Annotated in this window: 49 protein-coding genes and 4 pseudogenes (1 of these 53 running past the window's edge); 32 read left to right on the forward strand and 21 right to left on the reverse strand. The window is 61.3% G+C overall.

The features are described from left to right. A protein-coding gene (locus AWB77_RS08820) for an ABC transporter permease (RefSeq protein WP_061134104.1) crosses the window boundary here: on the forward strand, positions 1–166 show its final stretch. It extends 626 nt beyond the left edge of the window; only the last 166 of its 792 coding nucleotides appear in the window; its start codon lies off the left edge, out of view; the stop codon is at positions 164–166. Between the two features lie 19 nt (positions 167–185). Further along, positions 186–1,256, forward strand: coding sequence for an ABC transporter ATP-binding protein (locus AWB77_RS08825; RefSeq protein ID WP_061134016.1), 1,071 nt, complete (start codon positions 186–188; stop codon positions 1,254–1,256). A 170-nt stretch (positions 1,257–1,426) separates the two neighbouring features. On the opposite strand, the gene AWB77_RS08830 is transcribed toward AWB77_RS08825, so the two are convergent. The 6 genes from AWB77_RS08830 to AWB77_RS08855 form a co-directional block, all read right to left on the reverse strand. Next, positions 1,427–2,404 (reverse strand): aldo/keto reductase, encoded by a 978-nt coding sequence (locus tag AWB77_RS08830; protein WP_074168863.1) that lies wholly within the window; start codon positions 2,402–2,404, stop codon positions 1,427–1,429. A 94-nt stretch (positions 2,405–2,498) separates the two neighbouring features. Next, the gene (locus AWB77_RS08835; RefSeq protein ID WP_061134018.1) at positions 2,499–3,290 is read right to left on the reverse strand and encodes an IclR family transcriptional regulator; all 792 of its coding nucleotides are present in this window, start codon (positions 3,288–3,290) and stop codon (positions 2,499–2,501) included. Between the two features lie 36 nt (positions 3,291–3,326). Continuing rightward, positions 3,327–4,136 (reverse strand): sugar phosphate isomerase/epimerase family protein, encoded by an 810-nt coding sequence (locus tag AWB77_RS08840; RefSeq protein WP_061134019.1) that lies wholly within the window; start codon positions 4,134–4,136, stop codon positions 3,327–3,329. A gap of 45 nt (positions 4,137–4,181) precedes the next feature. After that, on the reverse strand, positions 4,182–5,048 hold the full coding sequence (locus AWB77_RS08845) for an intradiol ring-cleavage dioxygenase (RefSeq protein WP_061134020.1): 867 nt from the start codon (positions 5,046–5,048) through the stop codon (positions 4,182–4,184). A 10-nt stretch (positions 5,049–5,058) separates the two neighbouring features. Beyond that, positions 5,059–6,144: a maleylacetate reductase gene (locus AWB77_RS08850; protein ID WP_061134021.1), complete on the reverse strand. Its 1,086-nt coding sequence runs from the start codon at positions 6,142–6,144 to the stop codon at positions 5,059–5,061. Beyond that, the gene (locus tag AWB77_RS08855; protein WP_244158497.1) at positions 6,144–6,731 is read right to left on the reverse strand and encodes a nuclear transport factor 2 family protein; all 588 of its coding nucleotides are present in this window, start codon (positions 6,729–6,731) and stop codon (positions 6,144–6,146) included. Before AWB77_RS08855 ends, AWB77_RS08850 begins: the two co-directional genes overlap by 1 nt. A gap of 210 nt (positions 6,732–6,941) precedes the next feature. On the opposite strand from AWB77_RS08855, the gene AWB77_RS08860 reads away from it, so the two are divergent. Both AWB77_RS08860 and AWB77_RS08865 read left to right on the forward strand, forming a co-directional pair. After that, a complete protein-coding gene (locus AWB77_RS08860) occupies positions 6,942–7,697 on the forward strand; it encodes an SDR family NAD(P)-dependent oxidoreductase (protein WP_244158498.1) in 756 nt (251 codons plus the stop codon). A 65-nt stretch (positions 7,698–7,762) separates the two neighbouring features. Then, on the forward strand, positions 7,763–9,163 hold the full coding sequence (locus AWB77_RS08865; RefSeq protein ID WP_061134024.1) for an MFS transporter: 1,401 nt from the start codon (positions 7,763–7,765) through the stop codon (positions 9,161–9,163). Between the two features lie 137 nt (positions 9,164–9,300). Here AWB77_RS08865 and AWB77_RS08870 read toward each other — a convergent pair whose 3' ends face one another. Both AWB77_RS08870 and AWB77_RS34290 read right to left on the reverse strand, forming a co-directional pair. Then, positions 9,301–10,050, reverse strand: a complete 750-nt coding sequence (locus AWB77_RS08870; RefSeq protein WP_061134105.1) for a glucose 1-dehydrogenase — start codon at positions 10,048–10,050, stop codon at positions 9,301–9,303. A gap of 236 nt (positions 10,051–10,286) precedes the next feature. Then, positions 10,287–10,469, reverse strand: a pseudogene (locus AWB77_RS34290) (IS3 family transposase); the annotation flags it as partial. A 273-nt stretch (positions 10,470–10,742) separates the two neighbouring features. Between AWB77_RS34290 and AWB77_RS08875 the strand changes: the two are divergent. The 5 genes and pseudogenes from AWB77_RS08875 to AWB77_RS37415 all read left to right on the forward strand — a co-directional run. Then, positions 10,743–11,312, forward strand: coding sequence for a hypothetical protein (locus AWB77_RS08875; protein ID WP_061134025.1), 570 nt, complete (start codon positions 10,743–10,745; stop codon positions 11,310–11,312). Positions 11,313–11,336: 24 nt separating this feature from the next. Continuing rightward, a complete protein-coding gene (locus AWB77_RS08880; protein ID WP_061134026.1) occupies positions 11,337–11,879 on the forward strand; it encodes a hypothetical protein in 543 nt (180 codons plus the stop codon). A gap of 28 nt (positions 11,880–11,907) precedes the next feature. Further along, the gene (locus tag AWB77_RS08885; RefSeq protein WP_061134106.1) at positions 11,908–12,444 is read left to right on the forward strand and encodes a hypothetical protein; all 537 of its coding nucleotides are present in this window, start codon (positions 11,908–11,910) and stop codon (positions 12,442–12,444) included. A gap of 481 nt (positions 12,445–12,925) precedes the next feature. Continuing rightward, a pseudogene (locus AWB77_RS08890) lies at positions 12,926–13,234 on the forward strand (ATP citrate lyase citrate-binding domain-containing protein); the annotation flags it as partial. 2 nt (positions 13,235–13,236) lie between these two features. Next, positions 13,237–13,317, forward strand: a pseudogene (locus AWB77_RS37415) (substrate-binding domain-containing protein); the annotation flags it as partial. Positions 13,318–13,331: 14 nt separating this feature from the next. Here the strand turns inward: AWB77_RS37415 and dctA are convergent. The 5 genes from dctA to AWB77_RS08915 form a co-directional block, all read right to left on the reverse strand. Further along, a complete protein-coding gene (gene dctA, locus AWB77_RS08895) occupies positions 13,332–14,636 on the reverse strand; it encodes a C4-dicarboxylate transporter DctA (RefSeq protein ID WP_374728680.1) in 1,305 nt (434 codons plus the stop codon). 2 nt (positions 14,637–14,638) lie between these two features. Continuing rightward, positions 14,639–15,592 (reverse strand): LysR family transcriptional regulator, encoded by a 954-nt coding sequence (locus AWB77_RS08900; RefSeq protein WP_061134029.1) that lies wholly within the window; start codon positions 15,590–15,592, stop codon positions 14,639–14,641. Positions 15,593–15,813: 221 nt separating this feature from the next. Then, entirely contained in the window at positions 15,814–17,385 is a 1,572-nt protein-coding gene (locus tag AWB77_RS08905) for a M48 family metalloprotease (protein ID WP_157694781.1), read from the reverse strand. A gap of 128 nt (positions 17,386–17,513) precedes the next feature. After that, positions 17,514–17,873 (reverse strand): hypothetical protein, encoded by a 360-nt coding sequence (locus tag AWB77_RS08910; protein WP_061134031.1) that lies wholly within the window; start codon positions 17,871–17,873, stop codon positions 17,514–17,516. Then, positions 17,870–19,501 carry a CHASE2 domain-containing protein gene (locus AWB77_RS08915; protein ID WP_061134032.1) on the reverse strand — a complete coding sequence of 544 codons (1,632 nt, stop codon included), beginning with the start codon at positions 19,499–19,501 and terminating at the stop codon, positions 17,870–17,872. Before AWB77_RS08915 ends, AWB77_RS08910 begins: the two co-directional genes overlap by 4 nt. A gap of 373 nt (positions 19,502–19,874) precedes the next feature. Between AWB77_RS08915 and AWB77_RS35690 the strand changes: the two genes are divergently transcribed. Further along, positions 19,875–20,015: a hypothetical protein gene (locus AWB77_RS35690; RefSeq protein WP_157694782.1), complete on the forward strand. Its 141-nt coding sequence runs from the start codon at positions 19,875–19,877 to the stop codon at positions 20,013–20,015. Positions 20,016–20,100: 85 nt separating this feature from the next. Further along, positions 20,101–20,691 (forward strand): tetratricopeptide repeat protein, encoded by a 591-nt coding sequence (locus tag AWB77_RS08920; protein ID WP_061134033.1) that lies wholly within the window; start codon positions 20,101–20,103, stop codon positions 20,689–20,691. Positions 20,692–20,832: 141 nt separating this feature from the next. On the opposite strand, the gene AWB77_RS08925 is transcribed toward AWB77_RS08920, so the two are convergent. Continuing rightward, positions 20,833–21,015 carry a hypothetical protein gene (locus AWB77_RS08925; RefSeq protein ID WP_061134034.1) on the reverse strand — a complete coding sequence of 61 codons (183 nt, stop codon included), beginning with the start codon at positions 21,013–21,015 and terminating at the stop codon, positions 20,833–20,835. 1,066 nt (positions 21,016–22,081) lie between these two features. On the opposite strand from AWB77_RS08925, the gene AWB77_RS08930 reads away from it, so the two are divergent. The 14 genes from AWB77_RS08930 (at position 22,082) to AWB77_RS08995 (ending at position 37,449) form a co-directional block, all read left to right on the forward strand. Beyond that, positions 22,082–23,371: a quaternary amine ABC transporter ATP-binding protein gene (locus tag AWB77_RS08930; protein ID WP_061134035.1), complete on the forward strand. Its 1,290-nt coding sequence runs from the start codon at positions 22,082–22,084 to the stop codon at positions 23,369–23,371. Beyond that, on the forward strand, positions 23,368–24,258 hold the full coding sequence (locus tag AWB77_RS08935; protein WP_061134036.1) for an ABC transporter permease: 891 nt from the start codon (positions 23,368–23,370) through the stop codon (positions 24,256–24,258). The genes AWB77_RS08930 and AWB77_RS08935 overlap by 4 nt, the downstream gene beginning before the upstream one ends. Positions 24,259–24,326: 68 nt before the next feature. Then, complete coding sequence (locus tag AWB77_RS08940) at positions 24,327–25,202, forward strand: glycine betaine ABC transporter substrate-binding protein (protein ID WP_061134037.1); 876 nt, start codon at positions 24,327–24,329, stop codon at positions 25,200–25,202. A gap of 98 nt (positions 25,203–25,300) precedes the next feature. Continuing rightward, positions 25,301–26,596 carry a serine hydroxymethyltransferase gene (glyA, locus tag AWB77_RS08945; RefSeq protein ID WP_061134038.1) on the forward strand — a complete coding sequence of 432 codons (1,296 nt, stop codon included), beginning with the start codon at positions 25,301–25,303 and terminating at the stop codon, positions 26,594–26,596. Positions 26,597–26,654: 58 nt separating this feature from the next. Continuing rightward, positions 26,655–27,542, forward strand: coding sequence for a dihydrodipicolinate synthase family protein (locus AWB77_RS08950; protein WP_061134039.1), 888 nt, complete (start codon positions 26,655–26,657; stop codon positions 27,540–27,542). A 12-nt stretch (positions 27,543–27,554) separates the two neighbouring features. Further along, positions 27,555–28,886 (forward strand): NAD(P)/FAD-dependent oxidoreductase, encoded by a 1,332-nt coding sequence (locus tag AWB77_RS08955; RefSeq protein WP_061134040.1) that lies wholly within the window; start codon positions 27,555–27,557, stop codon positions 28,884–28,886. A gap of 16 nt (positions 28,887–28,902) precedes the next feature. Continuing rightward, complete coding sequence (locus AWB77_RS08960; RefSeq protein ID WP_061134041.1) at positions 28,903–30,399, forward strand: aldehyde dehydrogenase; 1,497 nt, start codon at positions 28,903–28,905, stop codon at positions 30,397–30,399. 42 nt (positions 30,400–30,441) lie between these two features. After that, positions 30,442–31,209, forward strand: coding sequence for a pyrroline-5-carboxylate reductase (locus AWB77_RS08965; RefSeq protein WP_061134042.1), 768 nt, complete (start codon positions 30,442–30,444; stop codon positions 31,207–31,209). Between the two features lie 162 nt (positions 31,210–31,371). Further along, positions 31,372–32,376, forward strand: a complete 1,005-nt coding sequence (locus tag AWB77_RS08970) for a LysR substrate-binding domain-containing protein (protein ID WP_061134043.1) — start codon at positions 31,372–31,374, stop codon at positions 32,374–32,376. 33 nt (positions 32,377–32,409) lie between these two features. Next, positions 32,410–32,784: a cupin domain-containing protein gene (locus AWB77_RS08975; RefSeq protein ID WP_061134044.1), complete on the forward strand. Its 375-nt coding sequence runs from the start codon at positions 32,410–32,412 to the stop codon at positions 32,782–32,784. Positions 32,785–32,795: 11 nt separating this feature from the next. Beyond that, entirely contained in the window at positions 32,796–33,725 is a 930-nt protein-coding gene (locus AWB77_RS08980; protein ID WP_061134045.1) for a LysR substrate-binding domain-containing protein, read from the forward strand. A gap of 148 nt (positions 33,726–33,873) precedes the next feature. Beyond that, positions 33,874–35,130 (forward strand): aromatic ring-hydroxylating oxygenase subunit alpha, encoded by a 1,257-nt coding sequence (locus AWB77_RS08985; RefSeq protein WP_061134046.1) that lies wholly within the window; start codon positions 33,874–33,876, stop codon positions 35,128–35,130. A 12-nt stretch (positions 35,131–35,142) separates the two neighbouring features. Continuing rightward, positions 35,143–36,252 carry an FAD-binding oxidoreductase gene (locus AWB77_RS08990; protein WP_061134047.1) on the forward strand — a complete coding sequence of 370 codons (1,110 nt, stop codon included), beginning with the start codon at positions 35,143–35,145 and terminating at the stop codon, positions 36,250–36,252. 6 nt (positions 36,253–36,258) lie between these two features. Next, on the forward strand, positions 36,259–37,449 hold the full coding sequence (locus tag AWB77_RS08995) for a M24 family metallopeptidase (protein WP_061134048.1): 1,191 nt from the start codon (positions 36,259–36,261) through the stop codon (positions 37,447–37,449). 748 nt (positions 37,450–38,197) lie between these two features. Here AWB77_RS08995 and AWB77_RS09000 read toward each other — a convergent pair. The 7 genes from AWB77_RS09000 to AWB77_RS09030 form a co-directional block, all read right to left on the reverse strand. Then, on the reverse strand, positions 38,198–39,118 hold the full coding sequence (locus tag AWB77_RS09000; RefSeq protein ID WP_061134049.1) for a LysR family transcriptional regulator: 921 nt from the start codon (positions 39,116–39,118) through the stop codon (positions 38,198–38,200). Positions 39,119–39,147: 29 nt separating this feature from the next. After that, the gene (locus tag AWB77_RS09005) at positions 39,148–40,575 is read right to left on the reverse strand and encodes an efflux transporter outer membrane subunit (RefSeq protein ID WP_061134050.1); all 1,428 of its coding nucleotides are present in this window, start codon (positions 40,573–40,575) and stop codon (positions 39,148–39,150) included. A gap of 11 nt (positions 40,576–40,586) precedes the next feature. Next, complete coding sequence (locus AWB77_RS09010; RefSeq protein ID WP_061134051.1) at positions 40,587–41,765, reverse strand: efflux RND transporter periplasmic adaptor subunit; 1,179 nt, start codon at positions 41,763–41,765, stop codon at positions 40,587–40,589. Between the two features lie 32 nt (positions 41,766–41,797). Then, positions 41,798–44,968: an efflux RND transporter permease subunit gene (locus AWB77_RS09015; protein WP_061134052.1), complete on the reverse strand. Its 3,171-nt coding sequence runs from the start codon at positions 44,966–44,968 to the stop codon at positions 41,798–41,800. Between the two features lie 96 nt (positions 44,969–45,064). Beyond that, a complete protein-coding gene (locus AWB77_RS09020; protein WP_061134053.1) occupies positions 45,065–45,979 on the reverse strand; it encodes a YncE family protein in 915 nt (304 codons plus the stop codon). A 243-nt stretch (positions 45,980–46,222) separates the two neighbouring features. Further along, a complete protein-coding gene (locus AWB77_RS35695) occupies positions 46,223–46,678 on the reverse strand; it encodes a hypothetical protein (protein WP_157694783.1) in 456 nt (151 codons plus the stop codon). 109 nt (positions 46,679–46,787) lie between these two features. Next, positions 46,788–47,936: a porin gene (locus AWB77_RS09030; RefSeq protein WP_061134055.1), complete on the reverse strand. Its 1,149-nt coding sequence runs from the start codon at positions 47,934–47,936 to the stop codon at positions 46,788–46,790. Positions 47,937–48,241: 305 nt separating this feature from the next. On the opposite strand from AWB77_RS09030, the gene AWB77_RS37180 reads away from it, so the two are divergent. The 7 genes and pseudogenes from AWB77_RS37180 to AWB77_RS34295 form a co-directional block, all read left to right on the forward strand. Then, positions 48,242–48,376, forward strand: coding sequence for a hypothetical protein (locus AWB77_RS37180; RefSeq protein ID WP_279616174.1), 135 nt, complete (start codon positions 48,242–48,244; stop codon positions 48,374–48,376). A 154-nt stretch (positions 48,377–48,530) separates the two neighbouring features. Next, entirely contained in the window at positions 48,531–49,208 is a 678-nt protein-coding gene (locus AWB77_RS09035) for a heavy metal response regulator transcription factor (protein WP_061134056.1), read from the forward strand. Continuing rightward, on the forward strand, positions 49,208–50,626 hold the full coding sequence (locus tag AWB77_RS09040; protein WP_061134057.1) for a heavy metal sensor histidine kinase: 1,419 nt from the start codon (positions 49,208–49,210) through the stop codon (positions 50,624–50,626). Before AWB77_RS09035 ends, AWB77_RS09040 begins: the two co-directional genes overlap by 1 nt. Before the next feature lie 148 nt (positions 50,627–50,774). Next, positions 50,775–51,050 (forward strand): DUF4148 domain-containing protein, encoded by a 276-nt coding sequence (locus tag AWB77_RS09045; protein ID WP_061134058.1) that lies wholly within the window; start codon positions 50,775–50,777, stop codon positions 51,048–51,050. A 152-nt stretch (positions 51,051–51,202) separates the two neighbouring features. Beyond that, positions 51,203–51,469, forward strand: coding sequence for a DUF4148 domain-containing protein (locus AWB77_RS09050; protein ID WP_061134059.1), 267 nt, complete (start codon positions 51,203–51,205; stop codon positions 51,467–51,469). Positions 51,470–51,474: 5 nt separating this feature from the next. After that, positions 51,475–51,867, forward strand: coding sequence for a helix-turn-helix domain-containing transcriptional regulator (locus AWB77_RS09055; protein ID WP_244158500.1), 393 nt, complete (start codon positions 51,475–51,477; stop codon positions 51,865–51,867). A 117-nt stretch (positions 51,868–51,984) separates the two neighbouring features. After that, positions 51,985–52,149: pseudogene (locus AWB77_RS34295) on the forward strand (transposase); the annotation flags it as partial. Between the last annotated feature and the right edge of the window lie 131 nt (positions 52,150–52,280).

Consider the following 52,280-nt stretch of genomic DNA (forward strand, 5'->3'; position numbering starts at 1 on the left):
CCTGCTGGACCGTCCGGCGTTCGGACCTTATCTGCAACTGATCGGCGCGAATCGCGCATACGAACCTTCGGCGCTGGCGATCATCGCGTTCGTCGTCACATGGGCATCGATGGGCCTGATCCAGGTGTTCGGATCGGCGCGCGCACTGGCCGGCCACAAAACCTGAACCGACGAGGCCGCGACCTATGCCATTTCTCGAAATCGACGACCTTCACAAAACGTTCGGGCCGAACGTCGCGCTGCATCGGTTCGATATGACGATCGAGCAGGGCGAAATCATCACGTTTCTCGGTCCGTCGGGTTGCGGCAAGACGACGGTGCTGCGCATGATTGCCGGATTCGAGACGCCCACGCGCGGCACGATCCGTCTGAATGGACGCAACGTCACGCACATGCGTACGCGCGATCGCGCCGTCGGCATGGTCTTTCAGGCGTATGCGCTCTTCCCGAACATGACGGTGGCGCAGAACATCGGCTTTGGGTTGAAGGTGGCGAAGCGTTCGCAGAAGGAGATCGACGCGCGCGTGTCCGAGATGCTCGAACTCATCAAGCTGCCGCAACTCGCCGCGCGCTATCCGTGGCAATTGTCGGGCGGTCAGCAACAGCGCGTGGCGCTGGCGCGCGCGCTCGCGAGCAAGCCGCAAGTGCTGTTGCTGGACGAACCGTTGTCCGCGCTCGACGCGAAAATCCGCGTGTCGTTGCGCGAGGACATTCGTGCGCTGCAGCGTGAGCTAGGCATTACATCGATTTTCGTCACGCACGATCAGGAAGAAGCGTTGTCGATTTCCGACCGTATCGTGGTGATGAACGACGGGCGCGTCGAACAGATCGGCTCGCCGCTCGACATCTACAATTTTCCGCGCACGCGCTTCGTCGCATCGTTCGTCGGGACGCTTAACATTCTGGCCGGGCGCGTGATCGATCCCGGAAGCGGGCGCATCGCGGTCGATGGCCAGGAACTCGTGACGTCGCGCCCGCTGCCGCCGGATGATGCCGGCAAGGAACGATTGCTGGCGCTGCGCCCCGAAGCGATCATGCTGGAGCCGCCGTCGAACGGGCGGAATTCGCTCGCCGCCACCGTCGAGCAGATCAGCTTTCTGGGCGCCGTGGTTCGCATTCGCGCGCGGGTCAGCAACGCGGTCGTCTCGCTCGATGTCTTCAACGACCCCAACAGGATTCTGCCGGAATGCGGACAGCCGGTTGCGCTCGGGTTTTCTCACGACAACCTTCTCGTGCTCGATGAGAATGCACGCTAGCCAACGCGCCGTCATTCAGGAGCACGAGTTCGAGCAGCAGCATCGTTCGGTGAAACGAACCGAAAGGCCGGCAGTCCAGTCGTCAACTCAACATTCTTCTGGCGAAGTCCTGCGTGAACTAGGCCGCACGTATGCTCGATGCGTTGGTGATTGCTTGGGCCAATACCCACTCAATCATGCTTTTCCCAATCCTTCGTCTCGACCAGAAATGCATCGATTTCCTGCCAGAACTGATCGGATGGGGTTTCAGCGAGACGCGCGAAAGACTCGTTGAATTCGTCTGCGGTTTTCGCGCCGAAAACGATGGTGTTTACCGCCGGATGCCGCAGCGGAAAATGCAGGGCAGCAGTAGCCAGCGACACGTCATGGCGCCGGCAAATGCGTTCTAGTCCCGCCGTTTGCAACAGGACTTCCTGTGTCGCGGGCCGCATGTTGTAGAAGGCGTCGGGACGCGAGCCGGTCGCGAGAATGCCCGAGTTGAATGGCGACGCTGCGATCCAGTCTATGCCTTTCTCGGCGCAATGCTCCAGCAAGGCGGTGCTGCGCGTCCGAAGCAACGAGTACTCTCCCGCGGGCATGACGAGATCGACGTCGGCCAGCTCGGCGAAGTCCAGACAGGCCTGCCAGTTCATACTGGCGACACCTATCGCGCCGACTACTTTCTCATCCTTGAGTCGCTGCAACGCCGGAAACGCACCTTCGACGGCCGTCTTGAGTTCCTTGCGATACGCCGTCCGCGCAAAGCCAGGATCGAGATCGTGGATAAAAACCGCATCGAGACGATCGACCTTGAGTCGCGAGAGACTGCGCTCTACCGATCGGAGCGTCGTGTCGTACGTGTAGTCCAGATAGAAGTCGCTGCCGCCGGGCAAAGAGCTCGCACCGGGCCGGCTCAAGTACCTGCCGAGCTTGGTCGATACATGCAACTCGTCTCGCGGATACGCTGCCAGCGCCGAGCCAAGCCGCTGCTCGCTCTCACCGCCAAGATAAGCCGCCGAGGTATCGAAATATCGAACGCCGTTCGCCCACGCGGCGTGAATCATGTCGAAGAACGCCTGCTCGCCCGCGGCGTTCGCGAGGCTCCCGGCTCCGACTCCTACCTGAGGAAACTTGACGGTTCCCTTCGGCTCTGCAGTTCGCGCGTGCATTACGTTCGGTATCCTATTACGAGAAGTTCAGAGAATCGCGATCAAGCTCGTGGCGGACGCAAAAAGGCCGGCCGCTGAACATGTATCAGTGGGCTTACCGGGTATGTTCGTTGGCGGCGATGTAATCTCGGCGCACGCGTTCCGCGGCGGCCTGGAGAACGGTGACGGCCCGTGCGCCGACACGTTCCGAATATCGCACCGACGGAATCGCGACGTTCAGCGATCCGAGCGGAAAGCCCGACGACGACAACACCGGCACGCCCACGCCGACGATGCCTGGCGTGTATTCGTCCATCGAATACGCGACTCCGGTCTGCCGGATCGTTTCGATCTGTGCGAGCAGCGCCTTCTTTACCGTGATTGTCTTGGGTGTGATGGCCTGCATTTTCACGGTCTTGATGTACTCGCTGCGCATCTGATCCGGAAGGAACGCGAGGATAACTTTCCCACCCGACACCGCATAAAGCGGCGCAAGGTCGCCGAGCCGCAGATGCGACACCAACCGCTGCGGGCTGGTCACCGTCGCGACGACCTCAACCTGATCGCCCTTGAGTTGATTGAGCGCGCACGACTCCAGCGTCTTCTGTGTAACTTCCGCCAGCGCCGGCTGCGCGCAACTGACGAGCGAGCGGCTATGCGTGGACTGTTGTGAAAGCCGGATCAGCGCTTCGCCGAGCCGATAACCCTTGGTGACGGGGACGAATTCGACAAAGCCACGAGCCGTGAGGTTCTTGAGCAGCTTGGTCAGCGAACTTTTCGGTATGTCCAGCGCTTCCGCAATTTCCGTGTGGGACATTTCGCGTCCCCATCTCGCGAGCAACTCGATCACGTCGAGCACGCGATCCGCCGACTTCACCACTCCATTTGATTCGTCTTCCAACAACATGTCCGGCTCCTGTTTACGTATGGAAACATACTAGCATCAGGATGCTGGGCCATCGAGGAACGTCCGCATGCGCGCATGGATGCGTCTCGCCTGTTCGTCGAACGGCAGGCCGCGTAGCGCGAGCGTCGGTGCTTCGACAGCGAGTGGAAGATCTGGCCGCAGTTTAGACAGCAGTTCGCGCAGCGGTAATTCACCGTCGCCGGGCAGCAGCCGGGCTGTTCTCGCTTCCTGTCGCCGTGCTTCGAGAGACTGCGGTGCGAGGCTCGGTGCATCGCAGATCTGAATGTATTCGATCAGCGCCGGGTCGATCACATCGATCTCCTCGCACGTCGCACCCGAACGAAAAAACTGCAGTGCGTCGATGAGTATGCGCGCGTTCGGCCGTCCGCTGGCTCGCACGAGGTCGAGCGCGTCGGTGGGCGTACCGACCGCGCAGTACGTGATCGCTTCGAGTCCGACAGAAAGGTCAAAGCCGTCCGCCGCTTCGCATAGACGGCTGAAGTTGTCCCGGAGGCGATCGCGTTCGGTGTCGTTGCCGACACAGAGCACGTGCCGCGCACCGAGCATGCGACCCGCTTCGAGAGCAGGCAGCAGTGACGCGACATCCGTCTGCGGACTCAGCCAGATGGCCTCGATATCCAGCAGCCTGACGCCCGTTGCGTCGAGTCGCGTGCGTAACGCGCGGATGAGCGCGGGATCGTTCGCGACGTCCACGATCGAATCGGCGGCGGTAGGCGCGACCAATCGCAAACCGCAATATTCAAATCCCGCAGCGGCGGCCGCATCGACGAGTTGCAGCGGATGCGCATCGAGGATAGTTAGATGATGCAACGACAGTTCATACATGGGAACGCGTCCATAACGCAAAGAAAGTCTCGCGGCGCAGAGCGATCAGTTCTGCAGCGGCAGCACGAAATCATAGGCAAGCAGGGCACTCGAAACGTCGACGCGATGTCCGGCCGGACTCAGGCCCGGTTCCAGCGGCACCAAGGGCTCGATCAGTGCGTCCTTCACGCCGAACACGACGTCCGAATCCAGGTAGATGTCGCCGCTCAGGAACACATGCGTAACGAGCGTCTGAAAGCCGGGCGCACTGACGCGGAAGTGCACGTGGGCCGGGCGGTAAGGGTGTCGTCCTTGCGCGGCGAGCATTCGGCCAACGGGGCCGTCACTCGGGATCGGATAGGCTGCGGGCACGATCGAGCGATACCAGAATGCGCCATCCGGATCGGTCAGGAAGCGCGCGCGCATGTGCCGGTCCGCCTTGCCCGCCGCCTTCTGCACGTCATAGAATCCTTGACTGTCCGCATGCCACGTCTCCACCAGCGCGCCTGCGATCGCTTTCCCATTCAGATCGCGTACGGTGCCTTCCACCAGCAGAGGTTCGCCCGGCGCGCCTTCTGCGATCGAGGCGCCGAGCGGCAGCGTAACCGCTTCTTCGATATAGAACGGGCCGAGCACCGTGGTTTGCGTCGCGTCGCCGGGATAGCGATGATTGATCGCGTCCACCAGCATCGATACACCGAGCGTGTCGGATAACAGAATGAATTCCTGCCGGGTGTCGGTGCACATCTGTCCCGTCTGCGTAAGAAAGCGAATCGCAGCGGCCCATTCGTCTTCGGTCGGCTCGATCTCTTTGACGAACGCATGCAGATGACGAACCAGCGCGTCGCTGATCTGGTGCACGCGCTTGCTCTTGCTTCCCGCAAGACGCTCGATGACCGCTGCGGTGATGTTGTCTTCGTTGAAGTTGCGCATTGCGTGTTCCTTACAGCGGATCGGGTTGTGGTGCTGTGCCGCGCCATGCTCTTTCGAGCATTGCCCTGATCGACTGATAGTCCGGCGTGCGCGGATTCGCATAGGTCTCCTGCAGCACCAGTTCGGCCGCGCGCCCGATGCCCTCGTGCGGCATGCGGATCTCGGCAAGAGACTGCGGAACATGCAGCCTGGCTGCGAGCGCTTGCAATCCGGTCCATGCGTCATCGGCGCCAAGCGCGCGTGCGATGCGGCGCATCGCATGAGGCGCCGCGCCAGCCTGATAAGCGACGACGTGCGCAAGCATGATCGCATGCGTGTCCGCGTGCGGCAGATCGAAGGTGCCGCCGAGCACATGACAGACTTTGTGATGCAGCGCCATGCCGACGGAGCCGAGGCATGTTCCGCACAACCACGCGCCGTATTGTGCGTGGCTGCGCGCATCATGACTCGCGGGATTGGCGAGAATCTCGGGCAACGCGGCGGCGAGGGCCGCGATACCCTGTTCCGCCATGATCGATGTGACTGGATTGGCGTCGACGGAGTAGAGCGCTTCCACCGCGTGAGCTATCGCGTTCAGACCGCTCGTTGCCGACAAGCGCGCCGGCAGCGTCAGGGTGAGTTCGACATCGTAGATCACGGCCTCCGGCAACACGTCGAGCGTACGACGCGTGCGTTTCTCCCCGTCCTGTGTTTCGCCGATGATCGGTGTCACCTCAGAGCCGGCGTACGTAGTGGGCAGCGCGATTTGCGGCAGGCCGGTGCGGAGTGCAAGCGCTTTCGCGAGGCCGATTGCCGAGCCGCCGCCCACGGCTATCAGGCAGTCGGCACGAACTTCCCGCGCGACCATGAGTGCACGCGATGTCACATCCCATGGCGTGTGCATCGCGGCCTCGGAAAAGATATGAGTCGACGATCCCGCGAACAACGACGCGATGGCGTCAGCCAAAACCTGCTGCTCCGGCGTACAGACGATCAACGGAAGCGTGCAACCCAGTTGCCGCGCGACTTCAGGCGTTTCTCGACGCCTGCCCGCGCCGAACAGCACGCGCGAAGGCAGCGCATGGTAATCGAAGCGTATCGGCGAGACGTCCTCCATCACAGCGCCCCGCTTTGCAGATACTGGCGGCCGCGCGCATAGAGCGCTTCGACTTCCGGGCCCGTCAGCGTCGGCATGTCGCGTTTGACCTTGTAGCCGATACGGGTCTGCATGTACGCGAGATGCCGATAACCAGCTGGAAACTCGGCCAGCAGCGCCGCATCGAGAACGGGACGGGCGTCCGGACTGACAGTATCCAGCCGGTCCTTTTCGTAGATGGGCTGGCGAAGCAGCAGCAGCCATCGGTCGTCGACCTTCTCCAGGAAGTCGTAGAAGCGGCCGGTGCACACGACGTCGCATAACGTGCCTTCGACTTCTCCACGCTGCGAAATGGTCATCTTCGTCTGTGCGACGGCACGCGAGCCGTTCACTTCGATCGACGCGCCGCCCAGAAAATGCAGGATGCTCACGCCGTTCGCCCAACCGGCCTTCGTCACTTCGATGAACTCACGACCGCTTCCCTGGAACCACGTCGCCATCATGCGGCCGTCCGGATGCCAGAGCGTCGCGAAACGCTCCCAGTCTCCGGCATCTCGCCATACCGCCCAGTTTTCGATCGTCTCGCGGATCATCAATCGATCAATCATCGCCTGTTCCATCTATCGGTTCTCCTTGTTCACACTCGGAAATTCGTTTCCATGTTGGTACGTACAGACGCACCTGGTCAAGCGGTTTTTGCAGTGAACCGGGACATTCCCTAATTCGTTCCCGTATGGGAATGACCGGCGAAGTGGCTGTTGACGAGCCAAAGTCTGGTTTCTATCGTGGAACCAGGTGACATGGAGGAACAAAAGGATATGGAAACGCAACCGCTAGAGAAACGAAGATTCGAAACACGCACGGCCATCGTGACGGGCGCCGCGCGCGGCATCGGCCGTGGTATCGCTGAGCGTCTCGCGGACGAAGGCTGCCGGATCGCCTGCTGGGACATCGATTGTTCATCGCTCGAAACAGGCGGCGAGTCGTTCGCGGACCTGGTGCTGGCCGTCGATCTTGCGGATGCCCGTTCCGTCGAGGCCGCGTTCGCTGCCACGCTCAGGTCGTTCGGACATGTCGACATCCTCGTGAACAACGCCGGGATCAATGGACCGGTCGTGCCGATCCAGGACTATCCGGTCGACGTATGGAACCGCGTTCTCGCCGTCGATCTGAACAGCGTTTTCCACACCTGCCGCCTCGCCGTGCCACACATGCGCGGGCGCGGCGCGGGACGGATCGTCAACGTGGCGTCGATCGTCGGCAAGGAAGGGCATCCGAACATTTGCGCTTATGCCGCAGCGAAGGCGGGCGTCATCGGCCTGACGAAATCGATCGCGCGCGAGCTGGCCGGAACGGGCGTCACGGTCAATGCCATCGCGCCTGCAATTACCGAAACGGATCTTTTCCGGGAGATGACGCAGGAGCACATCGAGAGCAGCAAAGCGCGCATTCCGATGGGGCGATTTCTGACCGTGCCTGAAATTGCCGCGATGGTGGCCTGGATCGCGAGCGACGAATGCAGCTTCACGACCGGCTTCACCTTCGACCTGTCAGGGGGCCGCGCGACGTACTGAGCGCGCGGCGCTACGCTACGCGAGCCATGTTCGCGACCATCGACTAGACACACGCAGGAGACGAAATGGCAGCAACGCATCAGCAGAGCGATAATCAGGCACGAACCGCCACCGCGAGCGCGTGGATCGGCTCCGCGCTGGAGTACTACGACTACTTCATTTACGCGCAGGCCGCTGCACTGGTCTTTCCGCAACTCTTCTTTCCGTCCGGAGACAGTCGCGTTGCGATCGCCGCGTCGCTCGCGACTTATGGCGTCGGTTATCTCGCACGCCCGGTCGGCGCATTTGTGCTCGGCCGTCGTGGCGATACGCATGGCCGCAAAAACCTGCTTCTGACCTGCATGTTCATGATGGGATTGTCGACGCTCGCTGTGGGTTTTCTGCCAACATTTGCGCAAGTGGGATTCGCAGCGCCGATCCTGCTCGTGATCTTGCGGCTCATCCAGGGCTTTGCGGTCGCCGGGGAAATCTCCGGTTCCAGTTCCCTCGTGCTGGAGCATTCGCCGCTCGGCCGCCGCGGCTACTTTGCGAGTTACGCGATGCAGGGCGTGACCGCCGGCCAGGTGTTCGCGGCGGCCATTTTCATGCCGCTCGCTTACTATCTGCCCGAAGAGCAGTTCCTGGCGTGGGGCTGGCGCGTACCGTTCCTGCTGAGTGTGCTCGTGCTCGTAGCCGGTTATGTGATTAGGCGCAAAGTGTCGGAGACGCCGGCTTTCGTCGATGAAGCGCAGCATCGGCAGATTCCGGCGTCGCCCGTCAAGGAAGCATTGCGCGATGGCTGGCGGGATATTGTCCGCATCGCTGCCATCGCATTGATTGCGATCATCCTTGCGGTGACTTCGATCTTCGGCGCGGCCTATGCGGTGCAGCCCGCTTACGGTATCGGTCTTTCGAAAAGCTTCTTTCTCTGGATCCCGCTGCTCGCCAATCTCACGGCGATGTTCTTCATTCCCCTTGCCGGCAGTCTGTCCGATCGATGGGGACGCCGGCCGCTCATCATATTCGGCGCGCTTGCTTCGGGTTTGCTGTCTTATGCGTATCTCTATGCGATCAGTCTGCACAATGCCATGCTGGCGATCGTCATCGCGATCGTGATGTGGGGCGTGGTGTATCAGTGCTTCAACGCGGTCTATCCGAGCTTCATGCCTGAACTGTTCCCGACGCGTATCCGGGTTACCGCAATGGCGATAGGCCAGAACATCGGCACGGCCGTCACCGCGATCCTGCCGGCGTTCATCGCGGCCGCCGTGCCGCCTGGTACACAGCACATTCCGTTGATCGTAGGGACGATCACGCTGACCGTCTGCGGCATCGGGGCCTTAGGCGCATGGACGGCGCGCGAGACCTATCGGCTGCCCGTCAACGCGCTCGGACAGCGAGATGCCGCGCCGATCAGTCAGGAGGAGTACGACAGCCTGCGTGCGGATAGTGGCAGGAAGAGAACCGCGTCCGATGTTCCCGTTTGAGAGCGGTCTTTGTGTCGGCTGCCCGCGTCATTCGACGGGCGGCACCGCACCTTCCAGCAAAGTCTTGATGAGCCGCGCGCGGCGCTTTTCAACGGCCTAGCCGACTAAAGCCGATGCCGCCCACCTCCCGCGTTCTCCTAGACTTGTGCCATACCGCCATCGACGGTTAGCTCAATACCCGAGATATAGCTGCTATCGTCGGATGCAAGGAACAACGCCGGCTTGGCGATTTCTTCCGAGAGACCGATGCGGCCTAGCGGCACCTGCGAAGCAATGCCCGCCTTGAAGCCTTCGATCTGTTCGTCGGTCAGCCCGGTCTTGCCGAAGATCGGTGTATCTATAGGTCCCGGGCTGATCGCATTGACACGAATTTTGCGTGCCTTGAGATCGGCCGTCAACGTCCGCGCCAACGAACGCACCGCAGCTTTAGTGGCGGAATAAACGCTGAACGCTTCCATACCTGTGGACGATGCAATCGATGCGTTCAAAATGATCGATCCACCGTCTGGCACTAGCGGAAGTAGCTTCTGCACCGTGAAGTAAGTACCCTTCACGTTGACGTTGAAGGTTTCATCGAATTGCGCTTCCGTGACCTGATCGACCGGTGTGAGTGACCCCAAGCCTGCGTTCGCGAAGATGACATCCACTCGGCCGTATTTCGCTTTCACGTGGTCGTGAAGGCTGTCCAGATCCGACAGCTTGGAGACATCGCCCAGCACGCCTTCCGCGTCGGCACCGATGCTTTCCACTGCTTCGTCGAGCTCCTTCTGGCGGCGCCCCGTGATGATGACCTTCGCTCCTTCCTTAGCAAAGAGTTGGGCCGTTGCCAGGCCCATGCCGCTGTTTCCGCCCGTGATTACGGCTATCTTTCCGCGTAGTTTCGTCATGTCAGTCCTTAACTGTATGTTTGACCGCAGCACGCCTGTTCTTAAGCGCTGTTCAGTCGAAGGGTTACCGGCTCCCGTAACCATTGACATCGGTTGCGTCGGGTTGGACTGACTATAGGCGCGGAGCATCGCGGGAAATAGTAGGTTGCGACGAACACACTCATCGGCGCAAACGAATAATCACGATGCCATTGATCCGAACCGCCCCGCGAGTCGTGAAGGCTGGTAGATTCAATTCAATGCGGTTCAGCGGCAGCCATTTCGAGTTGCCGATAGTAACTTGCCTCAGCTTCATCGGGCGGAATATAGCCTATGGGTTCCATTAACCGATTATGATTGAACGAGGCTACCCACTCCAGCGTTGCCAACTCGACGGATTCGCGCGCTTTGCAGGCGCGACGATGAAGCAGTTCAGCCTTCTGTCGTTGCTTGGGCGCCGTACGTAAAGCGCCTGTTCAGGTGCATTTAGCGGATCGCGCGAACAGAGCGTCGCGCCGGAGCACGAAGCTGCGCGGCATGACGTCGATAGCCTGACGGCGCAAGCCGCAAGACCTTGCAGATCGGCTCGACCCCGAAGGTGTCGCAATGAACGACTTTCGGTCTTGATATACGGACGTCGCGAGCCTATCCTCATTGAGCAGACAGGTTCGATCCGGGGGCCTTGACGGCGCGGTCGGTCGAAGGAGGCGCACATGCGTTGCTGGTTACTGCTCATGCTCGCCTTGGTCATGAGCCCAACGTCGCTTCTTGCTCATGCAGACGACGCACAAGATTGGCGCCGGCACCAGGATCATCGTGCCCTGGAAGTGTTCGATGCGCAAGGCAAGCTCGTTGGCCGGCTCGCTTCCTATCATGGCTATGACGGCGTATATCTCTCCATCAACGGCGCGACCGTCTTCGCTGCAGTGACCTGGCTGCGTATCGATCCGAACCACATTGACTCCTCCAAGTTTCAATGGTGGACGTTCGGGCCGTTCAACTACTCGACTACCGACTGCAGCGATTCGCCAATCATTTCGCCGGGCAGCGGCCCACGGCCATCCATCGCGACGAGAACGGGCACCGAGGTCACACTGCTGATCGCAGGCGATACCGTTTCGGCTCCGGCTAAGATCGTCGCCGTTTCCGACGGGACACACTGCACGCCGCCGCCTGTTATCGGTCATGTGCCGCCGTCGACCGCGCCCGTGCCCGCGTTTCGGTCCGAAACGACGTATCCGCTGTCGGCGCACTATCCCGAGCCGCTGACCATCCACTACTGATCCATTCAATCGACGGAGACGTTCATGTGCCGAGTCCTCCTTGCGCTGCTCGTCATCGGAGCGAGCGTGACGTTTGCGGGGGAGCGCGATTCACACGACGAAGCGCGTCTGCCGATGGTGTATGACGCACAGGGAAGGGCGGTCGGGCCGCTCGAGTATTTCAGCGGCGTGAACGGTGTGTATATCGCGATCGATGGTGAACCGGTCTTTATGATGGTCGATCACAAACTCGTCGGTCCGTTGCAATACTCTGCGTCCGAATACACGTGGGTCGCTGATTCATCCGTGGGCTATGCATCGACCGATTGCAGCGGCGGCGTACTCGTGCCGTACTCGGGGAGTCCGACTCCGGCGATTGCGGTCAGAACGGGCGTCGACGTGACGGTTTATACCGCAGTGAACGGTTATTCCGGAAACGTGCACGTGTATTCGCTGCGCCAGACCGACAGCACCGGCGCGACGTCGTGCAGCGCGACGTCATTCGACGAGGGCGCACTGTACTGGGCAGTGAGAAGCAGCTATCCGTTGTCGGAGCGGCATCCCGAACCGCTGCACATCGTCTATTGACGTCATGCTCGTGCCGACGGAGGTAAATATGAAGCGCTGTCTGTTCGCCATACTGCTGGTGTGCTTCGCCGGCGCGTCCGGCGCTGAGGATCATGAGCGTCATGCGGAGCGTCGCGCCGTGAAGGTGTTCGATGCTAACGGTCGCGTTATCGGCGATCTCACGAGTTTCAGTGCGCAAAACGGCGTGGCGTTCACGGTCGATCACGCGACCACGGTCGTGCCGCTCACGCGAGTCCAGGATACGAGCTATCACTTCTCAGCGACCGATTTCCAATGGCTTGCCGTATCGGCGGGGGTATTCGGATCGACGGATTGCAGCGGCGATCCGATCATCGAATCCGCATGGGGACCACGCATCTCGATTCCGTTTCGGCGCGGCAGCGAGGTGACCGTGTACTTTGCACCCGCTGGGCCCGAGCAGTCCTTGGTGGCGCGCTCGGGACTGGATCCCGACGGTTCCACCTGCCGTCAATTCGACAGCCCGATCATGGAAAGTGGATACGCGCCCGCCGCGAAACTCGTTATTACGCGAGACCATCCGGAGCCGCTTCGAATCGGGTTCTGAAGCACAACGCTCGTCTTAGAACGCAACGTCACGAGGTTCAATGCCGAACGCTTCCCTTTCGGAGCTAAAGGCAGACCGTTATTTTTAGGCTCCGTTGTGTCGAAGGATGCCTGATGAGTACGAGGCACGCAGTCATGCCGCGCACATGCGGAGCGTGAGCGACCGACTCGCAGATTCGAAGACGGGTTTTCCGCACTGGTAACGTTTGAACATCAATGCTTCAGAAAATTGCACTTCTTGTTTCGACATTCTTGCGCAAGTATCTGGTCTGAAGACGTTCGTCAAAGAGAACGCGTCGGAGACAGGCACGAAGCGCAGAGCAGCGTTTCGCTGCATCCCCAGTGCACGTCCGTTCAGGGCTGCTATCAAGAGTCATCGACGCCTATCTCGCGTAACCCGCCTCGCTACTTCAATTCTGCCGCCGCTTTCAAGCGCGTCTACGGCCGCGGTGCATCTCGCAACTGCCGCAGCGAGTCGATGGGGCGCGAACTCGCTCGTCACGGAAATGCTCGGCGATGCGGCGATCATCTCGTCGGATGTCGGCGGCGATCCTCCCTACGAAAAGATGAAGGAAGTGGCGCGCATCTGTTTCCGGCACTGGCTGAAGCAGTCGAACGTGCTGTTCATCATCGGTGGCAAGTCCAATAACACCGACATTATCGAAACCCTGCGCGCGATGGCCGATGCGCTGCGCGAGCACTTCCGCGAGCACGGACCCACGCCGCTCTATGTCATCCTCGGACGCGGCGGCCCGAACCTCGTGCGCGGTATGTCCGCGCTGCGCGACACGTGGCGCTCCTCGAGTATCTTGCGTCACCGGGCGTGCAGGCAGAAGTGAAATCGACGGGACTCGATAGCGTCGCCACGCACTGACGCAACGTTCGTCGTCAACTTCTCGATGCATTGCTCGCGTGGTCCGCTGCATCGTCGATATCACTCGGCGCTGACGCGCGCAGCATGTGCGCGAGACGCGCGCGATCGCACGCGCCTTCCCACATCGACACGAAGATCACCGCGCAGGCGTTGCTGATGACGCTCGTGAGGGCGCGCGCCTCGGACATGAAGCGGTCGATGCCCACGAGCAGCGCCACGCCCGCGACGGGCAGATCGGGGATCACGGTCAGCGTCGCGACGAGCGCCACGAGGCCGCTGCCCGATACGCCCGCCGCGCCCTTCGACGTGAGCAGCATGACCGCGAGCATCATCGCGATCTGCGACGCGGACAGTTGAACGTCGCATGCCTGCGCGATGAACATCGACGCGAGCGTCAGATATATTGCGGTGCCGTCGAGATTGAACGAATAGCCCGCAGGCAGCACGAGACCGACGACACCCTTGTCGCAGCCGAGCGCTTCCAGCTTCGTGATGAGGCGCGGCAACACCGGTTCCGTCGATGAGGTCGCCAGGACGATCAGCAACTCCTCGCGCAGATAGCGCAAGAGCCGCCACAGCGCGAAGCCGTGCCAGCGCGCGAGCGGCGCGAGGACGAGCGCAACGAACAGCAGGCATGCGACATAGAACGACACCATCAGCATGCCGAGCGAGCCGACCGAGTGAATCCCGAAACGGCCGACGGTGAAAGCCATCGCGCCGAATGCGCCGAGCGGCGCGAGCCGCATGATCATCGCGAGAATGCGGAACAGCGTCTGCGCGATGCCGTCGATGAACACGAGCACGGGCCTGCCCGCAGCGGGATACAGATTCAGCGCGAAGCCGAAGAGCAGCGAGAGCAGCAGAACCGGCAGCACTTCGCCCTTTTCGAAGGCGCCGAGCATCGTTTCGGGGATGACGTTCAGCGCGAACGCGACGAGGCCATCCGGATGCGCCTGCTTCACGTACTGCGCGAGGATCGTCGTATCGAGACTTCGGGCGTCGATATGCATCCCCGCGCCGGGCCGCATCAGAAAGGCGGTGACCAGCCCCAGCGCGAGCGCCACGGCAGTCAGGAAGTAGAAGAGACCCAATGCCCGAAAGATCGCGCGCCCGATCGCCTTTCCGCTTGCAACCGACGTGATGCCGGAGACGATCGTGCAGAATACGATCGGCGTGATCATCATCCTCACGAGGCCGACGAAGCCGTCGCTGACTGGCTTGAGGAGCGCGCCCGCCTGCGGCCAGAAGTGCCCGAGCGCGATGCCGAGCAACATGCCCAGCACGACCTGCACGTAGAGCAGACGGAGCGTTCTCGCCATCTTCACGACGCGGTCTTCCTGCTCGGCCGTACATTATCGGCCGATGCGGTGCTGCCCTTCACGTCGCGTTTCATGTCGAGAATCGTTCGATGAAACTCCTGCGCGGCGGGCGTCAGCGTGCGTCCGCGGCGTCTCACGATGCCTATTCGCCGCTTCACGACAGGATCGACCAGCAGCACGCTCGTGAGGACATGATGGTTGCGTCCCGGCATTGCCATCGACGGCACCGCGGCCACGCCGAGGCCCGCTTCGACGAGACCGAGCATGGTCGTGACGTGACGCGTTTCGCAGACGCTCGGCGCGCGCGGCGACACGGCCGAAAGCGCCTGATCGAGCAATAGACGGTTGCCCGATGTCTTGTCCACCGAAACGTATTCGTGTTCGTAGAGCTCGTCCCACGTCACGCGCTTCTTGCGCGCGAGCGGATGGTCACGGCGGCAAGCCGCGACGAACTGCTCCTGCAGCACCACCTTGAAGTCGACCTCGGACTCCTGGCTTCCCATGAAGCTGACGCCGAAGTCGGCCTCGCCGCTGATGACGGCGGACAGCACTTCGTTCGCGCTCGCATCGAGCAATTTCACCCTGATGCGCGGAAAACGGCGATGGAAGCTCGCCACCGCGCTCGGCAAGAAGTAGTAGGCCACTGAGGGCACACACGCGATGGTCACATGCCCCAGGCGGCTCGATGAAATATCGCGGATGCCGAGCAGGGCGGCATCGAGATCGTCCAGTAGCTGCTCGGCGCTCGGTGCGAATGCGCGTCCGACTGTCGTGAGCGTCACGCTGCGCGTGGTGCGCTCGAAGAGACGTACGCCGAGCGCTTCCTCGAGCTTGTCGATCCGGCGGCTCAACGCCGGCTGCGAGATGTTCACGACCTCGGCTGCCTTGCGAAAGCTTCCGCATTCCACCACGGCCCTGAATGCCTGCAAGTCGTTGAGGTCGAAGTTGACGCCCACGAGCCATTCTCCGCGTTCCTAGATGGCGATATTGTGCATGACGCGTGGGTTCGATGTGATCTTTACGTGGAGAGGGCTGCGGCCTTGGACCGGACGGCTTCAATTGTCCTTGACCGGTTCCCGGCGGGCGCTTCTGCGCAGGACATCGGCAGGCGCCGAACTGTCTCCGCAATAGTTTGGGGGCGGACGTACCGGCACATGCGTGCCGCCCGAACCCGGCATCACTTGCTCGTGCTCGTACCGATCCACTTGTCGAGTATCTCGTGGATGTGGCCCATGCCGCTGCTCTTGTCGGCGGTCTTGCTTTCGGCGGGCGTCTGCGCCGCCGTTTGACAGGGCACACGGTAGTCGGGGTGCGCGACCGCGCAGTTCGTCGCCATGTCTTTTGCGGTCTTGGTGTCGCCGTTTTGCCGATAGAACGAGATCATGGACACCCACGGGAGCGGGGCGCGGCTGAAGGCGTCGAACTGCTGCTGCATCAGCGTTTGTGCGCCAGGCTTGTCGTGCGCCGCCACCATGCGCGTTGCGAGATTTACCTGCACTTGCCATGAGCGTTCGCGCGCGCTCTGGTTGCGCCGCAGAATCGCGATGGTCGCATCCGGACGCCCGGGCGCGGACAGGTTAGACAAGTTGGCGAGCATGTAGAGCGGCAAGCCGTCGTTGGCGGTCGGACCCGATGCGATGGTCTGCACGATCGATGCCGCTTCCGCATAGCGGCGCTGCGCCTGCAGATCCTGCGCCTTGGGCACGAGCGCGTAATGCGCGAGAATCGTCGGCGTCGAGCCCTGCTTTCGAGCGTTCGTCCACGGCTGCACACGGGCGTCGGGCATATCGGTGCCGAGCAGCGGTTCTACCGCCTTGCGCAAATCGGCTTCGCGTTCGGCGGCGTCGCCGTGCGTTTCCTGCAGCGCTTCGACGGCCGTGCCCACCTGATCCTCGATCAGATGCTGCGTATCGAACGCGGCGCCGCCCATCGTTCCTTTCACGTCGATTTCCTTGTTCGTGCCGGCAGAGAGCGCATCGGCCAGCGCGTTGATCGTGCCTGCCTGCGAACCCATCGAAGGCAGCGCGCCGCCGAACGACGGCAGCTTGATCGACTGAGCGCTGGCGTCCTTCACGCTTTTATCGCGGTCGGCTGCGGTCTGCATCGCCCGGAGTTGCTTTTGCCGTTCCTTCGCCTGCTTGTCGTAGGCTCCGATGCGTTCGAGGAATGTCTTGAAGCCCTCGGGATACGAATAGCCGTTTTTCAAACTGATGGTCGCGCCGAAGAGATCGGCCTGTTCCTCCTGTGTCCGCTCCCATGCGGGAAAAAGCGCTCGCGTGCCGAGCGCCTGCACGACGAAGATATTGTCCACGCCCGACCATTGCGTGGCGCTTGCGCGCTTGTTGGCATACGTCCAGGCGAGTGTCGTCAGCGCAGCGCCCGCTTCACCCGCGGTCTTGACATTGTTCGCGGCATAGTGATTCAGATAGACGTGACCGAATTCATGCGCGAGCACCGCGAAGATTTCATCTTCGCTTTCGACGACCGAAATCCAGTACTGCGAGATGTAGATGTTGCCTGCCGCCGATGACGACGCCGCGAGCGCCGTGTCCGCGGTTATGTGCACGGTGCCTGGGTAATCCGGCACGCCCGCCGTGCGTTTGATCTTGGCGAGCAGGCCGTTCAGATAGCGCTCCATCTCGGGCATGGCGATGAGACCCCAGCCGTCCGCGCGATTGTTGTTGAGGTCTTCCGTCACCGATGGCCAGTCGCGCTGCACCGGCGGCGGTATCTGTCCAGCGGTCTGCATCGTTGCGTCCTTCTTCGCGCCAGGCATCAGATCCGCGATGCTGGTTGGCAGTCTTGTATCAGAGCAGGCCGATGCCATCAGGCCGCACGCCACGGCGGAGACAATTTTCAACGCGCGCGTGACCATGATCAGTTGCACCTTGCCGAGCCTGCATTTCGTGAGCCCGCCACATGTGCAATGGCGGGCGGGGTGCTGCACACGACGGCCGCGGCTGGAGCGGTGCGCACGTCCATCGAATTGACCCAGGCGGAGCCGGTCGCGGTCTTGATTTCGTAGAAGCCTTTCGATTTCTGCATGACCTTCCACGGGAAGTCCTTCGCCGGTATCTTCGCGCCCGCATCCGCTATCGACGGCCCTTTGTACAGCTGCACTTCCGACTGACTCGCCGCGACGATGTCCGTGCCTTCCGCATGCGCGGGTGCGGCGGCGGTGGCGGCGAGCGCGAGCAGCGCAACAGCGACACGACGCGAGATCGGATTGATGTTCATGCCTTCTCCTTCTCTCCGAGATACCAGTCGATGAGCTTCTTGTTCCATTCGAACCACTCGGCCACGAGCGCGAACAGCGTGACGTGCACGATCGTCAGATAGGGGACGTTCAATACCCAGTGCCCGAGGTATAACAGCACGCAGATCATCACGACTGACAGCAGCACTTCCAGCGCCTTCAGCCGCGTCAGAAAGAAGCCTTCGGCCACCCTTGCGAAGAAGCGCCCGATCTTGCGCCTGGGCCGCTGTTTCACCACTTCGGCGTGCAACTGCAAGGTCACGCGCTGTTCGCTGGCGGAATCGTCGGAATCCGGCGCGCGCGTGGTCGCGACGATCGTTTCGTCGATCTCGACGCGCTCGAATTGCTGCGCGTCCCGGTAGCGTTCCTTCATCGGCTCGATCACGCGCTCTTTGAACAGAGCGAGCAGCAGCACGCACAAACCGCCGATGACGAGCAGCAGCAGCGCGCGCGCGTGCGGTCCGTCGGCCTCGAGTTCGTGAAGTTCGATGGCCTTCGTATAGTCGGGGCCGCGCGTGATCAGATTGTCGAGCGCCATTGCGTGCAAGTACACGCCAGGCACGCGATCCTGGATCGGCGACACGACCACATCGTTCGAATAGCCATATGCGCTGCCGATCATCACGACCTTGTCCTTGAGCAGCCACTGCAGGCGATCGCTTTGCGACTGGCTCGGATAGCTCATTTCACGCGCATAGAGCGTGTGATGAAAAACGCAGACCGGCTTGCCATGTTTCGCAACGAGCGCGTGCCACACGGCGCCGACGACGAGCGGCGCTGTTTGCTGGCTCTCGTTGCAATACAGATCGTAGTTTTCCCTGAACACGTCGGAGGCGGGATCGGGATAGTGACCGTTCTCGCCATCGTTGTCCTTGTGCGCGGCTTCGCGCCGTCCGTTGCCGTTGAGGACCGTCCATTCGATGCCGTCGCGCACGGGATATAGACCCCATGTGATCGCGAGTTCCTCCTTCGGGTCTTCGACGCGGTGATGCGGCGCGTCCTCGTAGATAGCGAGCGCCGCGCTGCGCGCATGTTTCGAATTGCGCGCGATCATCGGATAGGTCCATACGACGTGGTCGAGTTCATCGGGATCGTATTCGACGGCGACCTTGGTGGCGAGTCCTTCCAGTCCCTCGCGAACGAAAAGCTGTCGCTTGTCGTCGAGCCCGGCGGCGAGAAAGACGGGAATGTGTTCGCCCTGCATTTTCTTGAGGACGTGTTGTAGCCCAGTCACGCTCGCGTCCTTGCGCACGGACGAAAAGATCAGGTCGACGAAGATGGCGCTAGGCCGGTATTGCCCGACGTCGCTCACGATCTTGGCGTAGAAGTCGTATGAAGGCGGCCAGCTCTCCTGACTTTCGTCGATGGCTTTGTCGTCGACGAGCACGACCGTGATGTCGTCGTTGCGCACATCGGGCTTGTAGAACGCGCCCACGAACGGAGCGACGACCCGCGCCGCCTTTCGGGTGGCGAACTCCTCGCCGAAGATGTTCGGAATGACGATCGCGACGAGTGCTCCGATCACGCACGCGCTGATGGCGCGAAGCAGCGTCTCCCGAAAGGGCGGATGCGTCTTGTCGGACTTCGTTGCAGGTCCACTCTCAGCCACGGGCAGCCTCCGGAGACCATCCCGCGAAGGAGGGCATAACGAGTTTAGTAAAGGAATCCTGACTAGAAAGAAGTATTTGTGGCGATTGCTTCTTTCGGCGGGGATGCGCAGGTAGAAGCTACTTTCAGCAGATGAATCGGTAGCCTTGCGTAGGGCGATGCACGCACGTTCGGATTGCTTCGCTATCCGGATGAACGGACAATCTTCGTCATTCTTACAAAGCGTTTTCATCTTTGGCTGACAACGTCGGCGTCGCAGCCAATCACAATCGCCGCGCTTCGAAGACGGGAGTTTGGGCTATCAGCTCGTCCAGTGTCTTCGAGTGGGCAGGATGCCGATGGTCTGCCGCGACCCTTTGCGTCGACCGCCGTCTATGCTGTCGGCGGCGATCGATCCGATCCGGAGCGTCGGCGTCGCGGCAATGGAGAAGCACGTGCGCGCGCGCGGTGGTTTGCTGCGCAAAGATCTCGATTCGCGCGGGCGTGGGCGGCGCGATCATATTTACGTGCTGTAACTGCCGGTCGGAGCCTGTCGCATGCTTTTCATCGAGGCGGTCAGCCTGACCCGCGCTCATTTTTGCCGGTTTGGGCGCCGGCCGGATGCGGCTCGTGCAGGGTTATTTTGAACTTGCTGTCGAGGCGCTCGAGCCTGCCTTGGCCCGGTGCAGGAGCGCCGAGTTCCCGATCTACGTTTCCCGGATAGCTTCCTTTCTCGCGGCGGCGTTGGCTTCGATTGGCCGCATCGATGATGCATTGCCCCTTATCAACGAGGCCATTCAACACTCGGCGGTGACGAACTTGAGGTTCAGTAACTCGCTCGTGCTCTCTAATTGCGGCCGGGTATGTCACCTAGCCGGTCAGCACAGTGAAGCTCTCGCTCATGCCCGTGACGCCATCGATGTTGCGCGAGCCTGTGGCGAACGAGGTAATGAAGGCTGGGCCGAGTGTCTGCTGCGCGAATTGGTCTCAAACGGTGCCGATAGCTTGGCCGGAATCCAGGACGCTCGCGGTTACTACGGCGCGGCCTTGACCATCGCCGAGGGGTTAGGGATGCTGCCGCTGCAGGCTCAGTGCCTGTATGGGCTTTCACGGCTGCATAACACGACGGGCAAAGGTTCATTTGCGGAGCAGCTTGCCGCACAGGCCACCGCCCTTTGCCCGGAAACGGGCATGAAGCTATTGCTGGGCTGACATACGCTGGACTGGAACTGGCCACACGCGGTCATCTGTCGTCCGAGATTGTCGCCATTCGAGCGGCACCAATACGTCTGATACGGCCCTTCGCCGCGAACAACGAAGAACCGTTTTTCGCACCGCGAGGGGGCTGTCAGCTTAATAGCATCTCGCACCGTGCCCGATATCTCGCAACTGCGACGCGATCGACTGGATCATGGTGTTCACGTTCGTTGGGTTCAGCTCTGTGCACCCGCCGATGATGCCGCCGGCCACCTTAGCCATCGCCTTGCTGTCCATCTCTTCGCTCTTGGGCAGATCCTTGATTACAAGTGTCGTCATTGCAGTTCTCCGGAGGATGTTTCCGGAAAGCGAAATCGAATTGAAGGAGCTTTCCGTGGACCTTCAAATGCAGGACCTGTGCCACATAAGAGCCAGAAGTCCTTCGCTGGTGCTGGCCTCGTTCTACAAGACTGCGGAAAGGAATATGGCGAGTGTATGCGTGCGGGTTGTCGGGCTACAGCGAGCGGATCGCGGCGGTCTGTCGGTTGCCGGGCGACACGCGGCGCTTCGACTCAACGTTCCTGTTCTCGGGCGGTGGGCTTTTTCTTCGTTCTTCTTCGCAGACTTCCGGGGACCGTTTGCCACAGGCTCTATCCGGCCACGAGCAGTCGTCCGCCGATAGGAAAATCACGGTCACTGGAACGTCCGCTACTGCTCTAGAACAGACGGACTTGCCGCCTTGCTAGCTCTGTTGCTTAGTGCCTTTAACGCATTGGGAAGCGGTGCTTTGTTATGCCGGCGGGATCGTCAGAGTATCGATTGGCTACGTCCCCTCCCGCGAACGAACCCGCGTCCTCTTTCACCGACCGTCACACTCGCGCCATCCATCGCCGGGCTACGAGCAAAGCATCCCATCAGCGTGAAGCGGCTAAGGACAATCCCTTAGCCGGCCGCTTAAGGACATTCCCTAGGTCCGTCGTTCGCGCGTCGAAACGTCGGCTGCCCGAATCGATGAAAGGAAGCGGTTCCCGCGTGCACCAAAGCCCCGCTGCGTAACACTAGGCGCCGTTCGGCGCTAACGTGGTGCGTCTCTGTGCACTGATTCCCTCGAAAGCAGCATTACCAAAAGTAGGGCATATGGCCAAGGAAATGTTAGTGGCCGTCCGGATTTGACTTGATACGCTTTGACCCGTGCATGGACGAACCGATGACAAGCACTTGCGAATCAGATGTCTTGATTCGAGGGCGATAAAAAACGCTGTGCGATTCGCATGCGCCGCATTAGACGATTACCGCCATTTGGTGGCAACGCACACAGCCGGACAGCGCCGCCACGCGACGCGCTCGATGCGCGCCGCGCCGGACAGTGGCTACCGGACTCGTAGACTATCAGTCGGAACAAAAGATGACACCCAACTTGACCCTTGCGCCGGAGCACATGGCGCACGTTAGTGTTCCGCAGGACACGGCCGCCGCTGCCAGTGAAGACGCTGGCGTCGCTGTCGGCGCGGAGATTCTGCAAGTCAGGAATCTTTCGAAGATCTTCGGACCGAAGCCCGAACGTGCGCTCGAGATGATGCGGCAGGGCCGCGGACGCAATGAGATTTTTGAAGTCACCGCCAACATGGTCGCGGTCGACGACGTGAGCCTCAGCGTTCGAGCCGGAGAGATCTTCGTCATCATGGGACTGTCGGGATCGGGCAAGTCGACGCTGGTGCGCCTGCTGAACCGCCTGATCGAGCCGACGTCCGGCAGCGTCATTCTCGAAGGCCGTGACATCGCACCGATGTCCACGGTGGAACTGCGCGAAGTGCGGCGCCAGAAGATGTCGATGGTGTTTCAGTCGTTCGCGCTGCTGCCCAATCGCACTGTGCTCGACAACATCGCTTACGGGCTCGAAGTATCGGGCCTCAAGAAGGCCGAACGTTATGAGACCGCGCGAGCGGCGCTCCAGCGCGTGGGCCTCGGCTCATATGAGAAGTTGCTGCCGAGCGAACTCTCCGGCGGCATGCAGCAGCGCGTGGGTCTTGCGCGCGCGCTTGCCGTCAATCCATCGGTGCTTCTGATGGACGAGGCGTTCTCGGCGCTCGATCCGCTGATCCGCTTCGAGATGCAGAACGAGCTGCTGCGCTTGCAGAAGGAAGAGCAGCGCACGATCGTGTTCATTTCGCACGATATCGAAGAGGCCATCAAGATCGGCGGCCGCATCGGCATCATGAAGGACGGCCGCCTCATTCAGGTCGGCACGCCCGCCGAGCTCATCCAGACACCCGTCGACGATTACGTGCGCGACTTCTTCCGCAACGTGGACGTCTCCCGCTTCCTGACCGCTTCCAGTTTGATGGAGAGGCCGGAGAAGGGCGTGTTCGCGTGCGACGTGGGCGCATCGGCGGAGCGTTACCTCAACGACATGATCGATTCGAACGTCGATTGCGGATACGTCTGCGACGAAGCGGGCCGCTTCGTCGGCTGCGTGACGCTCGACCGCTTGCACAAGGCGGGCAACCGCACCGTGCGCGATGCGTTGCATCCCGACCTGCACGCAGTGCAATCCGAAGCCGACCTGCATGAACTAGCAACAGTCGCGCTGGGCCGCGAGTATGACGTCCCCGTCGTCGACGGTGACGGCAAGCTCGCCGGCGTCGTTTCTTGCAGGACCATCCTCAGGCAAGTGTTGGAGCGGAGAGCAGCATGAACTCGTCATCATCGATTTTCGGGAAGTTCGCGGAAGACCTCGTCAACTTTCTGTTTCAGCACTTTCGCGGCGGCTTCGATGCCTTTTCTTCGGTCCTCGGCGCGTTCGTGAAGCTGTTCGAAGATGGACTGGCCGCGGTGCCGTTCATCGCCATGCTCGTAATTCTTATGGCGCTCGCGCTGTGGCGCCGTGGTGTGGTGTTCGCGGCCTTCGTCGGCGTGGCGCTGTACGTCATCAACTATATGGGACTGTGGGCGCAGACGGTATCCACACTGGCGCTCGTCATCGCGGCCACGTTCTTTAGCCTCGTCATTGGCGTGCCCATGGGGATATGGGGCGCGCGCAACCGGCGCGTCGAAGTGGTCCTGCGTTCGCTGCTCGACTTCATGCAGACGATGCCGGCCTTCGTGTATCTGATTCCGGCGGTCATTCTCTTCGGTCTTGGACGGGTGCCCGCTGTGATTGCCACAATCGTCTTTGCGATGCCGCCCGTGGTGCGCCTGACGACGCTCGGCATCAAGCAGGTGCGCGAAGAACTGCTCGAAGCGGGCCGCGCGTTCGGCAGTACCGATGCGCAGTTGCTGTGGAAAATTCAGCTTCCGAACGCGTTGCCGTCGATCATGGCCGGTGTGAACCAGACCATCATGATGGCGCTGTCGATGGTCGTCGTCGCATCGATGATCGGCGCGGGCGGTCTCGGTGAGTACGTGCTGAGCGGCATTCAGCGCCTCGATATCGGCATCGGCTTCGAGGGCGGCCTGGGTGTGGTGCTGTTGGCCATCGTGCTGGACCGCCTGACCGAGAGCTTCGGCGTCAAGTCGAAGAAGAAGCCGCGCAAGTCGGCGAAGTCCTTGAAGCAAGGCGCGACCGGCGCTGCGCAGACCTAAGCAGCACGGCAGGACCATACGAATACCCACGCGATCATACGACTGTACGAACTATAAAGGAGTGCAAAATGGCGGGCAGCTTTATCAACGGATTATTGGCCAAGACCGCATTGGTGGTGACGTTCGGCATGACGGCGGTATCGGCGGGAGCGGCGGAGCCCATCAAGATCGCCGTGACGAATTGGGCCGACGTTCTCGCGGTGGCGAACGTCGCCAAGTACGTGCTCGAGACGAAACTGCAACAGCCCGTCAAGTTCGTGCAGGCCGATATCGGCATTCAGTATCAGGGCGTCGCGCGCGGCGATCTCGACATCATGGTCGGCGGATGGCTGCCGGTGACACACGCCGCGTACTACACGCGTTACAAGAACGACATGGCGGACACCGGGATCATCTATACCGGCGGCAAGAACGGCTGGGCAGTGCCGGATTACATCCCCGAAAGCGAACTCGGGTCGATCCCCGATCTGAACAAGCCCGAGGTCAAGAGCAAGCTCAACGGCACCATTCAGGGCATCGAGCCGGGCGGTGGTCTGATGCAGGCATCGGAGAAGGCCATCAAGGAATACAACCTGTCCGGCTACACGCTGCAGTCATCGAGTGAAGCAGGGATGCTCGCCTCCATCTCGCGCGCTTATCAGTCGAAGAACTGGGTCGTGACGACGGTCTGGAGCCCGCATTGGCTGTGGCAGAAATGGAAGATGCGCTATCTGAAGGACCCGAAGGGCGCGCTCGGTGGCGAAGAGCAAGTGCACGGATTTGCATCCAAGCAGTTCGCGACGAAATTCCCCCGCGCCGATGTCTTCTTCCATCACTTCAAGCTGACGCTCGCGGATGTGGAAGCCATCGAGTACGAGGGCAACACCACGAACGATTGGCCGGGCGCCGCGAAGAAGTTCGTCGATGCGCATCCCGAGAAGGTCAAGGCGTGGCTCGAGCAGTGAGAGTCGCGGGCGCTTTCTCGCCGTGTCGCGTGACGGAAGAAAGCGCTGTCAAAACGTTCAGCCTTGTGTCTCATCAGAAAGTTGTCGGAGTCGCATAAATGAACCAAACAGCACATTTTTTCGGGGAGACGCTACAGGACCGGGACCCGGTCATCGCGTCGGAAATCACGCTGGAACTGCGCCGCCAGCAGACCCAGATCGAACTGATCGCGTCGGAGAACATCGTCTCGGCCGCGGTCATGCAGGCGCAGGGCACCGCCCTGACCAACAAGTACGCCGAAGGCTATCCGTCGCGGCGCTATTACGGCGGGTGCGATCACGTCGACCGGATCGAATCGCTGGCCATCGATCGCGTCAAGGCGCTCTTCGACGCCGAATTCGCGAACGTGCAGCCCCATTCGGGCGCCCAGGCCAACGGCGCAGTGATGCTCGCGCTGCTCAAACCCGGCGACACGGTGATGGGCATGGCGCTCGACGCGGGCGGCCACCTCACGCACGGCGCGCCTCCCGCGTTGTCGGGCAAGTGGTTCAACGCGGTGCAATACGGCGTGAGCGCCGACACCTACCGCATCGATTTCGAGCAGGTGCGGCGCCTGGCCGAAGAGCATCGTCCGAAGATGATTATCGCTGGCTATTCGGCTTATCCGAGGGCGCTGGATTTCGCGAAGTTCCGCGAGATCGCGGATAGCGTAGGCGCGTTGCTGATGGTCGACATGGCGCACATCGCGGGCATCGTCGCGGCGGGGCGTCACGAGAATCCGGTCCACTTCGCGGACGTGGTCACGTCGACGACGCACAAGACGCTTAGAGGCCCGCGTGGCGGTTTCGTGCTGACGAACAACGGCGACATCGCCAGGAAGATTAACTCGGCGGTGTTTCCCGGCTTGCAAGGCGGCCCGTTGATGCACGTCATCGCGGGCAAGGCGGTGGGTTTCGGCGAAGCGTTGCGGCCGGAGTTCAGGGCGTACATCGATCAGGTGTTGAAGAACGCGGCCGCACTCGGCGATGTGCTGAGCGCGGGCGGCGTGCGCCTCGTCACGGGCGGGACCGATAACCATCTGTTGCTCGTCGATCTTCGCACGAAGGGTCTGACCGGCACGCAAGCGGAGAAGGCGCTCGAACGCGCCGGCATCACCTGCAACAGGAACGGCATTCCGTTCGATACGGAGAACCCCACGGTGACATCCGGCATCCGTCTCGGCACGCCGGCGGGCACGACGCGCGGCTTCCGCAAGAAGGAATTCCGACTGGTCGGCGAGATGATCCTGGAGGTGCTGAACGCGCTCACGAGCGATCCGCAGGGCAGCGATGCTGTCGAGCGTTCGGTGCGCAGCCGTGTTCGCGATCTGTGCAGCCAGTTTCCGATCTACTCGCCCGCCGACGCGCTCGTCTGAAACTCAATCGCTCATTGCCTGCAATTCAAACCTCATAACCGAATCGAGAGAGAACACAATGGTCAGCTTCGAAGGAGTTCACGCACCGCTCGTCACGCCGTTCACCGCGGACGGCGAAATCGATCACGCGCTGCTTGCAAAGCATGCCAAAGGATTAGTGGGCCGTCTGAGCGGCCTTGGTGTCGGCGGCACGACCGGCGAATACTATGCGCTGACGCTGGATGAGCGCATCAAGACTTATCGCACAGTAGTCGATGCAGTAGGCGGCAAGACGGTCCTCTCGGCCGGCATCAATGCGACGACGACGAAGGACGTCATTCACCTTGGTCTTGCCGCGAAGCAAGCGGGTATGTCGGCGCTGCTGATGGCCACGCCATACTACGCGCAGCCGACGCAAGAAGAGCTTCTCGCTCACTTCCTGAAGGTCGACGACGCCGTCGATCTTCCCGTTATGCTCTACAACTTCCCCGCGCGAACGGGCACCGAAATCAGCGATGTGGTGCTGGAAAAACTGCTGGAACGCCCGAACTTTCAGGCGATGAAAGAGAGCACCGGCGATATCGGGCATCTGCATCATCTGGCGACTCACTTCAAGGATCGGCTCGTGTTGAGCTGCGGCATGGACGATCAGGCGCTCGAGTTCTTTGCATGGGGCGCAAGGAGCTGGGTCGGCGCGGCGGCGAATTTTATCCCCGAGTCGCACGTCGCATTGCTGGAAGCATGCACGCAGGGCGACTTTGTCAAGGGCCGGCAATTGATGAGCGAACTGCTGCCGGTGCTCGAATTACTGGAGCGCAGCGGCAAATTCATTCAATACGTGCGATACGGCTGCGAGCTGGCGGGCGTGCCCGTCGGCAACGCGCGCGCGCCGCTCGGCACGCTGACGGACGAAGAGCGGAAGGCGTTCGCTTCCGTTGTTCAACCCTTGCTGCGTAACGCACAGTAGATCGCCAATCGTATGAGTTCCAAACTGGACTTCGGGCGCTTACCGACTCCCGATGGTGTGAATGGTTGGTGGGAGAGCCTTCCTCCGGCCGCCGATGCGGTGAAAGTCGCGTCGAACTTTCGTTTCGATTGGGTTGTCATCGGTGGAGGCATTACGGGGCTGTGCGCGGCCCGGCGTCTGGCGGAGCTCAGTCCTGATGCGTCGATTGCACTGGTGGAGGCCGACCGGATCGGACGCGGAACGGCCGGACGCAACTCCGGTTTCTTCGTCGATCTTCCGCACGATATCAGCAGCGAAAGCTATTCGCGCAGCGTGGACGCCGACAAAGCCGATATCCGCTTGCAACGTCATGGGATCGACTATGTCCGGTCCGTGGTCATCGAACACAAGATCGATTGCGACTGGCGCGACGACGGCAAGTATCACGCGGCCGTCAACCGGCGAGGCAAGGCCGCGCTCGAGCACTTTGCAAAGGGGCTGGAAACCATCGGTGAAGCGTTCGAACGGCTCGATGAAGCGGCGATTCACGAGGTGACGGGCAGCGACTTCTATCAAGGCGCAATCCGCACGCCGGGATGCAGCACGGTGCAGCCCGCCGCGCTGATGCGCGGACTCGCCGCCTCACTGCCCGAGAACGTGAAGGTGTTCGAGTTGAGCGCCGTGAGGGGCATCGAATCCGGCGCGGGCGTGAAAACGCTGACCTTCGCTGAAGGGCGAATCGTCGCGAAGCAGGTGATCCTCTGTACCAACTCATACGCCGCAAGATTTGGAAAGGACGCCAACGGGCTGCTTCCCGTGTACACATTCGCGTCGATGACGCGGGTGATGAATCCCGATGAAGTCGCCCGTCTCGGCGGTCTGTCGTCGTGGGCGCTGATTCCTGCGGACCCGGTCGGGTCGACGGTGCGCAGGCTCATCACCGATCGAATCTGTGTGCGCAACCACTTCGCTTTCCGGCCGGGTGTCACTATTTCGGAACTTGATATAAGCAAGGCGAAGGCGATGCACCAGCGATCTTTCGACCGCCGCTTTCCGATGCTGAAGGATGTCGATTTCGAATACACGTGGGGCGGCGCGTTGTGTCTGTCGGCGAATAGCGGATCGCTTTTCGGCAAGCGTGAAGACGGCGTCTTCCAGTCGATCGGCTGCAACGGACTCGGACTCAGCCGTGGCTCCGCGTCCGGAAAGCTGATCGCCGAATACGCGCTCGGGCAATCAAACGAACTCGTGCAACAGCTATTGAAGCATCCGAGGCCGCGTCCGCTTCCGGGCCGGCCGATTTCAGACATCGCTGTCTCGACAGCCATCTGGTTCAAGGAACTCTCGGCAGGCGCCGAACTTTGATTTCGCGAGGTCAAACATGAGCACGTATGAAGATTGGAAACAGATGGCCGCGAACGCATCGCTCGATGGCCGCGCATTCATCAGCGGTCGCCGATGCGCGGCTGCATCCGAGGCGACGTTCGATACGCTGAATCCCGCCACGGGCAAAGTGCTGGCGAAGATCGCCCGATGCGAAGAGGCCGATGTGGACCGCGCGGTGATCGCGGCACGCGATGCATTCGAAAGCGGCGTATGGTCGAAGGCCGCCCCGGCGCATCGAAAAGCCGTGTTGCTGCGGCTCGCGCAACTCATCGATGAAAATGCGGAAGAGCTTGCGCTGCTCGAAGCGCTCGAAGCGGGCAAGCCCGTCAGCGAATGCATGGGGCTGGACATTCCCGAATCCGCCGCGTGCATCCGCTGGCATGCCGAAGTGACCGACAAGCGTTACGACGCTCTCTCGCCCTCGGGTGCGGGCGTGGTGAGCATGATCACGCGCGAGCCTATTGGCGTCGTGGCGGGCGTGCTGCCGTGGAATTTTCCCGCGCTGATGCTCGCCTGGAAGATCGGCCCGGCGCTGTCGGTTGGCAACAGCGTGATCATCAAGCCAGCGGAGCAGACGTCGCTGTCCACGCTGCGAATCGCGGATCTCGCCGCTGAAGCCGGACTGCCCGCAGGCGTGTTCAACGTGGTCACGGGCTTCGGCGAAGGCGCGGGTCAGGCGCTGGGTCTTCATCCCGATGTCGATCTCGTCGCGTTCACGGGTTCCACCGAGACGGGCAAGCGCTTCCTGCGCTATTCGGCTGATTCGAATCTGAAGCGCGTCGTGCTCGAATGCGGCGGCAAGAATCCGCAAGTCGTCTTGCCCGATGTCGCGAATCTCGATCCCGTCGCGGAGAATGCAGTCGCCGCCGCGTTCTGGAACATGGGCGAGAACTGCAGCGCGGGCTCGCGAATGATCGTCGCATCGAGCAAGAAGGCCGAGTTGCTGGACAAGGTGCTCGCGGTGCTCGACGGCTGGAAGACCGGCGATCCTCTCAATCCCGATGTGAAGCTCGGCGCGCTCATCGAATCCGCCCATTACGACAAGGTGCTTTCGCATATCGACAAGGCCAGGAAGGAAGGCGCGAATCTCGTGTGCGGAGGTAAGGCCGTGCGGACGGAATCGGGTGGCTGGTTCGTCGAGCCGACCATCTTCGACAACGTCACGCCCGAGATGAGCATCGCACGCGAGGAAGTGTTCGGGCCGGTGCTCTGCATCATCGAATACGACGATGTTGAAGACGCCGTCCGTATCGCCAACGATACGTGCTATGGCCTCTCGGCGTCGCTATGGACCGACAACCTCAACCACGCGCACAAGATCGCGTCGCGAATTCGTGCGGGCACGGTCACGGTCAATTGCTTCGGCGAGGGCGACCTGTCGACGCCGTTCGGCGGCTTCAAGCAATCAGGATTCGGCGGGCGCGACAAGTCGGTCTACGCACATGATCAATACTGCGAACTCAAGACGACGTGGATCAAGCTCGAAGACTGATCGCCGGTCTGGACGCAGCAGCCAAAAGGACGAAGAAAAGCTATGCGAATTGGATTCATTGGATCAGGCAGCATCACGCGCGCGGTGGTCACGGGCCTTTGTCATGGCGACGCGAAGCACGACATATGGCTCTCGCCGCGTAATGCCGAAGTGGCCGCGCAACTGGCGCAACTCGACGATCGCGTGCGCGTGGGTGAATCGAATCAACAGGTGGTGGATGCCAGCAATGTCGTGTGCATTGCGGTCGTGCCCGATGTTGCTGAAGAGGTGCTGAAGGCGCTCAGGTTTCGTGCGGATCAAATCGTCATCAGTTTCGTTGCGGGCATGACAATCGAGCGTTTGAAGCGTTGCATCGGCGAGCGCGTATCCATCGTGCGTGCCATTCCCTTGCCAGCGACGGCGCATGGAAGCGGCAGCACGGTGATCTATCCTCGCAACGCACAAGCGACCGAGATATTCGACGCAATCGGCGCAACGGTTCAGGTCACCGAGGAGTCGCAATTCGATCTGTTTTCCGTGGCGACCGCCACGATGTCGACTTACTACAGCTTCGTCGAGGCACAGGCGAAGTGGCTGGCCCAAAGAGGCGTTCCCTACGATGGCGCGCGAACCTTTCTCGCGGGCTATTACTCGGGACTGGCAAAGCTGGCTCAAATCAGTGACGACTCTTTCACCGAACTGGCAAGGCAGTGCACGACCGAGGGCGGCATCAACGAACTCATGCATGACAAGCTCCAATCCGAAGGATTTTTCGATCAGGTCGAAAGCGCGATGGACGCCGTCGAGAAGCGACTCAAGAACGGGCTGTGAAACGGGGGCGGCAGCGTTTTTTCAATGGCGCGCGCGTCGAAGCGCGGGCCAGGGAGTCGATTACCCATTAATAAAAGCGCGCGGTAATATATTCGAGGCGCCGAATGGATCGGCACCTTTCCAGAGCCACTGCGCTCGCTGCGCGACAAGAGGTTCCAGACCATGCAGAAGAAGCAGATCTTCACCGACCGGTTGCTCGCGCAAATGCCTTCGCTGCGCGCCCTCAAATGCTTCGTGACCGCGGCGCGCTATGAGAACTTCACGCAAGCGGCCGAAGTGTTGTGCGTCACTCAGGCCGCCATCAGCAAACAAATAAAAGAACTCGAAGACTCTCTCGAAGTGGCGCTGTTCGATCGCTCCGGCAAGCATATCGCACTCACGAAGGCGGGGCGTCTGCTCTACAACGCATCGTATCTGTCGATCATGAACATTGCGGAGACGGTGGAGACGGTGCGGCGAGCGGGCCGCGCCGCGCTGACGATCTGCGTGTCGCACACTTTCTCGGCGCTCTGGCTCGCGCCGAGACTGCAGGCGTTCAGGAAACAGTTCCCCGATGTGAAGCTGCATGTGATCGTCACCGATCACTTTATGGAGTTCGACAGGCTGATCGACCCGGATATCATCATCACGAAGAACCCGCCGCGCGAGGCCGAATACGAAGTTGAACGCTTGTTTCATGATGTGGTGTATCCCGTCTGCAGCAAGCAGTTTCTCGATGAAACGTATCGCGGCAAGAAGTTATCCGCGCTGGACTTGCTCGTTCATCCCACACTGAATTTATCGCCACTGGGCCGCACGCAAGTATGCGAACACGTCGACTGGCGCGTGTGGCGCAACTGGTTTCAGCAGAGCGAATCGGGCGAGCGGCTCATCGAGACGGATCATCTGGAGAGCAATGATTACCGGCTGCTCGTATCGCAAGCCGAGGCAGGCGAGGGCACGCTGCTCGGATGGCATCATCTCGTGCATCGGCAAGTGCAGCAGGGTCTGCTCGTGCGTCCGGTCGAAGAAAGCCTCGTGTTTCGCGATCGCTACCACTATCTCATTACGCATAAAAACGCAGTGGAGCGGCCCGAATACAAGCTGTTCAGGACGTGGCTCGTCAGCGAGGTCAAGGACATGATGGCGAGCTGGCGCGAAGACGCAGAAGAACGTGTGCTCTCGTGAAATTCCACCCTCCTTGCAACAGACACGACGCATATGACGCACAAAGACATCGCGATCCATGAAGCTAACGCCGGCCGCCGGCTTCACACCATCGAGGAACATGCGTGGGCGCCTATGCTGATCGAAGGAACGCGGCATCCAGGCTTCTGGATCATCCCGATCGTCGACGATGAAAGCGGCGCATGGACCAGCTACTGGATGCGGCTCGACGCGGGCGCCAAGTCGCTGTTTCACACGCATGCATCGACCGAGTTGCTGTTCGTCATGGACGGCATCTACACCGATCAGGACGGCACGGACTTCTCGCCGCGGCAGGCCGTCACGTACCCGGCGGGCACGTCGCACTGGTCGCATTCACGCGAGGGCTGCACGGTGCTCGTCGTCACGAACGCCGAATCGACGCTGTAGATGCGAGCGCAATGAAAGCCGCTTCGCCGGCCGTCAAAGGGTACCGGCGCCTCATTCCCTCCGTGACGGCGCTCGTCGAGTTTGAGGCAGTCGCGCGGCTCGCGAGCTTCACGCGGGCGGCGCACGAGCTCGGCGTGACGCAGGCCGCCGTCAGCCGACAGGTCAAGTATCTCGAAGACCGCCTCGGCGTGCGACTGTTCCATCGGCTGCACCGCTCGATTGCGCTGACGGACGAAGGTGAGGCGCTTTATCTCGTCGTTGCCGAATCGATGCAGAAAATCGCTGGCGTGTTCGATCGGCTGGCAAGCGGGCCTGCGCAGCCGGAGCTCGTGCTCGCGGCGACCTCCGCATTTTCGCAGCTTCGTCTCTTGCCGCGACTTCCGGCATTGAGAGCGGCGAAACCGGATCTACAGCTTCGCCTGTCCACGCAGATGTTCACCGCCGATCTGCGGCACAAGGAGATCGACGCCGCCGTGCGCTTCGGCAACGGCTCGTGGCCCGACGGGTCTTCGACGTTGCTGTTCGACGAGGAAGTGTTTCCAGTCTGCTCGCCCGGCTGGCTCGAAGCGCACGCAGCACCCGCGACGCTCGACGCGCTCGCCACCGCGCCGCTCATCGAATCCGATTCCACATCCGAGGGCTGGATGACCTGGGACGAGTGGTTCCGTACGGTTGGAACTCGCCCGGTGCGCCTGAACTTCGCGCTGCGCTGCACGCTGTACACCGATGCCATTCAGGCGAGCCGTTACGGGCAGGGCATCGCGCTCGGCTGGGGGCGGCTCCTGCACGACCTCATCGGCGCGGGTGAACTCGTGCGGCTGCCGCTGGCATCGTTCAAAACGAGCGATTCCTATTACCTTGTCGTGCCGCACGGGCGCACGATCACGCCTGCCATCGAAGTGCTGATCGACGGGCTGCGGCAGGACATGCTCGGCGCCTGAAGTCCTCGCAGCAGCCGCTACGCTCGCATAACCCAAAGTCATTCCAGCGCGAACATAAAGCGCGTTGACGCTCGTTTTCGGCAATCCAATACTTGCTTCAAGGCGGGAACACAGGAAGTTCCAAGCCATTGACCTCTGGAGAACGATGATGGCCGACGTGCAGTTGCGAACCCACGGTGAACTCATTCGAGGTCGGGAGCCCGGACACGGCATGCCGGGCGAACTGTTCGGACGTCAGGATGTTTTCGACACGGATGTGAGCGTGTTCTTCCATAAGCACTGGATTCTCGTCGGCGTGACGGCAGACGTGCCGGAGCCAGGTGATGTGTCGACCGTCGATATCGGCCGCGCCTCGATCATCATCGTGCGCGACGACGACGACACCATCCGCACCTGGCGCAATGTCTGCCGGCATCGCGGCGCGCGCCTGAAAGAAGTGGGCAAGTCCACCGTCGGCTTGCTCGTGTGTCCATACCATCAATGGACCTACGACCTGAACGGCAGCCTTCGCCACGCCGCGCACATGGGCCGCGATTTTGATCCGACGTGCCGCAGCCTGATTCCCGTGCAAACGCGCATCGTCGGCACGCATATCTTCGTGTGTCTCGATGAGCACGCGCCCGAGGATATCGCAAGGCTCGACGCGACGATGACGCCGCGCTTCGCATCCTACGACCTCAGGAACACGAAGATCGCCTTCGAACAGGAGATCGTCGAAGAGGGTAACTGGAAGCTCGTGATTGAAAACAATCGCGAGTGCTATCACTGTCAGGCCACGCACCCGGAACTGACGGCATCGTTTCTGCCGGAAGATTTTGGGTTTTGTCCGGAGAATCTCAGCGATGAATCGCTGAGCGCCCTGAAAGACTACTCAGTCCGCAACGCCAGTTGTCAAACGAGCTGGGAGCAGGATGGCTTCGTTAGTCAAGCCGTCGAGTGGCTGGACGAGGACGCCGTGACGCAGTTTCGCACGCAGCGGCTCGTGATCGCCGGGGCAGGCGAATCGCAGACGATGGACACGAAGGTCGCCTGCACGAAGCTCTTCGGTACGCTCGAACGGCGCGACCTCGGCGACGTGCATTTGTGGACGCACAACTCGTGGACGCACGTCATGAGCGATCACGCAGTCGTCACCTACATCATTCCGCTCGGACCGGACAAAACGCTGGTGCGCTCGAAATGGCTTGTTCATGCAGATGCCGTCGAAGACGTGGATTACGACGTCGGGACGCTGACCGAAGTTTGGGTCGCGACAAACATGCAAGACAAGCATCTCGTGGAAATCACGCACGAGGGCACGCAGGACCCGGCGTACCGGCCAGGCACGTTTTCGCGTTTCACGGAAGCGTATGTCGATCAGTTCTCGCGCTGGTACGCGGCGCGCCTCAACGCTCACGGCGTTTGAAAGGGGGCGCACATGAACGCTGTCGAATCCATCTTCGACGAGGATATCCTGAGCCGGGCGGAGACGTGGGAGCGCGGTGCGCGATCATGGCCGAGCAACGAGCGGCAACTCATGACGTGCGCGCGCGTTGCCGATGAAACACACGACGTTAGGACCTTCGAGTTCCGCACGCAAGACGCCATGCCCGTGCGATTCGAGCCGGGCCAGTTCATCACGGTATCGGCGGAGGTGGCGGGGCAGCGTGTCGAACGCTGCTACACGATCTCTTCGCCGCCCACGCGACCTTACCTTGTCGCCATCACCGTCAAGCGGGTGACGGGAGGCGTCATGTCGAACTGGTTGCATGACACCCTGCGGCCCGGCATGACATTGCCGGCATACGGGCCGTCGGGAATGTTCACGGCCACGCGCGCGTCGGCGGCGAAGTCGCTGTACCTGTCGGCGGGCTCGGGGATCACGCCGCTCATGTCGATGACGCGCGCGAGCCTGGATCTCGGACTGAACCGCGACATCGCTTTCGTGCATAGCGCGCGCACGCCGGGCGACATCGTGTTCCGCGACGAACTGCAACGGCTTGCGCTGCGCTCGCCGCGGCTGCGACTGTTTTTCGTATGCGAAGGCATCGGCGACGAGCCCGAGTGGACCGGCGCGGTCGGGCGCCTCAGTCTGGCGCGGCTCTCGGCATGGCTGCCTGATTTCGCTCTGCGCGAGGTATTCACATGCGGCCCGGCGGGCTATATGACAGCGGTGCGCGAACTGCTTCGCGAAGGCGGCCACGATCCGGCGCGCTATCACCAGGAGAGTTTCGACATTGCTTCGGCCACGCCGCCCCCGGCAGATGCTATCGATTCGACGCAGCAGACCTTCACCGTGAAGCTCGCGCGCTCATCGAAGACATTCACCATGAGTGCATCGGAAACCGTGCTCGCGGCTGCCCGGAAGGCGGGCGTGGCCATCGCCTCGTCGTGCGCGCAAGGGGTGTGTGGAACGTGCAAGACGAAACTCCTGGACGGCTGCGTGGAGATGAAGCATAACGGTGGAATCCGCGAGCGCGAAGTGCAGAAGGGCATGCGTCTATTGTGTTGCAGCCGTCCGGCATCGGACCTCGTACTCGACCTTTAAACTTCCATGCTCGAACGAAACGACGCAACTCAGGAACGCGTGCGCGGCTACCGCCTGTCGCGGGTTCGGGACGCGCTGCGTAACCACGAGTGTCCCGCGATCCTGCTCTACGACCCGGTCAATATCCGCTATGCGACGGATACGTCGAATATGCAGATATGGACGGCGCGCAATCCGTCACGCTACATCATGGTGTTCGCCGATGGCCCCGTGATCGCCTGGGAGTTTCACAATTGCGAGCACGTCTGGCGTGGCATCGATCTTCCGGTAGAGATGCGTCAGGCCGTGGGCTGGACGTTCTTCAGCGCCGGAGCGCACGCCGAACGCCGCGCGCGAGTTTGGGCACAGGAGATACTGGACGTCTTGCGCCAGCACGCGCCGAATGAACGCCGGCTCGCCGTGGACAAGCTCGATCCTGCGGACACCACCGTTCTCGTCGGTCACGGGCTGACGCTCCTCGAAGGACAGGGCGTGATGGAGTTGGCGCGCACGGTCAAGTCAGCCGATGAACTTGTGCTGCTGAACGAAAGCCTGCGGGTATGCGAGAAAGGGATAGAGCGCATGCGCCGGGATATCGAACCGGGTATGACGGAACAGGACCTCTGGGCGCGTCTGCACGAAGAGAACATACGGCACGGCGGCGAGTGGATCGAAACACGGCTGCTCGCATCGGGCGAACGCACCAATCCGTGGATGCAGGAGTGTTCGCCGCGTGTGCTCAGACAAGGTGAACTGCTCGCATTCGATACCGACATGGTCGGGCCGAACGGTTACTGCTCGGATATTTCACGCACCTGGACGGTCGGTCATACACGGCCGACCGATGCGCAACGCACGCTCTACGACGCCGCATTCTCGCAAATCCACTTCAATATGGGCTTGCTGCGCCCGGGCATGACATTCCGTGAGTTTTCCGAACAAGCCTGGAAGATTCCCGAGCAATATTTGAAGAATCGCTATAGCTGCGTCGCGCACGGCATCGGTATGGTCGATGAATATCCCTCCATCGCGCATCAAGTGGACTGGGACAGCAGCGGTTACGATGGCGAGTTCGAAGCGGGCATGACGCTGTGTGTCGAGAGTTATATCGGCGCGAATGACGGCGTAGAGGGCGTGAAGCTCGAGCAGCAGGTCGTGCTGACAGAGATGGGCTGCGAGCCGCTGACATCCTGCGGCTTCGAAACGGAGTGGCTTTGAGCCCGGCGCGCGCAGGCTGAAGTGGCATGTGAGGACATGTCCCTCGGGATCCCCGGCTGACTAGGGACGCGCCTATTCCTGCCAACGCGAGTCCCTGTATCGTATTGACAGGATCTTATCGACAATACCGCCGGGTCTTCACGAAGGCATAGTCGGCGATTGCCGGAATGGCTGTTGTGGAACCAAGAAGCGACATTTCATTCTACGGTCGCGGGAGGCCGCTCTGGGTCGTGAGGTCGCATTGGCGTACTGCGTGGCCGTCATTCGAGACAGGCTGACGTGCGAACGGCCGGAAGCGATGGTTAGCCGCCCGACCAAAGCCGATGCTCGAATGACGGCAAAGGCCGAAGCTCGCACGCCGGTCATCCGACAGGGGGCGGCCACTTGCGGACTCTCACCCATGGCACGATACGGTCGTTCGAATGGCGGGAGCACTCTGGAAGCGGCCGCACGAAATGACGTTAGGTTTTGTAGGTGTTCGTCTCGCTGATTTCTGAACGTGGATAATATCTTCGACCGAGGATGCGTTTCGCAAGCCTATACAATCTATGCCATACGGGAACTGGCCGCTCGGCGATGCTGGCGCTCAACTTTAATCATTAAAGCTTCGGGGCCTCCAAAGCGTATGGTTCCGAGTCGAAATCGGCGTTCTGCGATGTCCCTCGGACATTCCGTCGTGATGCAATGGCAGGCGCAAACGCAAGCGCCTACGCTTGTGAATAGATCTGATGCATATTCGCACGAGTCGTCAGGCAGGGGCGCCGCGCGCAACGAACGACATATCAGCCTGCCGCTCGATTGCAAAGTCGACGAGCGATCGAATCGCCTGGGTCGCGTAACGCTGGCCGGCATATAGCATGGTGATGGTTCGGTCTTTCCCGTCGAGATCGAAATCTTCCAGAAGCGGCAGGAGCTTTCCGCTTTCCAGCTCGCTTTCTATCAGCATTCGAGGCAGCCGCGCTACGCCCAGACCGGCGACCGCCGACCGTACGACGGCGCAGGTATTCCGGGCGGTCAGCGTCGGTACGAGTGCGACGCGATGAACGCCGTCCTTGTCGTTGAACGTCCAGTAACGCATCAACGATTCGGAATCGAGAAGAATGTCGTAGTTGGGCAAATCTCTCGGACTGAGCAGCAACGCGCGAGGCTTCAGATAGCAAGGCGCGGCGACGATGACATCCTGCGTTCGACCAAGCGTTCTGCAGACGAGCGATGAATCGCGGAGCTTGCGCTCGACCATGAAGGACAATTCGAAATCCTCGGGTGAGATCTGCGCCTGTTGTTCATAGATCGTCACGTCGAATGCGATGAGCGGATGCTTCTTGCGGAACTCGGTCAGCAGCCTGGGCAAGTCCGTTGCCGCGAAGAGCGCGGATACGGCGATCTTCACGCGGCCGGCCGCGGACTCCGCTTCTGCGCGCACTTTTTCTTCTATCTGTTTAACTTGCGAGAGCACCTCGGCGCAGCTCTCAAAGTAGCTCTGACCAGCTTGCGTGAGCGAGACGCTGCGCGTCGTCCTGTTGATCAGCCGCAGTCTCAGATGGTGCTCTAACGCACCGACGCCTCGCGTCACCGCCGAATTGGATATCCCTAGCTGTTTCGCGGCGATGCCGAAGTTGAGACACTCCGCGACCTTGACGAAGATTCGCATCGATTCGAGTTGATTCATGGCTGCGAGCTTGAATTGACGTTGATGTGTCATTCGGCGGCGCGTTTGCCGGACCCGTTCCAGTCGCCGCCGAGCGCGACGAGCAAACCGACGGACGCGATGGCGCGTCGCGCGTCGATCTGATCCGCGGTTCTTTCGTTGCTGAGGGCGATCGTCTGCGCCGTCACGACATCGAGATAGCTGACCGCGCCTGCCTCAAACCGGTTGTTGGTCAGCGTGAGCGACAGTGCCGCGGCATCGGATGCGCGGCGCTGGCTTCGGGCTTCGTCCGCGAGCGCGGTCAACGCGGTGAGATCGTCCTCGACCTGCTGAAAAGACGTCAGCACGGTCTGGCGATAGTCGGCGGCGGCGCCTTCGTATTGTGCGTGTGCATCGGCGAGCATCGCTGAGCGGCGTCCGCCGTCGAAGATCGTCGCCGCCAGTTGCGGCCCGAGCGACCAGAAGAGGCTCGGCGCCGTGAGCCAGGGCGCGAAGAACGTGCTTTCGAGGCCGACGTTCGCGCCGAGCACGAGGCTCGGAAAGTAGGCCGCGCGCGCCACACCGATTTGCGCATTGGCGGCGAAAACGCGCCGTTCAGCTGCGGCGACGTCCGGGCGACGCTCCAGCAGTTGCGAGGGCAGCGCGACGGGAATCGCCGGCAAGGCAAATGGCTGGACCACCGGCGCAATGGAGAAGGTCGAAGCGGGCTGTCCGACCAGCGTCGCGATCGCGTGTTCGAGTTGCGATCGTTGCGAGGCGGTGTCGGTCGCCTGCGTGCGCGTGCTTTCGAGTTGCGCCTGTGCCTGCGCGACCGCCGAGGCGTCGATTGCGCCGTTCGCGAGTTGCTGATCCAGCAGCTTGAGCGCGGCCGAATACGCGTCGATCGAATCGTCGAGAAGCTTCTTTTGCGTGTCGAGGGAGCGGAGGTTGAAGTAGTCGATCGCGACCTGGCTGGTCACGGAAAGACGCATCGCTTCGACATCCGCCGCGCTTGCATCCGCGTTGGCCTGCGCGTTGAGCGTTGCATCGTGGATCCGGCCGAAGAGGTCGGGTTCCCATGATGCCGACAGGCCGACGGCATAGTCCGGCACGGTCTTTCCGGCGAGCGATTTCCCTTCCAGATTCGCCGATGTCCGCGTGCGATTCTGGCTGAGGCTCGTCGAAATCGTAGGCCAGAAGCCGGCGCGCTGGTAGTCGATCATCGCTCTCGCCTGTTGAAGCTGAGCGACGGCTTTCTTGAGCGTCTGGTTCGATACGTCGACGCGTGCTTCGAGCGCATCGAGCGTCGGGTCCTGAAACAGGGTCCACCACGGGCCGCGCGCCTGTTGATCGGACGGCGACGCCACGGACCAGCCGGGCGCGGACGCGAAGTGCGCGGGCACGGCGACTTCGGGCCGCCGATAGTCCGGAACAGTCGAACACGCCGCGACAAGCACGCAAGCCAGTGCGCAAGCCGCGCGTCGCATTGGAAGCTTCATTGTCTTCGCTTTCACGATGCGTGGCCCGCCCTGGCGATGTTCACCGGTTCGCCGCTCATCATGGCATCGCCCGGATTGTCGATGACGCGATCACTGGCTTGCAGCCCCGTCAGAATCTCGACATGCGTACCGAAGTCGCGCCCCACGGTGACTGACTTGAGCGCCGTCTTTCCGGTCGGGTCCACCGTGGCGATGGTCACGCCGTTCGGGCGGAACAGCAGCGCGCTGACCGGCAGATCGAGCGCCGGATTGCCGTTCTGAAGCGCGAGATGCACTTGCGCGTACGCGCCGGGAAGCAGGGTGCCGTCCTGATTGTCGACGTCGACCTCCACGCGAAGCGTTCGGCTTACCGGGTCCATCGCGCCGGAACTGCGCGCGACATGCGCAGCGAACTGTCTGCCCGGGAACTGCTGCACGGTCAGATAGGCCTGCGTGCTGGCGGAAACGTAGGGCGCGTCGTTTTGCGGCACGTCGATGAACACGCGCAACGTGTCGCGCTGCGCGACATGAAACAACTCGCCCGCCGATGCCGCGAGACCCGGCGCACCGCCCGCCGTCACGAGCGCGCCGACATCGACGTTGCGCGCAGTCACCACGCCGTCGAAGGGCGCGACGACTTTCTCATAGGAGACGAGTTCGGTGAGCCGCTGCACGTTCGCCTGTGCGGATTGCAGCATGGCCCGCTTGGCGAGCATGTCACCGGTTTTGGTGTCCGCGTCCTGTTGCGAGACCGACTGTGTTTTCAGCATGTCCTGCCAGCGCTGCGCGGTCGCCTTCGCATAGTTGAAGTTGGCTTGCGCGGTGGCTTCTTCGGCATGCGCTTGCTGGAGTTGCGCATCGAGTTCCGGGGTCTGGATATCGGCGAGCACCTGTCCCTTCTTCACATGCGCGCCGATATCCGTGTACCAGTGCTGCGCGTAGCCGCTCGTGCGGGCATGGATCGCGGCATCGGAAAAAGCGGTGACGGCGCCGGGCAACAGCAGTTCCTGCGTGGCGGGTGCAGGTTTCGGCTCGATGACCGACACCGTTTGCGCGCTTTGCGTCGTGACTTGCGCTGCCAGCGCGCCTTGCGCACGAAGCCGCGGAAGAATGCCCGCCGCAAGCAGCGCGGCGGCGACGCCCGCCGCGATCAACGGGAAGACGAAGCGGCGCGCGCGCGACCGTGTGTGAGTGTCGTGTTGCGGATTCATTCGAGTGACCTGATTGGTGACCTGTGGTGGCTTTATTGAGCGTAGTCGGGTTGCGCGGCGCGGCGGCGTGCGAGCCATGCATGCACGATCGCGAACATGACCGGCACGAACAGCAGTGTCGATACGGTGCCGAGCGCGAGACCGCCGATCACGGCACGCCCGAGCGGTGCGTTCTGCTCGCCGCCATCGCCGAGACCGAGCGCCATGGGCAGCATGCCGATCAGCATCGCGAGCGCGGTCATGATGACGGGACGAAAGCGCGTGAAGCCCGCTTCGAGTGCCGCGTCCCAAGGCTGGGCGCCTTCGTGCAGCTTCTCTCGCGCCGCATTGACGACGAGAATGCTGTTCGCCGTCGCGATGCCGATACACAGAATCGTGCCGGTCAACGCGGGGACGCTCAGCGTGGTGCCGGTTGCGAACAGCATCCACGCAATGCCCGCGAGCGAAGCCGGCAGACCGCAGATGATGATGAGCGGATCGATCCACGACTGAAAATTCACGACCATCAGCAAATAGACGAGCGCGATGGCGAATGCCAGTCCCGAGCCCAGGCCGCTGAAAGATTGCGTCATCGACTGAACCTGTCCGCGCATGACGATGCTCGAGCCTGGCGGTAAATGCGCCTTGGCCTGATCGATCAGGCGGTTCACGTCGGCGGCCACGCTGCCGAGATCGCGGTTCTGCACGGAACCGTAGATATCGAGCACGGGCTGAACGTTGTAGTGCGACACCACCGCCTGCTGCGACGCACGGCGCATCGTGCCGAGCGAGCCGAGAAGGCTTTGCGGCGCGCTCGATGCCTGGCTCTTGTTGAGCGGCAGATTGGCGAGCGTCTGCAACGAATGAATGTCGTACTGCGGCACTTCCGTCATGAGCGGATAGCTCACGCCGTTTCTCGGGTCGAGCCAGAAATTGGGCGTGGTCTGCGAACTGCCGGACAGCGAAATCAGCAGATCCTGCGCGACTTCCTTCTGCGTGAGCCCCGCCTGCATCGCCTTCGTCCGATCCACGTCGATATTGATCGCGGGCGCGTCGCCGGGCTGCTGGATGCGCGCATCTACGAGGCCGCGCACATGGCGCAGTTTCGCGAGCAACTGACTGGCCGCCACGCGGTTCTTAGCGAGGTCCCTCCCGACAATCTGAATGTCGATCGGCGCAGGCTGCCCGAAGTTGAGAATCTGGCTCGTGATATCGGCGGGCAGGAAGGAGAAGGTCGTGCCGGGAAACGATGCCGCGAGCACGCCGCGCAGCTTCGTGACATAGGAAGCGGTCGGCGCGTGACTGGGCGTGAGCGCGATCATGATGTCCGCGTCTTCCGTGCCGATGGGCGCCGACGACGAATATGTGAGATTGATTCCGCTCACCGGCACGCCGATGTTGTCGAGAAGCGACGCTTCATCGGACTTCGGTATCACGGTGCGGATCTTCGCTTCGACTTCATCCGCCAGCCGCGCAGTTTCCTCGATGCGCGTGCCGGTCGGTGCACGCATATGCAGGCGGATTTCGCCCGTGTCGATGCTCGGAAAGAAGTCGCGGCCGGTGAAGGGCACGAGCGTCATCGAAGCGAGACAGAACACCGCGAAAATCGCGATCACCGTGCGCGGATGCCCGATGCCGTTTGCAAGCACGCCCTTGTAGCTCATGCGCAGGGCTTCGAAACGCCGCTCGAACGCCGCCTGCCAGCGCGCGAGAAACGCGAGGCGTCCGCGCGGTTCGCCGCGCTCGCGCGCCTTGAGCAGATACATGGCGAGCGTCGGGATGAGCGTGCGCGAAAAGAAATACGACGCGCACATCGCGAACACGACCGCTTCGGCCATCGGCACGAACAGATAACGCGCAACGCCCGAGAGCAGGAACATCGGCGCGAACACGATGCAGATGGACAGCGTGGACACGAAGGTCGGCACCGCGATTTCGCCGGAGCCGTTGAGAATGGCATCGGCGAGCGGCGCGCCGTTTTCCAGATGGTGCGTGATGTTCTCGATGGCCACCGTCGCATCGTCCACCAGAATGCCGACCGCGAGCGCGAGGCCGCCGAGCGTCATGATGTTGATGGTTTCGCCGAGCGCCGACAATGCGATGAGCGAGGTGATGACCGACAGCGGAATCGTCACCGCGATGATCAGCGTCGCGCGCCAGCTTCCGAGGAACAGCAGGATCATCATCGCGGTGAGGCATGCGGCGATAAGCGCTTCGCGTACGACGCCAATGATCGCAGACTTGACGAATACGGACTGATCCGCGAGCGGCGTGATCTTCAGCGCCTTGGGCAAGCCCGCGGAAATCTGCGGCAGCATCGAGCGGATCTGCTGAATGATCGTGAGCGTGGACGTGCTGCCGGTCTTTTCCACGGTCAGGAGCGCGGCGCGCTTGCCGTCGCTGCGCACGATGTTGGTTTGCGGCGCATAGCCGTCGCGTACTTGCGCAACATCGCGCAGATACACCACGCCGCCGTTGATCGTCTTGATGGGCAGATCGTTGAGCGCGGCGACGCTGTTCGTGCTGCCGTTCATCTGCACGTTGTATTCGCGAGCGCCGATTTTCGCCGTGCCGCCGGGCAGGATCAGATTCTGCGCGTTGACGGCGTTCACCACGTCGCTCGGCGAGAGATCCTTCGCCTGCAGCTTGCGCGGATCGATATCGACCATGATCTGGCGAATCTTGCCGCCGAAGGGCAGGGGCACGGCCGCGCCTTGGACAGTCGCGAGCTGCGTGCGCACGAAGCTGTTGCCGAGATCGTAGAGCGTCTGCTCGGGCAATGAGTCGCTCGACAGGCCGAGCTGCAAAATAGGCACCGTCGACGCGTTGTACGTGATGATATTCGGCGGCAGCGTGCCCGGCGGCAGAATGCGCAGAATGGATGCGGAGTTGGAGGTGGCTTGCGCGACCGCGCGATTGATGTCCGCGCCCGGATGAAAGAAGATCTTGATGACCGATACGCCGTTGAGCGACTGCGACTCGATGTGCTCGATATTCTCGACATCCGACGTGAGCGCACGCTCATAGTTCGACGTGATGCGGTTCGCCATGTCCTCGGCGGAAAAGCCGTTATACGACCAGACGATACTGACGACCGGAATATTGATGTTGGGAAAGATATCGGTCGGCGTGCGCAGAATGGCAAGCGGACCGATCATGAATAGCAGGAGAGCCAGAACGATGAACGTATAAGGGCGGCGAAGGGCGAGTCGAACGATCCACACGAAGTCTTTTCCGGGTCGGGGCACTAGGAGACGCAGTTTGCATTTGCGCGCTTTGCCCGACCCTGACCGGAAAGTGACAAGTTCGTAATCTTGCTTCTAGTGCGTGTCGAAAATTTGCAGGCCGGCTGTCGAGGCCAGCGGCCCCTTCGTGTGCACCACATAGAGGCGGTGGTATTCGGGCACGAAGGCGAAGGTTTTTCCGCCATAGGTATCGATGTGCTGAACCTTCGTGTAGGAGCCGTCGTGTTGGCGTCGAATCACGTCGAGTCCGCCTTCGCCAGCGACATACACGGATGCATGCGCGGGGTCCACAGCCATCTCATCGGAGATATCGGTAATGTCCAGTGTCTGCACGATCTTGCCAGTATCGACATTCAGAACATAGAGCTTGCCCGGCTGGCGCGATCCGATGAACAGGCGCCGATGTTCGGCGTCGAGGGTCATCGCGGAATTGCGGGAAGGGCCCGGAATGCTCCATGTTCCGACGAGCTTGTTGGTCTCCGTATCGATGATGCCGACGGCGTTCTTGTCGCGGAAGTTCACGAGCAGGCGCCGGGTCCGCCGATCAATTGCCATGCCTTTGATCTGGCCTGCCGGGACGCGAATCCGTCCGAGCAATGATTCGCTCTGCGTGGATACCATGCTGAAATAGGCGTAGTCCTTACCGCTTCGAACGCCGCCGTTGCCGACATAGAAGATTCCGGTTCGCGCGTCGAGAATGCCGCTGTCAGGCTGGGGCCGTAGCGAAATGCGCTTCTCGACTGTCATGCTCTTCGTGTCCACGATTTCGAGGCGCGCGGCTCCCGCGTCGGCAATCATCAACGCTTGCCCGTCCTTAATCAGTTCGATTTTGTGCGGCGAGACCGCGACCGACCGATTGCTCTCCATATGACGACCGTCGGGCAGCGAGAACGTCTCGATCGACCCATATTTTTCAGCTGCGACGTAAAGCTTCGAATGCGCCAGATCGACGGCGAAATGATCGAAGTCTCCGCCGGTAATCGCGGGCAAGGGAATCGTTGTGATCAGGTTGAGCTTAGGTGCGTCGGTCGCGTGAACGCTCTGGACAGCGGCAACGCAGGCGAAGCAGAGAAGGGCTGCGAATCGAAGGCATCTCATGGCGATTTGAGGGAGCGGAATTCGACATGAGTCTAGCGTTCGAGAACGGGCGTTCATACGCACGCTTGAGGAATTGAGATTTGCATCGATTCGTTGTCTGGCCTGCTTGTGACGAAGCCAATCGCTAAGGCTCAGCTAAGCGAGCGATGCCAGGGTGGCGGTTGCGTCGCGCATCCTCGCGTGGAGGAATTCTCTTTTTCTGATGTGTTTCTTGTCGCGTGGTGGATGCGAACCGACAATCCAGCGTGGGCCATTCATTCGCGGTCTTGACGGGAGGTTTTGATGCGACATGCCGTGCTCGCAAGGATCCGCGCGAATGGCGTGCTGTTCGCTAGCTCGGTTGCGATCACCGAAGCGCTGGCGCTGCTCGTTCTGGCTGCGTCCGGGCGCCTCGCATATTTCAATAACGAGACCACCCGACTCATCGAGCTCGTCGTTTCGTTTGCGCTCGTCATCGCGACGAAGATTCACGCCCGCTCGGCGTTCGAGGCGGCAGCATCGAAAGGTCATATCACGCAAATATCGGATGAACCAGAATCGCGGCTGGTCGTTGCTGACCAATGTCCGGCAGCATGGCTCGTCCAGCTTCATATCGAATGCTGCGCCGATATCGGAGGAATGCCCGCGCCGAACCAGGAGACAGCGCTCGATTCGCGGGCTAATCGGAAGAGTTGAATCCTGTCGCGATGAGCGTTTCCCTTCAGAACAAGTGCCGAACGGCGACGCGGCCGACGAACTGGTTGCGCGTCGAAGACGGAGCGTCCGCCCCGGTGATATAAGCCTGATCGAGCGGCGAGGCCGCTGCGCTGCCGCCCGCGACGTGCTGGTACATGCCTTGAATATAGGCATCCGTGCGGGGTGAAAGCTGGTAGTCCGCCATCAAGCCGAATTGATGCCACTTCGGTTTCGAATTTCCCGCCGCGCTGTCGAATTTGCCCAGGGTGTAGTTGTACATCGCGCCCGCAAAGATCGCCTTGGTGAACTGATACTTGAAGTTCAGTTCGAAATTGTCAAACGTGAGCGAACTTGCGGTGTTGGCGAAATTGCCGACATAGACGGAGCCGGTGGCATCGTTCAGGTCCGTATGGGTATAGACGAAGCCGAACGTGGCGGCATCGGCGACGGCGTAGTTGATGCCCGCGCCCCAGACGCGCTCGCGTCCGGCAAGGAAGGCGGTGTCGTCGGCGGCGAGAGAGCCGCCCGCGTTGGCGCCCGGATTGTTGATCTGCATATACGTGGCCGCGGCGGAGAGTGGTCCCGAGACGTACTGCGCGCCCACACTGTATGCGCGATTATTGGCGAATCCGCCGGCCTGATTGCTGAAGCCGTAGAGACCGCCGAACGTGAATCCGCCGTAGTTGTTGCTCGTGTACTTGACCGCGTTGTTGAGGCGGAACGAGTTGTCGGTGTTGTCGTTATCGAGCGGATGGGAAAGCAGATAGCCGGCCCAGTTGCCATTCGCTGTCAGCGGCGCGAGATAGTCGACCACCGAATCATATTGACGACCGATGGTCAGTGTTCCCAGTGTCGCGGAACTCAGCCCCACGTACGCTTGACGCCCGAACATGCGCCCCGACTGCCCGAGCTTGCCGTTGTTCACGTCGAAGCCGTTTTCGAGCTGGAATACGGCCTTGTTGCCGCCGCCCAGATCTTCCGAGCCTTTCAGTCCCCATCTGCTGCCTTGTGCAAATCCACTCGCCAGCTGCGCGTTGGAGTGGCCGCCGACATTGTTCGTGTAGTCGAAGCCTTCATCGATGACGCCGTAGAGGGTGACGGAAGTTTGCGCCGAGGATGCGATCGGGTACGCAAGCGCGCAAAGAGTCGCGCTGGCGAGCAGTTTTCTTTTCATGAGGGAGCCCGTGTTGGTGATGGTCAAAGCTGATGCAGCGCGTGGCGTGTTGTCGTCGGCACTGCATGGTCACGGACTGTAATCGGCCAAAGATCGCGACATCGATGCAAAACAGTTTTCCTGTTCGCGTGTAGCGCAGATACATCTTCGTGTCGCCAAGGGCGCTTGCGTAATCCGTTATGGCGAGTTTGACGTGCGCTAAGCGTCGACTAAGCATGCGCAGAGAAGATCAGGGCTTAAGACACGAATAAAGCTAAACCTGAGAACGACAGGGAGACCCTTTGACGCCTTTACAGGAGGATGAAGTGGAAATGCTGATCATCGCGACACTGTCTGCGCTGTCCGTCGGGATCGCGCTTACCTTGATCATCGGCGAGATAACGTCTCGAATGCTGGCGAGCTCGATGGCCCTTGATGCGGGTCGGTTTTCGGCGACCTGATTCGTGTCGCAAGTTTTCGTTGGCGTCTTGCGAATTTTGTGCAACGCGGCATAGGCAGTCGGGTTCGTCGCCTCGTGCCCGACGCCCTGCGCGCTCTTTGCGAAGCAATTGCGTAAAATCTAAGGCTTATCCATCGCTGTCGGCGGGCCCAAGCATGCGCATACTGGTTGTCGAAGACGAGCAAAAAGCGGGCGTCTATATCAAGAAAGGGCTGGAAGAAGCGGGCTATCTCGTCGATGTCGTCGGCGACGGGGCCGAAGGTCTGATTCTCGCGAAGGAAGAGAACTACGACGTCATCGTGCTCGACGTGATGCTGCCGACCATGGACGGCTGGAGCGTCGTGCGCAGTCTGCGCGAAACGAAGGCTACGCCCGTGCTGTTTCTCACCGCGCGCGACGACGTGCAGGATCGCGTGCGCGGTCTCGAACTCGGCGCGGACGATTATCTCGTCAAGCCCTTCGCCTTCGTAGAACTGCTTGCGCGCGTGCGTTCGCTGGCACGGCGCGGCCCGCCGCGCGAAAGCGACCTGATTTCGCTGGGCGACCTTGAAATCGACGTGACGCGCCGCAAGGTGCGTCGCGGGGGCAAGCGCATCGACTTGACGCCGCGCGAATTCGCCTTGCTGCAACTGCTGGCGCGGCGTCATGGCGAAGTGCTCAGCCGGACGCAGATTGCATCCTATGTGTGGGACATGAATTTCGACAGCGATACCAACGTGGTCGAAGTCGCGATCCGCCGGTTGCGCGCGAAGATCGACGACGACTTCGAGGTCAAGCTCATTCAGACCGTGCGCGGCGTCGGCTATGTGATCAATACGCCCGGCCACGATTGATGCATACGCGTTCGCTCACCACGACGCTCGCGCTCGTGTTCGCCGCAACCACGCTCGCGGTGTTCGCGCTGGTCGGCACCTTCGTGTATCTCGCGCTCGCGCATCAGGTGCATGTGCAGGACGATCTGGACATCGTGCTCGCCGCGCGCCATACGCGGCGGCTGGTCGATGAATTGCAGAGCTATGCGGATATCGAACGCTATCGCGAACGGCTCGAAAGTCAGGTCCTCGGCAACGGCGCGCTGTCGCTAAAGATCGTCGATGCCGCGCGCAGGCCGCTCGTGCAACACAATGTCGATGCCGCGCTGGCGCAGGGCGCGTTGTCGTCGCGTGCGGTGCCTGCGGGCGCACAGATCACCGCTCAGGCCATCGTCGATATGCACGAAGCCGATGGCGATCCGCTTCGCGTGCTGGCCGTCGACACGCGTCTGATGGATGGCACGCTCGCAACCATCGTCGTGGTGCGCGACATGCGCGATCGATGGATGCTGCTCGACCGCTATCGAGACCGCCTGCATCTCGCGGGCGCAATCGGCGTGCTGCTGACCTTCGCGATCGGCTTCTTTCTCGTGCGGCGCGCGCTCAAGCCGCTGCGCAACATGGCGAACAGCGCTGCGACGGTCACATCGGACAAGCTCCATACGCGCATCGCAATGGACAACGTGCCGAGCGAACTGGAACCGCTGATCGCCGCGCTCAACGGCATGCTCGCGGGACTCGAACGCAGCTTCCAGCGCATGTCGCAATTTACCGCCGATCTCGCGCACGACATGCGCACGCCGATCGCCAATATGCGCGGCGCAACGGAAGTGGCGCTCGCGCGGCCACGCTCGACGGACGAGTATCAGACGCTGCTTGCATCGAATCTCGAGGAATGCGATCGCCTCTCGCGCATGATTGAAAACGTGCTGTTTCTCGCGCGCGCCGAGCATCCGCAATTCGCGCGTCATCTGCGCGAGTTCGCAGCCGGCGAGGAGTTGCAGCGCATCGCCGAGTATTTCGAAGGGCTCGCAGAAGATGCGGACGTGCACATCGCCGTGCGCGGTTCTGCACCGCTCAAGGCCGATGTGGAATTGTTCAGGCGCGCGGTGAGCAATCTGCTCGCCAATGCCGTGCGCTATACGCCGCGCGATGGAACCATCACGCTTTTCGTCGATGCGGACGCGGCGTTCGTGCGCGTATGCGTCGAGAACGAAGGCGTGCCTATCGAACCGTCGATGCTCGAACGCGTGTTCGACCGCTTCTATCGCGGCGATCCGTCGCGTGGCGGCACGGGCGCGGCGAGCGGATCGGCAGGGCTGGGACTCGCTATCGTGCGGACCATCATGGAACTGCACGGCGGCCACGCCCACGCCGAAAGCGACGCGCGCGGCACCCGTTTCGTGCTGTCCTTCCCGGATGCGGCCACGCGTTCGTGACGCGCAAGATATCAAACTTGTAACGTCAGCGTCAGATTCTCTACAGCGCTCGAATTCCACAATGTCCTCAACGTCGCGAACAACGCAGCGGCGTTCGGAGGGCAGTCACCCTCCGCCATTCTTCCGTGAATCAGTGAGGGTAAAGACGATGAAAAAGTTGATGTGTGCCGTGCTTGCAGCGGCGGCCGTGATGCCGTTCGCAGCGTTCGCGCAATCGGCGCCGGGTCACGTGACGCGTGCGCAAGTACGCGCCGAACTCACGCAACTCGAAGCGGCGGGTTATCGCCCGAGCACGCACGATGCGGATTATCCGCAGGCGTTGCAAGCCGCCGAAGCGAAGGTCGCCGCGGGCGATGCCTACGGCGGCGCGAATCCCAACACGCAGGCGAGCGGCGCTTCGCATAACGGCGAGGCATCGCAATGAAGCGATGGACCGCTTGCGCAAGCGTGCTCTTGAGCCTCGTTTGCGCGCTGAGCGTCGTATCGCACGATGCCTTTGCACGCGATCACGGTCCGCGCTTTGCCAACTCATCCTCCAATCCGAATTAACGCTTTCAGTTTTCTAAGGAACCGATCATGAAAAAGATGCTTGTTCTGCTTTTCGCATCGTTGACCGTTGGCTTCGCAGCACTGGCTCAGGCGCAGACGAGCGGCCTCACGAGCGCCGACGTTAAGCAACAACTCGTTCAGGCCGAAGCGCAAGGTCTGCTGCCCTCGAACGGCACGAACTATCCGCCGAGCGCACGCGCCATCGCCCGTAATAAGGCCATTTTCGCCGAGCAGCATGAAAACAAGGGCGCCACGGCGTATGGCGGCGTCGCCGACACGCAGACCGATCACTAAGCGGGATGCGTACCACACGCAAGGCGGCGCGCCGCAAGCACCGCGCGCGTACCGCCGATATCGTCCGCTACACGCCACCGGATGCCGAGCTGATCGCGAGGCTCGGCACCGATCGCACATTCGCATCTGAATACGTATGCGACGCCATGCGCAAGCTCCATGAGCCCGATGGCTTTACCGCGGCGTTGACGGCCTTGCGCGATGTGGTGAACGCGGCAGGTGGCGTTGGCGCGATATCGCGTGCGGGTGGCGGAAGCAGGCCATCGATTTATCGCGCGCTCTCGCCGGGCGGCAATCCCACGCTCAAGACGCTGATCGCACTGCTTACGACGGTCGGGCTGAGACTCGCTATCGAAGTGACGGAGGCACCGGCGGTTGATTTGAAGGAGTTTCGCTAAAAAGGGCCGCCTCGGCACTTCGCAAGATCTTCTTGGATGCCCTGCACGGGACTGATGCCCAACTATTGATCAGCGTCGCGCTGACAGGGCCGACTTGATTTCGTACATTCATGGGTGCCACAGTTGGTCGGCAAGTATCAACGCCGGCTACCCGGCTTCGATGATCACGTCATCAGCATGTATGCACGCGGCATGAGCGTGCGCGAGATTCAGGGCCATCTGCTGGAGCTGTATGGTCTGCAGGTCTCGCCCGATTTGATTTCGACGGTCACAGAAGCAATTCGCCTTTGGGTATATGTTTTAACTTTACATAAACCTAATTATCGAATGATTTGTTGTAGGTCCCAAGTTCAGATGTCGTGTTTGCGCCAAGTAGAGATGTCGCGTTTTGACGTAGGTTCGTTGCCAGACAG

Origin of the sequence: Caballeronia fortuita, assembly GCF_001544835.2 — a bacterium.
In the GTDB taxonomy this organism is placed as follows: Bacteria; Pseudomonadota; Gammaproteobacteria; order Burkholderiales; family Burkholderiaceae; genus Caballeronia; species Caballeronia fortuita.

Bases quoted from the DNA above. Each gene is read 5' to 3' on its own strand.
- AWB77_RS08825 (WP_061134016.1), top strand. From the start codon at position 186: ATGCCATTTCTCGAAATCGACGACCTTCACAAAACGTTCGGGCCGAAC.
- AWB77_RS08830 (WP_074168863.1), bottom strand. From the start codon at position 2,404: ATGCACGCGCGAACTGCAGAGCCGAAGGGAACCGTCAAGTTTCCTCAG.
- AWB77_RS08835 (WP_061134018.1), bottom strand. From the start codon at position 3,290: ATGTTGTTGGAAGACGAATCAAATGGAGTGGTGAAGTCGGCGGATCGC.
- AWB77_RS08840 (WP_061134019.1), bottom strand. From the start codon at position 4,136: ATGTATGAACTGTCGTTGCATCATCTAACTATCCTCGATGCGCATCCG.
- AWB77_RS08845 (WP_061134020.1), bottom strand. From the start codon at position 5,048: ATGCGCAACTTCAACGAAGACAACATCACCGCAGCGGTCATCGAGCGT.
- AWB77_RS08850 (WP_061134021.1), bottom strand. From the start codon at position 6,144: ATGGAGGACGTCTCGCCGATACGCTTCGATTACCATGCGCTGCCTTCG.
- AWB77_RS08855 (WP_244158497.1), bottom strand. From the start codon at position 6,731: ATGATTGATCGATTGATGATCCGCGAGACGATCGAAAACTGGGCGGTA.
- AWB77_RS08860 (WP_244158498.1), top strand. From the start codon at position 6,942: ATGGAAACGCAACCGCTAGAGAAACGAAGATTCGAAACACGCACGGCC.
- AWB77_RS08865 (WP_061134024.1), top strand. From the start codon at position 7,763: ATGGCAGCAACGCATCAGCAGAGCGATAATCAGGCACGAACCGCCACC.
- AWB77_RS08870 (WP_061134105.1), bottom strand. From the start codon at position 10,050: ATGACGAAACTACGCGGAAAGATAGCCGTAATCACGGGCGGAAACAGC.
- AWB77_RS08875 (WP_061134025.1), top strand. From the start codon at position 10,743: ATGCGTTGCTGGTTACTGCTCATGCTCGCCTTGGTCATGAGCCCAACG.
- AWB77_RS08880 (WP_061134026.1), top strand. From the start codon at position 11,337: ATGTGCCGAGTCCTCCTTGCGCTGCTCGTCATCGGAGCGAGCGTGACG.
- AWB77_RS08885 (WP_061134106.1), top strand. From the start codon at position 11,908: ATGAAGCGCTGTCTGTTCGCCATACTGCTGGTGTGCTTCGCCGGCGCG.
- dctA (WP_374728680.1), bottom strand. From the start codon at position 14,636: ATGGCGAGAACGCTCCGTCTGCTCTACGTGCAGGTCGTGCTGGGCATG.
- AWB77_RS08905 (WP_157694781.1), bottom strand. From the start codon at position 17,385: ATGCAGACCGCTGGACAGATACCGCCGCCGGTGCAGCGCGACTGGCCA.
- AWB77_RS08910 (WP_061134031.1), bottom strand. From the start codon at position 17,873: ATGAACATCAATCCGATCTCGCGTCGTGTCGCTGTTGCGCTGCTCGCG.
- AWB77_RS35690 (WP_157694782.1), top strand. From the start codon at position 19,875: ATGCTGTCGGCGGCGATCGATCCGATCCGGAGCGTCGGCGTCGCGGCA.
- AWB77_RS08920 (WP_061134033.1), top strand. From the start codon at position 20,101: ATGCGGCTCGTGCAGGGTTATTTTGAACTTGCTGTCGAGGCGCTCGAG.
- AWB77_RS08925 (WP_061134034.1), bottom strand. From the start codon at position 21,015: ATGACGACACTTGTAATCAAGGATCTGCCCAAGAGCGAAGAGATGGAC.
- AWB77_RS08930 (WP_061134035.1), top strand. From the start codon at position 22,082: ATGACACCCAACTTGACCCTTGCGCCGGAGCACATGGCGCACGTTAGT.
- AWB77_RS08935 (WP_061134036.1), top strand. From the start codon at position 23,368: ATGAACTCGTCATCATCGATTTTCGGGAAGTTCGCGGAAGACCTCGTC.
- AWB77_RS08940 (WP_061134037.1), top strand. From the start codon at position 24,327: ATGGCGGGCAGCTTTATCAACGGATTATTGGCCAAGACCGCATTGGTG.
- glyA (WP_061134038.1), top strand. From the start codon at position 25,301: ATGAACCAAACAGCACATTTTTTCGGGGAGACGCTACAGGACCGGGAC.
- AWB77_RS08950 (WP_061134039.1), top strand. From the start codon at position 26,655: ATGGTCAGCTTCGAAGGAGTTCACGCACCGCTCGTCACGCCGTTCACC.
- AWB77_RS08955 (WP_061134040.1), top strand. From the start codon at position 27,555: ATGAGTTCCAAACTGGACTTCGGGCGCTTACCGACTCCCGATGGTGTG.
- AWB77_RS08960 (WP_061134041.1), top strand. From the start codon at position 28,903: ATGAGCACGTATGAAGATTGGAAACAGATGGCCGCGAACGCATCGCTC.
- AWB77_RS08965 (WP_061134042.1), top strand. From the start codon at position 30,442: ATGCGAATTGGATTCATTGGATCAGGCAGCATCACGCGCGCGGTGGTC.
- AWB77_RS08970 (WP_061134043.1), top strand. From the start codon at position 31,372: ATGCAGAAGAAGCAGATCTTCACCGACCGGTTGCTCGCGCAAATGCCT.
- AWB77_RS08975 (WP_061134044.1), top strand. From the start codon at position 32,410: ATGACGCACAAAGACATCGCGATCCATGAAGCTAACGCCGGCCGCCGG.
- AWB77_RS08980 (WP_061134045.1), top strand. From the start codon at position 32,796: ATGAAAGCCGCTTCGCCGGCCGTCAAAGGGTACCGGCGCCTCATTCCC.
- AWB77_RS08985 (WP_061134046.1), top strand. From the start codon at position 33,874: ATGGCCGACGTGCAGTTGCGAACCCACGGTGAACTCATTCGAGGTCGG.
- AWB77_RS08990 (WP_061134047.1), top strand. From the start codon at position 35,143: ATGAACGCTGTCGAATCCATCTTCGACGAGGATATCCTGAGCCGGGCG.
- AWB77_RS08995 (WP_061134048.1), top strand. From the start codon at position 36,259: ATGCTCGAACGAAACGACGCAACTCAGGAACGCGTGCGCGGCTACCGC.
- AWB77_RS09000 (WP_061134049.1), bottom strand. From the start codon at position 39,118: ATGAATCAACTCGAATCGATGCGAATCTTCGTCAAGGTCGCGGAGTGT.
- AWB77_RS09005 (WP_061134050.1), bottom strand. From the start codon at position 40,575: ATGAAGCTTCCAATGCGACGCGCGGCTTGCGCACTGGCTTGCGTGCTT.
- AWB77_RS09010 (WP_061134051.1), bottom strand. From the start codon at position 41,765: ATGAATCCGCAACACGACACTCACACACGGTCGCGCGCGCGCCGCTTC.
- AWB77_RS35695 (WP_157694783.1), bottom strand. From the start codon at position 46,678: ATGAAGCTGGACGAGCCATGCTGCCGGACATTGGTCAGCAACGACCAG.
- AWB77_RS09030 (WP_061134055.1), bottom strand. From the start codon at position 47,936: ATGAAAAGAAAACTGCTCGCCAGCGCGACTCTTTGCGCGCTTGCGTAC.
- AWB77_RS09035 (WP_061134056.1), top strand. From the start codon at position 48,531: ATGCGCATACTGGTTGTCGAAGACGAGCAAAAAGCGGGCGTCTATATC.
- AWB77_RS09040 (WP_061134057.1), top strand. From the start codon at position 49,208: ATGCATACGCGTTCGCTCACCACGACGCTCGCGCTCGTGTTCGCCGCA.
- AWB77_RS09045 (WP_061134058.1), top strand. From the start codon at position 50,775: ATGAAAAAGTTGATGTGTGCCGTGCTTGCAGCGGCGGCCGTGATGCCG.
- AWB77_RS09050 (WP_061134059.1), top strand. From the start codon at position 51,203: ATGAAAAAGATGCTTGTTCTGCTTTTCGCATCGTTGACCGTTGGCTTC.
- AWB77_RS09055 (WP_244158500.1), top strand. From the start codon at position 51,475: ATGCGTACCACACGCAAGGCGGCGCGCCGCAAGCACCGCGCGCGTACC.